This window comes from Saccharopolyspora antibiotica (genome assembly GCF_047200635.1).
In the GTDB taxonomy this organism is placed as follows: Bacteria; Actinomycetota; Actinomycetes; order Mycobacteriales; family Pseudonocardiaceae; genus Saccharopolyspora_C.
In genome coordinates, this window is record NZ_JBJZOI010000004.1 from 1 (window position 1) to 56268 (window position 56268).

Here is a 56268-nt window from a genome sequence, read left to right on the forward strand (position 1 = left end):
GCCTTACTTTGGGTGTCGTCTGATCCCCGGCCGGGTCGCGGGAACATCCCGCGACCCGGATCCGGGGCCGCCCGCCGACCGCGAGGCCCGGCGCCACCGTCGAAACTCGCACCCTCCGACGCGACCGCGTCGCGCACCGGCCGCGCGGCGTGAATCGCGGGGCGCGCCCCGGGATTCCACTTCGGACGGCGAACGGCAGCGGCGTCCGGGGTCAGTGGTCCCAGGGGGTGCCGTAGCGGGTGGTGAGGGCGGTGATCTCCGCCGGCTCCAGCAGGCGCGGCACGTGCTGGCCGAGGCCGAGCAGCAGCGCCGCGACCTCCTCCAGCTCCACCGCCGCGTCGACCGCCGCCGCCAGCGAGCGTCCCGACGCGATCGGGCCGTGGTTCTGCAGCAGCGCGGCGCGGAAGTCGAAGTCCAGCGCTTCGAGCAGCTCCGCCTGCGCCGGATCTCCGGGAGCGGCGTAGGGGATCAGCGGGCACTGGCCGACGCGCATCACGAAGTACGGGGTGAGCGGCGGGATCGCGCTGCGCGGCGACCACGGAGCCAGGCAGGCCACCCCCGCCGCGTGCCGGGAGTGCAGGTGCACCACGGCGGTCGCCGCCGGGTCGCGGCGGTAGAACGCACCGTGCAGCGGGAACTCCTTGGACGGCTTCGGGCCCCCGAGGTGGTCGCCGTGCGGGGAGAGCTCGGCGAGCCCGTCCGGGTCGAGGTCACCGAGGTCCGCGCCGGTGGGGGTGATGAGCATCCGGTCGCCCTCGCGGATGCTGAGGTTGCCGGAGGACCCGGGGCTGAGCCCGAGCGCGGCGAGCTTCGCGCCCGCCGCGACCAGTTCCCGACGTGCTTCGCTCATGACAGCGCGTCCCAGGCCGTGGTGAAGATGTCGATCCCTCCGAAGTTCCCCGATTTCAGCGCCACGTCCACCGCGCGCGGCTCGCCGTCCACGCGGGACACCGCGCGGCACCAGGGCACGCCGGGCGCGATGCGCGCGCCCACGTGCAGGGCCCGCACGCCCAGCGCCAGCACCACGGCGCCCGAGGTCTCACCGCCCGCGACCAGCAACCGCCGCGCGCCCCCGGTGACCAGCTCGGCCGCGCAGCGCGCCAGCGCCCGCTCCAGCAGCGCGCCCGCGGGTTCGGCGCCGTCGGGGGCGCCGGTTTCGAGCTCGTCGCCCTCGGCGACCGCGTAGAGCACCGGTGGTCGCCCCGGGTCGTCCCGCCAGGCCCGGTGGGCGAATCCGACCAGCTCGGCGACGGCGGAGTCGAAGTCGGCGCGCAGCGCGGCGAGATCCAGCTGCCTGCTCGGCAGCAGCGACTTGGCGTGCGCGACCTGGGCGCGGGTGGCCGCCGAGGCGCTGCCCGCCAGCACCACCGCCGGACCCGGACCCGCCGAGCCCGCGCGCGCCCGGTCCGGGTGCGGCCCGCTGAGACCCAGCGCGAGGCCGGCCCCGCCGGTGAGCACCGCGTCCTCCGCCGTCGCCGCCGCGATCACCCGCAGGTCCTCGTCGGTCGCGGCGTCCACCACGACCAGCGCGCCGCCGCGCTCCGCCAGCGCCGCGCGCACCGCTTCCGGCCCGGAGCGCACCACGTCGTGCCCGACCAACCGCACCGGCCGCCGGGTCTGCGGGGCCAGCAACCGCAGCAGGTCGGAGTCCCGCATCGGGGTCAACGGGTGATCGCGCATCGGGCTCTCGGCCAGCGGCTCGTCGCCGACGAACAGGTGCCCCCGGTGCACGGTGCGCCCGGTGTCGGGGAAGGAGGGCACCACGACCGCGCGGTCCGCGCCGAGCTCGTCGAGCACGGCGTCCACGACGGGGCCGATGTTGCCCCGGGGCGTGGAGTCGAAGGTGGAGCAGTACTTCACGTAGATCCGGTCGCAACCCGCCGCGCGCAGCCCGCGCAGCGCGGCCAGCGAGTCGCGCACCGCCTCGTCGACCGGCGCGGTGCGCGACTTCAGCGCCACCACCACCGCGTCGAGCTCGTCGAGGGGTTCGTCCGGTTCCGCCGGGCCGATGACCACGGCCGTGCGGAACCCGCGGGACACGAGCATGGTCGCGAGGTCGGTCGCCCCGGTGAAGTCGTCGGCGATCGCGCCGAGCAGCGTCATGCGTCCTCCCGGTCGCGGGTCGTGCTCGCCTGTGATGACGAGCGATACGTGAAAATATGTTAGCACGCTTGACTATGATGTGAATTGGTGAATATGTTCTGTGAAACCAGGTGATAGTCAGCGAATCGGACCGCACGGCGGTTCCGGTGCGCCACGACGCGGACTCGACGAGGAGACCCATGACCGTGCAGCCACGCCCACCGGGCACCGGCGACCGACCCGTCGGGTACGCGCTCTCCGGCGCAGCGGGCGGCTTCGCCCGCACCCTGCTGGCGCAGACGAGGCTGATCCCCGGCCTCGTCCCCGCCGTGCTGTGCGACGTCGACGTCCCCCGCCTGCACCAGCTGTGCCTGGAGCTCGGCTACGAGGCAGAGCTGCTGCGCACCTGCACCGACGCCGAGCAGACCGCCGCGGCCACCGCCGAGGGCAGGATCGCGCTCGTCGCCGATCAGCGCCTGCTCGGCGCCGGGGAGTGGGACGTGCTGGTGGAGGCCACCGGCAGCCCCGCCGACGGGTGCGCGATGGCGCGCGCCGCCCTGGAGTCCGGGCGGCACGTGGCGATGGTGAGCAAGGAGGTCGACTCGGTCGCCGGCCTGCACCTGGCCCGGCTCGCCGCCGAGCGCGGCGTCGTCTACACCCCGGCCGAGGGCGACCAGCCCGGCAACCTCATCCGGCTGCTGGAGTGGGCGCGGCTGCTGGGCATGGACGTGGTGGCCATCGGCAAGTCCACCGAGTACGACCTCGTTTACGACCCCCAGACCGGGAACGTCACCCAGCTGGACCGCACGGTTCCCGCGCCCGGGCTCGGCGAGCTGCTCTCCCTCGGCGAGGACGTGCGCGGCACGCTGGCCGCCCGTGCCGAGGCCGTCGCGGCGCTGCCGACCGGCGCCACCGCCGACTACTGCGAGATGGCGGTGGTGGCGGCGAACACCGGCTTCCGGCCGGACGTGGAAGCGCTGCACTACCCGGTCGCCCGGATCGCCGAGCTCGCCGACGTCTACGCGCTGCGCGAGCACGGCGGGGTGCTGCACCGGCCGGGCGCCGTGGACGTGTTCACCGCGCTGCGGCTGCCGGACGAGGCCTCCTTCGCCGGGGGTGAGTTCGTCGTGCTGCGCACCAACGACGCCGAGACCTGGCGGATCCTCGCCGAGAAGGGCCACGTGGTCAGCCGCGACGGGCGCTACGCGACCGTCTACCTGCCCTATCACCTCATGGGCGTCGAGACCCCCGCGACGCTGCTCGCGATCGCCGCGCACGGCCGCTCGGGCCTGCCCGAGCCCGGCAGGCACGCGGTCCTCGCCGGCCGGGCCAGCACCGACCTCGCCGCGGGAACGGTGCTCGACATGGGCGGGCACCACCACGACGTGACCGGGGTGCGGGCCGTGCTGCTGCGCGACGAGGACGCCCCCGCCGACGTCGCGCCGCTCTACCTGGCCGCGCACACCGCCCTGGGTCGCGACGTGGCCGCGGGTGAGCTGATCACCCTGGCCGACCTCGCGAACCCCGACCCCGCGCTGGTCGAGGCCTGGCACCTCGGCCGCGAGCGCACCGGCGAGGAGGCCCGATGAGCCCCGAAATCACCCCGCTGCTGCTGGCGGCGGGTGCGATCGTCGTCCTGATCCTGCTGATCACCAAGCTGAAGCTGCACCCGTTCCTGGCGCTGATGATCGCCGCGCTCGGGCTCGGCTTCGCCAACGGCATCGCTCCCGCCGAGACCGCCGAGCACTTCGAGACCGGGTTCGGCGACGCCCTCAGCGGCACCGGGCCCGTCATCGGACTCGGCACCATCCTGGGCGGCATCCTGCTCGGCTCCGGCGGTGCCGACCGGATCGCCACCGCGTTCCTGGGCTCCCGGCCGGTCAAGTGGATCCCCGCCGCGATCGCCACCGCCGCGCTGCTCATCGGGATGCCGCACCTGTTCGACGTCAGCTTCGTGATGCTGGTGCCGCTGGTGTACGCGGTGGCGAAGCGGACCGGCTCGCACCTGCTGTACGTGGGGCTGCCGATGGCGGCGGGCCTCTACGTCTCGCACGGGCTGCTCCCACCGCACCCCGCGCCGACGCTGGCGGTCGGTGCCTACGAGGCGAACACCGGGCTCACCATCTTCTACGGGCTGCTCATCGCCGTTCCGGTGATGATCCTGACCGGCCCGGTGCTCACCCCGCTGCTGTCGCGCTGGTTCGGCCCCGCGCCCGACCTGGACAAGAGCCCGGTGCCCGACCCCGGCCCGTCCGAGGACGAGCTGCGCCGCCCGGTGTCGCTGGTGCTCGCGCTGATCACCGTGGTGCTGCCCGCGGGCCTGATGCTCATCGGGACCCTCGGCACCTCGATGGTCGAGCCGGGCAGCTGGGCCCACGTGGTGTTCGAGGCCTGCGACACGCCGGTGCTCTCGCTGCTGGCCGCGGTCGTGTTCGCGTTCTTCGCGCTCGGGATTCGCTCCGGTTTCGGCCTGGGGAAGCTGCAGAAGATGGCCGCGAAGGGCCTCGGCCCGGTCGGGGCGATCGTGCTCATCCTCGGTGCCGGTGGTGGGCTCAAGGAGATGCTGTCCGCCACCGAGGTCGACAAGCTGATCACCCAGTACGCGGTGGACTGGGCGGTGCCGCCGCTGCTGCTGGCCTGGCTGGTGGCCGCCCTGCTGCGGATCTGCCTCGGCTCGGCGACGGTGGCGACCGCCGCCGCCACCGGGATCGTCGCTCCGCTGGTGACCGCCTACCCGGACCTGTCGCCGGAGCTGCTGGTGCTGGCGACCGCCTCCGGCGCGGTGATGCTCTCGCACGTCAACGACTCCGGGTTCTGGCTGTTCAAGGAGTACTTCCAGCTCAGCGTCGCGCAGACCTTCCGTACGTGGACGCTGATGCTCTCGGTGCAGTCGGCGCTGAGCCTCGGCGGCGTCCTCCTGCTGAGCACCTTGGTCAGCTGACCCGCGCGGACCACCCCTCCGCCCGGCGATCCCGGGCGGAGGGGGTGACCACCCGGCGGGTCGCGCGGAGCGGATCGGCCCGGTAGCGACAATGGAGACGACCGGACCGGGGCGGGCCCGGCGGCACGGGAGTGGGGAGTGGGGCATGGAAGCGTCGGAGAACCCGCCGCTCATCCCTGATCAGCGCCGCGAGCAGCTGGTCAAGCACCTGCGGCGGGAAGGGGTGCTCAGCGTCCAGCAGATCACGCAGCTGTTCGGCATCTCGCACATGACGGTGCGCCGCGACCTCGCCGAGCTGGAGCGCCAGGGGCTCGTGTTCTCGGTCCCGGGCGGCGCCCGCATCGCCAGTCAGCTGCACGCCGAACCGACCTTCCAGGACAAGTTCGTCACCGAGCAGCCGGAGAAGCAGGCGATGGCGCGGGAGGCAGCCCGCCGCGTCCGCGACGGCATGACCATCTACCTCGACGCGGGCACGACGATGCTCACGATGATCCCGCTGCTGGTGGAGCGCGCCGAGCTCACCGTCGTCACCAACGACTTCACCGCCGTGGAGCGGCTGCTGCCTGCCACCCACCTCGACGTGATCCACCTCGGCGGGCTCGTCGAACCGGCCAACCGCTCCAGCGTCGGGCGGCTGGCGGCGGCGACGCTGCGCCAGCTCGCGCTGGACGTGGCGTTCATCAGCGCGAGCTCCTGGGACCTGCTGCGCGGGGTGACCACCCCGTCGGAGCGCAAGGTCGAGGTCAAGCACGCCGCGATGGCCGCCGCGTCGCGGTCGCTGCTGGTGGTGGGCTCGTCGAAGTACGGGACCTTCGGCCGCTACAAGGTCGCCTCGCTGCACGCCTTCGACGAAGTGATCACCGACGACGCGCTGGCCGGTGCGGCGGCGGAGGGGATCCGCGCGGAGGGAACGGACCTGCGCCTGGCCAGCCCGCGGGGGTAGGTCCGCGACGGACGGACCGCCCCGGGCGCCGGGTGGGGCGCCCGCGGCGGTCCACCTTCACGCGACGAGCTCGCGAGCGACCGCCGCGTGCTCGTCCCCGACTCCGATGCTCGTCCGCTTCCGGTCGCACCGGAGGGGCCGGCCGGTGCCGCCGTCGGAGGTGAGAGTCACGCGGTCCTGCGTCACCTTCGGTGTCGCGACGCGACCTCGCCCGCGAGGTGGTCGGTGCGCTGCTCCGGGCCGACCCGCGCGGGTGCTACCGCCGTCGAAAGCGTGCCCGCTGCCGGGATCGTCACCAGCGAGGCGGCCGCTCGCCGCATCGTCCCGCTCGTGGTTTCCCCTGCGATGTTCGTCCCCTCGGGTGGATTCCTCCGCCGCCGAGCCGTGCCCCGGTGCTGCCGCAGGATTCCGCCGAGATCGTCACCGGAGACCGGGCGAACGGATCGAACCACCTGAAAAGAGCAGTGGAGACGAAGTTCCGGCCGGTCGCGGAGATCGACCGGCCGGACCCTCGCTGCGGGCTTCAGTGCTCGTCGTAGTGGTCGCCGTGGGAGGCGTGCCGGTGCCCGTCGTGCAGGTAGTCGGTGTGGTCTCCGTGCGGCACGGCGACGTGGCCGCACTCGGGGCCGTGCTCGTGCCCGTGCGCGTCGTGCGCGACGTGCTCGGCGGGGTCGCACTCGTCGTAGTGGCCGTCGTGGGCCTTGTGCAGGTGGCCGTCGTGCGCGTAGTCGGTGTGGTCTCCGTGCGGCACGGCCACGTGCCCGCAGCCCGGGCCGTGCTCGTGCGGGTGGTCGGTGTGCTGGGCGTGGGCCGTCGTCATCGAGGAACCTCGCAATCCGTTCGGCTGAGCGGCCGCCCCGCCGAACGGGGCAGCCCGGTGCCCGTCACATTAGCGATGGCGCATGTGTTGGCAACTCGGGAGCGGTCGTCCCGGGCGGCGGGCTTTCCGCGAGCGGTGTCCGCTCGCGAGGGGCTGGCCGCGTGGCGATCAGGCCGGTGCCGGGCGCGGTGGCTGGAAGGAGCTGCGGTAGGTCCTCGGTGAGATGCCCAGCCGGGCGCGGAGGTGCTGGCGCAGCGAGGCGGCGGTGCCGAAACCGCAGTCCTCGGCGATCCGCTCCACCGGCAGGTCCGTCTCCTCCAGCAGCTGCCGCGCCCGCTCCACCCGCTCCCGGGTCAGCCAGCGCACCGGCGAGAGCCCGGTCTCGTCCCGGAACCGGCGGGTGAAGGTGCGCACGCTCATCGACTCCAGCTCGGCCAGCTCCCGCAGCGACAGCACCCGGTGCAAGTTCTCCAGGGCGAAGGCCCGCGCCCGCGCCGTGGACGAGCTGCGCGGCTCGGGCACCGCGCGCCGGATGAACTGGGCCTGCCCGCCGTCGCGGTGCGCGGGCACCACCGCACCGCGCGCCACGCCGTTGGCGACCGACGCGCCGTGCTCCTCGCGGATCAGGTGCAGGCACAGGTCGATGCCGGCGGCCTCCCCGGCCGAGGTCAGCACCGCTCCCTCGTCCACGTAGAGCACGTCCGGATCGAGCTCGACCCGGGGGAACAGCCGCCGGAACCGTTCCACGGCGTTCCAGTGCGTCGTGGCGCGCCGCCCGTCCAGGAGCCCGGCGGCGGCGAGCACGAACGCTCCGGTGCAGATCGAGGCGATCCGCGCGTGCGCGGGGACGCGCCCGAGCGCGGCGCGCAGCCCGGGGTCGAGCTCGGGGCGCGGCTCGTAGTCCTCGTCCGAGGCGGGCACGAACACGAGGTCGGCCTCCGCCAGCGCCTCCGGCCCGTGCGGCGCGGTGAGCGCGAAATCGGCGCCGGAGCGCAGCGACCCCGCGCGCGCCGCGCAGGTCGCGACCTCGTAGAGCCGGTTGCCGTCCGCGTCCACGGCCAGCGCGAACAGCTGGTGCACGATCCCCAGCTCCATCGGCAGCACGCCCGGCCGCACCAGCACGGCCACGTGCCGACGCTCCGCGTGCTGGAAGACGCTCATGGCCCGATCCTCGCACACGTTGGCCATCGGGCCACTCGTCCGCGCCGCCACCGAGACGGAGGCTGGACCGGTCAACTCGCGGAGGAGGAGAGATCGATGGCCCTGATCTGGTCGGCCCTGCTGGCCGAGTTCGCGCTCGCGTTCGCCGCGGCCTCGGCCCTGGCGTGGTGGGTCCGGCGGCCCCGCGCGCGGGACGGCGCCCGGTGCGCCGCCCCGCCGCGCTGCGCGCGGTGAGTCAGGACTCGGGGTCGAACTCGACGTCGTCCGGCTTGGCCTTGGCGAGGTTGCCCTCGAAGCTGCCGTCCTTGATCCCGAGGCTGGCGCTGCCGAAGTCGGCGGAGGTGAGCGCGTCCCGGATGCCCTCCGGGTAGCCGTCCCAGCCGACCAGGTCCGGGTACTGCCAGGTGCCCTTGTGGTTCTCCGGCTCCTCGTCCTGGCCCGCGAGGCGGAAGCAGTGCGTGCTCGGCCCGTCCTTGTGGTAGACGATCTTCGCGTGGGTGTCCTCGAAGCCGACCTCGTCGGCCGGGTAGGTGGAGAAGCCACCGTGGGCCGAGGTGGAGACGTACTTCGCCTGGCCCTCGTTGACCCACACGACGACGTGCTCGATGTCGTGCCGGTGCCCGAAGGCGTCGTGGACGCCGTCGAGGGCCTGGTCCTTCTCGAAGTACAGGTCGTACATGTACGCGCACCAGTCGCCGTCGCACTTCGCGCGCGAGTAGGAGTTCGTGTTGTCCAGGTCGGACTCGTCGTGGCAGTCCCCGCTCAACGAACCCGAGGGCTCCAGGCCGGAGGCGGGCTCGCCGTCCGGCCCGATGGCGGGCGTGGAGTAGCAACCGTCGCCGTCGTAGTCGAACGCGGGCTGCCACGTCGACTCCTCCGCGGAGGCGTTCGACGGCAGCGCCCGCGGCGGATCGGCCAGCGCGGCGGCGGGGGGCAGGCCGAGGAGCAGCACGGCCGCACCGGCGAGGGCGCGGGACGCGAACGAGATCGTCCCGACGCGCCGGGGCGTCCGGGTCGTGCTAGCGGTTTCCGGAGTTCCCATCGCAGCGGAGCCTTCCGATCGCGCCGACAAGATCGGCACGATCATAGGTGCGGGCGGGGTTCGTGCCCAGGCGTCCGAGCGGTCTTCCCGTGGCGAGTTGCCGCCGTTCCACCTGCGGATTTCCGATTTCCTGGCGAGAACCCGACACCTCCGCCGACGCCGCCCGCGCGCGGCGTACGGTGCTTCGCCGGCCTCGGCGGGAACGCCCGAACTCCGGCGCCCGCTCCGGCCTCCCGGCGGCCGGGAGCGGGCACCGGACCCCCCGGAGGGCGGGAGCTCACGGGGGCGACGCCTCAGCGCGGCCCCGGGATGGTGCGCAGGGCCTGCAGGGCCTGCTTGTCCGGTTTGCCCGCCGGGGTGAGCGGGACGTCCCGGATCGCGGTGATGGTCGCGGGGGAGGCCGCGGCGCCGAGCTCGGCGCTCACCAGCGCGCGCAGCGAGTCGCCGTCGGGCACCGCCCCGGCGGCGGGCACCACGTAGGCGTGGATCGCTTCGCCGGTTCCCTCGTCGGGGGCGCCGATCACGTACGACTGGTCGACAGCGGGGTGCGCGGCCAGCGCTCGCTCGATCGGACCGGCGTAGTGCACGATCGCGTTCACGATGATCACGTCGCGCGCGCGGCCGGTGAGGTGCAGGAAACCGCCCTCGTCGAAGCGACCGATGTCGCGGGTGCGGACCCGGTCGCCGCGCAGCACGTCGGCGGTCTCCGCCGGATCCCGCCAGTAGCCGGTGAGCGCCTGCGGCACCTGGACCCACACCTCGCCCTCCTGCCCGTCCGGCAGGGGCCGCCCGTCCGCGTCGCGGATCTCCACCCGCATCCCGGGCCAGGGCCGCCCGACCGAGCTCGCGGCCTCGGGGTGGGCGGCGATGTCGGCGGCCGAGAGCAGGCTGATCATGCCGACCTCGGTCTGCCCGTAGCCCAGGTGCACCGCCGGGCCGATCAGCGCGTGGGCCTCGGCGAGCTTCCCCGGCGCCAGCGGAGATCCGGCCACGAGCAGCATCCGGGCGGCGCTGAGGCCGAGGTCCCGCTCGCGGGCGATGTCGAGCAGCTGGTGCAGCCGGGGAACCGTCAGCAAGCACGCGGTGATCTCCAGCTCCTGCAGCACCCGGGGGAACTCCGGGGGGCCGATCGGGATCACGGCGGTGCCCCCGGAGAGCAGGCACAGCGCGAGGTGTTCCTGCACCACGGCGCTGGCCAGCGTGCCGAACAGCAGGAACCGCTGGTAACCGGCGGCGAGCTCGGCGGTGCGCTCGGTCCACGACGGTGATTGCCACGCCCAGTTCGCCGTCATGGCCCGGTAGTCGAAGACGGTTCCCTTGGGGGTTCCGGTGCTGCCGCTGGTGAAGGTGACCACGGCGGGGTCGTCGAACCGGCCTCGGGCCACCGGGGCCTCGTGGTCGCTGAGCAGCTCGGGACCGAGGACGAGCAGCCGGGCGTCCCCGGCCGCGGTGCGCAGCTCCGCGCGCGGAGCGTCGGTCACCACGGCCGCGATGTCCTGGTCGAGGATGTGCGCCAGCTGCGGCGGGGTGAGCCCGGGGCGCAGGCCCACGACCCGGCAGCCGAGCACGTGCGCGGCGATCTGCGCGGCGAAGCCCTCCGGGCTGACGGCGGTGTCGAGCGCGATCCCGCGTCCCGGTCCCAGCCCCGCCGCGCGCAGCCCGGCGGTGAACCGGCCGATCAGCTCCAGCAGCTCGCCGCGCACCACGACCCGCTCGCCGCGCTCGAACACCGGGGTGAGCGGATCGGCGGCGAGCGCGTCGAGCAGAGCCTGCGGAAAGGGTTGTCCGCCGACGCGGTGTTGTTGATCACCTGAGGATGTTCCCGCTCCCATTTTTACCGCTTTCCGTCGAACAGCCGAATGTTTCCGGGCACCCGGACCAGCGCTTGCGGTCGGGCAGTCAGATCCTGTGGATCTCTACCATTTCGGCCACTTCACAACCACGCCATCGGCATGTGTCCTGAATCACTTGTCCCTGTCGAGGGGCTCGCTTTAAGGTTCAAATAACAAATGTATGCGCTGGTAGGAGGCGACGGCACAGTGTCCGAAGAGATCTCCCTTGATTACCTCGTTATCGGTGCCGGACCGGCGGGGCTTCAGGTCGGTTATTACCTCGAACGAGCAGGCCGCAATTATCTGATCGTCGAGTCGGACGCGGTTCCGGGGAGTTTCTTCGCGAAGTTCCCCCGGCATCGCACGCTCATCTCCATCAACAAGGTGCACACCGGCTGGGACGATCCCGAGCTGAACCTGCGCACCGACTGGAACTCGCTGCTCAGCGAGGAGAGCAGCCCCCTGTTCACCGAACGCACCCCGCGCTACTTCCCGGCGGCCGAGGACTTCGTCGGCTACCTCGCCGACTTCGCCACCACCCACGGCCTCGCGATCCGCTTCGGCACCCGCATCGTCGAGATCACCAAGCCCGGCGAATTCGTGGCCCGCGACCAGCACGGCACCACCTTCCGGGCCAGGCGCGTGATCGTCGCGACCGGAGTGGGCCTGCCGAACGTGCCCGAGATCGAGGGCGCCGAGCTCGCCGAGAACTACACCGAGATGTCGGTGGACCCCGCCGACTACACCGGTCAGCGGGTGCTCATCGTCGGGCGGGGCAACTCGGCGTTCGAAACGGCGGACAACCTCATCGAAACCGCCGCCGTCATCCACGTCGCCGGGTCGGGCTCGCTGAAGCTGGCTTGGCAGACCCACTTCGTGGGCCACCTGCGCGCGGTGAACAACAACTTCCTGGACACCTACCAGCTGAAGTCGCAGAACGCGCTGCTGGACGGGCGGATCCTGAGCATCCGCCGGGACGGCGACTCCTACCTGGTGCGGGTCAGCTTCGAGCGGGTGCGGGAGGTCGTCAAGGAGATCCGCTACGACCGGGTGCTGCTGGCCACCGGATTCCGCTTCGACCCGTCGATGTTCGCGCCCGAGTGCCGACCGGAACTCACCATCGACGACCGCTTCCCCGCGCAGACCCCCGCCTGGGAGTCGGTGAACGTCCCCGGCCTGCACTTCGCGGGCACCATCACCCAGGCCCGCGACTTCAAGAAGTCCACCAGCGGCTTCGTCCACGGCTTCCGCTACGGGGCGCGCGCCCTGCACCGCATCCTGGAGCGCCGCGAGCACGGCGAACCCTGGCCCTCCCGCGCGCTCGCCCCGACCCCGGAGGCCGTGGGCGACGCGGTGATCGAGCGGGTCAACCGCAGCTCGGCGCTGTGGCAGCTGTTCGGCTTCCTCGGCGACGCCGTGCTGCTCGGCCCGGACGGCGCGCGCTACGCCGAGGAGGTCCCGGTCGACCACCTGCACGAGGCGGTCGTGGCCGGGGAGTTCGGCGAGGTCGGCGACTACCTCGTGACCACCCTCGAATACGGCGCCGACCACGACCTGATCAACCCGTTCGACGTGACGCGGAGCCGGGTCTCGCAGCAGGACACCAGCGGACTCGACGGGCGCTACCTGCACCCGGTGGTGCGGCACTTCCGGGCGGGCGAGCTGCTCGCGGAGCACCACATCACCGAGAACCTGGAGAACGAGTGGGACGACGAGCGGGTGCACCGGGCCCCGCTGCGCGAGTTCCTGCGCCGGGCGCTGCCCGCGACGGCGGACGTGCGATGAGCGCGCTCCCCGACGACCAGCAGCGGGCGAAGGAGCTGCTGGAACCAGCGATCTACGACTACTTCGCGGGCGGGGCGGGCGACGAGATCGCCCTGGCGGACAACGAGAACTCCTTCGCCCGGCTCGCGATGCTGCCCCGGGTGCTGCGCGGTGGCCCGGCCCCGGACACCCGGGTGCACCTGCCCGGCGCCCCGCACGCGGCGCCGATCGTGGTGGCCCCCACCGCCTTCCACCGCCTCGCCCACCCCCGAGGGGAGCTCGCCACCGCGCGCGCGGCCGCGGCGGCGGGCACCGTGCTGATCTCCGGCATGGCCGCCACGGTCGCGATCGACGAGGTCGTGGCGGCCGCTCAGGAGGTCCGGCCGGAGGCCCCGGTGTGGTTCCAGCTCTACCTGCAACCCGAGCGGGAGGTCACCGACCGGCTCGTCGAGCGGGCCGAGCGCGCCGGCTGCACCGCGCTGGTGGTCACCGTGGACTCGCCGGTGTTCGGCGAGCGCCCGCGGGACCGCCGCAACGGCTTCCACGACCTGCCACCCGGCTACGCCGCGGAGAACATGCGCGACCTTCCCGGTGGCCCGCCCGGCGGCACCCGCGACATCGAGATGTCCACCGAGATCTCCTGGCGGCACCTGGAAGCGCTGCGGGCGAGCACCGGGCTCCCCGTGCTGCTCAAGGGAATCCTGCACCCCGACGACGCGCACCTGGCCGTCGCGCACGGGGTGGACGGGATCATCGTGTCCAACCACGGTGGCAGGCAGTTCGACGCCGCGCCAGCACCCGTCGACGTCCTCCCGCGCCTCACCCGGGCCGTGGGCGGCGCCGTGCCGCTGCTGCTGGACGGCGGGGTGCGGCGGGGCAGCGACGTGGCCGTCGCGCTCGCCCTCGGGGCCTGCGCGGTCGGGATCGGCAGGCCCGTGCTGTGGGGGCTCGCCGTCGACGGCGAGAAGGGCGTGCGCGACGTGCTGGAGCGCTTCGGCGAGGAGTTCGAGCGGGCGCTCGCGCTCTGCGGCGGCAGGAGCCCGGCGGACCTCACCCCGGACATGGTGGTGCCGCGCGGCTTCGCGGGAGGTCACCGGTGAGGCTCCTGCCCTGGCTGGCCGCCGCCGCGGCGCTCAGCGCTCCGAGCTGGCTGCCGCAGCGGGTCGTGGCCCTGCGCGGCAAGGTCTTCGCGCTCGTCAACGGCGACGACGCGATCACCCTGCCCGGCGAGCACTTCGACGCCGCGAAGTTCCGGCAGGTCTACGAGCACCCGGCGGCGAACGGCCGGAGCGAGGGCGCCGGGCTCTCCGACCTGTTCTGGTACTGGCTCTCACCCGGCCCCGAGGTCCACCAGGAGCACCTGGAGGCGGGGCCGCGCTACGACGACGTCGCCCGCACCACGCAGCGGTTCCTGGCCGGGTCCAGCGAAGCGCTCTCGGCCGGCGCCGCCCGCTGCGCGGCGGCCGTGCTCGACGACGAGATCACCGGAGACCGGGCGGTGCGGCGGCTGCGCGACCTGATGATGCCGATCTGGGCCGAGTTCAACTACGAGCTCGTGTTCGGCGAACCCTGCCCGCCGCGGGCCAGGGAGCTCATCGTCGGCAACGCCGCCGACGTGGTCGATGCGCTCAAGTGCACCAGCCTGCGCCACCCGGCCCGGCGCGCCCGGCTCACCCGGTACCTGCGGCGACGGGTGGACGCGGGCGACGTGGTGCACGAGCTGCCCGCCGCGCTGTCCCGCTCCGAGCAGGTGCACTACCTGCAGGGGACCTTCTTCAACACCTCGGTGGTGCAGCTGTCCGAGGCGATGGCGCACCTGCTGCTCGTGCTCGCCCAGCACCCCGAGATCCAGGAGCGGCTGGCCGCCGACCCCGAGGACGCCCGGTACTTCCAGCACGTGCTGGACGAGACGATGCGGGTGTTCCCGCTGTTCGGCATCGCGCACCGGATCACCACCGCCGACATCGAGGTCGACGAGGCGACCACGCTGCCGCGCGGATCGGTGCTGTGCTTCAGCTATCCCGATTACCACGCCACCGGACACCGGGACCCGGAGAGCTTCGACCCCTCCCGCTGGGAGGAGCTGTCCGCCCGCGACGCCGCGCACATCCCGTTCGGGGTCGCGGCGAACCGGCCCTGCCCCGCGTGGCGGCTCTCCCCGCTGGCGATGCGCGCGGTCACCCGGGAGGTGCTGCGCCGGTTCCGGCTCGACTCCACCGCGCGGCACACGCGCTCCCTGCCCTCCAGGGGCCCGTGCCTGCTGACCCGGCGCGGGACGGCGCGACGCGACGAGCGGGTGGTGCTCGGGCTGCTGCGGGTGCGCGACCGCTGGGAGGACGTGGAGCGCAGCGTCCGGCAGCTGGTGCTGGGCACCTGGATGGTGCTCGACGCGCGACGGCAGCGGCTCGCGGGCGCGCACTTCGACCGGTTGCGCGCCGCCCCGCCGAGCGCCACCGGCGTTCCGCGCTCCGGGGGCGCCTCGCCCCCGCCGGGATGTCCCGCGCATCGCTGAATCCGCGCTCCCAGGCGGACCGCGCCCGTCGGGCGCGGTCCGCCGCCGCGAACGAAGGGTCCCCGCATGTCCCCGACGGAACTCGCGCCGGCGTTCTTCCTGGCCTGCGTCGTCATCCTCCTCGCCTGCCGCCTGGCCGGGTGGCTGCTGCGCGGGCTCGGCCAGCCGCCGGTGGTCGGCGAGATGGTGGCCGGGGTGGTCCTCGGGCCGTCGCTGCTCGGATGGCTCGCGCCCGACGTGATGCGCGTCGTGTTCCCCGAGGAGCTGCGCCCGGTGCTCTACGTGGCCGGGCAGATCGGGCTGGTCGTGTTCATGTTCCAGTCCGGCTACGAGTTCCGGCTGGACCGCGTGCGCCGGGTGGCGAGACCGGCGGCGGTGGTGTCAGCGGCCGGGGTGCTGCTCCCGCTGCTGTTCGGCGCCGCGCTGACCTGGATGGCGGCGGGCTCGGTCGAGGTGTTCCCGGCGGACGTGCCGCTGCCGGTCTCGGCGTTGTTCGTGGGCGTGACGCTGGCGATCACCGCGTTCCCGATGCTGGCCAGGATCATCACCGAACGCGGTCTGGCCGGGACCCGATTCGGGGCGCTCTCGCTGGCCTGCGGGGCGCTGGACGACGCGGTGGCCTGGGTGCTGCTCGCCGGGGTGCTCAGCATCGCGGCGGGCAGCGGCGGCCCGTTCGTCCTCGCGATCGGGGGCACCGCGCTGTTCGTGCTGGCGCTGGCCGGGGTGTTGCGCGCGAGCGCCCGGATCCAGGCGCTGGTGCGGCGGCTCGCCCCGGAGCACCTGCTGCTGGCGGTGGTCGCGGTGCTGTTCCTGGCCGCCTGGTACACCGACGTGATCGGGCTCTACGCGGTGTTCGGCGCGTTCAGCCTCGGGGTGGTGCTGCCGAAGTCGCCCGCCGTGGACGCGGCCGTGCACGCCCTGAAGCCGGTGAGCGCGCTGTTCCTGCCGCTGTTCTTCACCTACTCCGGCCTGAACACGAACCTGGCGCTGCTGGTGGAACCGGGACTGCTGCTGTTCGCGGTGGCTGCCGTGGCGGTGGCGATCGCGGGCAAGCTCGGCGCCTGCTGGGCCGCCGCCCGCGCCGTCGGCGAACCGGGCCCGGTCGCGATCCGCGTCGGGGCGCTGATGAACGCCCGCGGGCTGATGCAGCTCATCGCGGTCAACGTGGGACTCGCGGCGGGCATCGTCACCCCTGCCCTGTTCAGCGTGCTGGTGGTGATCGCGCTCGTCACCACGATCATGGCCTCGCCGCTGCTGATCCTGTTCGACCGGTGGCCCCGGACCCGACTCCCGGAGCCGGCGGACGAGCTGGCGGCGGGGAGCGCCCGGAGCTGACGGCCCTCAGAACTCCCGGCGCCGTCGTTCCTGGTGCACCAGCTCCTCCAGGTCGTCGAGGCGACGCATCGTGCTCAGCGGCTGCTTCATGCGGTGGTTGTCCACCAGCGCGTCCGCGTTGCGGTGCATCCAGGCCCAGTAGCCCGCCGTGAACGGGCAGGCGGCCTCGCCCGTGCGCTGCTTCGGGTCGTACGGGCAGCTCCGGCAGTGGTCGCTCATCCGGTTCAGGTAGGCACCGCCCGCGGCGTACGGCTTGGTCGCCACCAGGCCGCCGTCGGCGTACTGGCTCATGCCGATCACGTTCGCGGGCATCACCCACGGGGTGCCGTCCACGAAGGCCGTCGCGAACCAGTCGTTGAGCTGCGCGGGCTGGTAGCCCCGCTGCAAGGCGTGGTTGCCGAGCACCATCAACCGCTGGATGTGGTGCGCCCAGCCGCGATCCCGCACCCCGGCCAGCGCCACCCGCAGGCACTCGGCGCTGACGCCCTCGGCGTCGAGCTCGCGCCACCAGCGCGGGAGCGAGGTGCGGGCGCGCAGCGCGTTGCGCCGCTGGTAACCCGGGCCGAGGTGCCAGTACAGCTGCCAGACGTACTCCCGCCAGCCCAGCACCTGCCGCACGAAGCCCTCGGTGCTCGCCAGCGGAGCCGAGCCCCGCCGGTGCTCCCGCTCGGCGTCGCGCACCAGCCGCAGCGGATCCAGCAGGCCCAGGTTCAGCGGCACCGACAGCAGGGCGTGCGCCATCGCCCAGTCCTCGCCGAGCATCGCGTCCTGGTGCGGGCCGAACTCCGGCAGCCGGTGCCGCAGGAACCGGCGCGCCGCGCTGCGCGCCTCCCGCGCGGTGACGGGGAAGATCCGCGGCCCGTCCGCGCCCACCGGCCGCGCGCGGCCGCGACGGTCCAGCGAGTCCAGGTCGGCCCGCACCCGTTCGTCGATCTCGTCCTCGGCGGGGAACCAGGGGGCGGGCGCGCCGAGCGTGGCGCGCCGCTTGGGCGGGCCTTCGCGGTTCTCGGAGTCGAAGTTCCAGCGCCCGCCGAGGGGCGCTCCGTCCGGCTCCAGCAGCACCTCGAAGCGGCGCCGCTGCTCCCGGTAGAAGTCCTCCATCACGAACCGCTTCCGGTCCCGGGCCCAGCTTTCGAAGTCGTTGCGGGACAACGCGAAACCCGGTGTGGGCAGCACCTGCTCGATCCAACCCTCCTCCCGCAGGCGCGCCACGAGCTCCGCCCCGGCGCGCGAGTGCGGTTCGTGCACGACCACCGGGCGGCCGAACCGGCGCAGGCCCTCCCGGTAGGTCTCGGCCCGCACCAGCGAGGCGCGGGACCCCAGCTCCGCGGCCAGGTGCCGCATCCCGGACAGCACCAGGTGCAGCTTCTGGCGGTGCGAGCGGTGCCGGGTCAGCGCCGCGCTCGACTCGACGAGCAGCACCGGGCGCCGCCGGTGCTCGCCGCCGTGGAAGTGCGGGCCGAGCTGGTCGCCGAACAACCACAGCGGGGTCGTCACCCCGTCACCGCCGTTCCGCGATGCCGCGCACGAAGGCGGCCTGCCCCGCGTGCTGCAGGCCGTCGGCGAGCACGCTCACGAGTCGCACGCCGCGCGTGACCGGGGGCGACCACTCCGCGTCGATCACCTCGGCGAGCTCCGCGTCGGTCAACCCGCCGACGTAGGCGGTGGCCCGCTCGTGCACCGCGTCGTGGTAGCCGAGCAGCAGCTCCACGCCCGCCCGGACCTGCGCCACCTGCTCGGAGGTGTGCCCGTAGCCGATGTCCAGTTCGTCGAAGGGCAGGGCGAACCGGTCCCGCCAGCCCTCGGTCAACCACACCTGCTCCGTCCCGGCGGCGCCCGCCAGGTGGTCGTCCTGCACCCGGGTCAGGTGCCAGACCAGCCAGGCGATCGGGTTGGCCGCCGGGTCGACGCGGAACAGCAGCGCCTCCTCGTCGAGGCCGCGGGTGGCGTCGTGCACCACCTCCTTGATCCGGTCGTAGCCGTCGACGAGCACGTCCGCGCCGCTCATGCCGTTCCCTTCGCCGGTGTTCGCGTCCCGCCACCGTACGAGCGAGCACCGGCGGGGGCACGCGCTGCGGCCCTCGCGGTCAGTTGTCGTGATCGCTGCCCGCGCTGCCCGAACCGAGGTCCAGGTTCAGCGTGCGGTCGATCTCGATCGGGCTGTCGCCGTTGTAGCTGATGTTCAGCAGGCCGCCGCCCTCGATGGCGCTCTGGCCCTCACCGCTCGGCCCCGCGTGCGCGGCGGGGGTGAGCAGCAGGGCGAGGCAGGAGGCGATGAGTGCGCGCAGGTGCACGGGACGTCCTTTCGGGTGGGGCCCGCGCGGTGCCCGGAGGAGCCGGGCGGACGCCGCGGGGGAGCGGATCAGGTGGGGCTGGGGGTCACGTCCGGTTCGGCGGAGGCGCGGGCCGCCGCGAACCGGCGGGCCAGCCACGCGCACGCGATCAGCTGGAACTGGTGGTAGAGCATCAGCGGCAGCACCAGCAGCCCCACCGCGGCGGCGGGGAACAGGACCGAGGCCATCGGCAGCCCGCTCGCGAGGCTCTTCTTGGAGCCCGCGAACACCAGCGCGATCCGGTCCGGTCCGGAGAAGCCGAACCGGTGCGCCATCGCCGTGGTCACCAGCAGCACCACCACGAGCAGCCCGGCGGTGAGCACCGCGAGCAGCACCAGCCGGACCGGCGTCAGCTGCTGCCAGCTGCCGCTGGTGGTGCCCTCGCTGAACGCGGTGAACACCACCGCGAGGATGACGCCCCGGTCCAGCCTGCCGAGCGCGCGGGCGTGCCCGCGCACCCGCGGCCCGATCCAGCGGCGCGCGAGCTGACCCAGCAGGAAGGGAACCAGCAGGAGCAGCACGACCCGGGGCAGCGCGTCCAGGGGCACCGCCCCGGATCCGCCCGCCATCAGCAGTCCCGCCAGCAACGGGGTGAGCAGCACGCCGAGGACGTTCGAGAACGTCGCCGCGCAGATCGCCGCCGCGACGTTGCCGCCGGCCAGCGAGGTGAAGGCGATCGAGGACTGCACCGTGGAGGGCAGCACGCACAGGAACAGCACTCCGAGGTGCAGCGGTTCGGTGAGCACCGCGGGAACCAGGATCGCGCACGCGAGCCCCAGCAGCGGGAACAGCGCGTAGGTGCTCAGCAGGATGGCGCCGTGCAGGCGCCAGTGCCGGACCCCGTCCCGCACGGCTCCACCGGGCAGCCGGGCCCCGTGGAGGAAGAACAGGAATCCGATCGCGACCACCACCGCGCCGTCGAGCGCGGCGGCCGCGTCGCCGCGCACCGGGAACAGCGCGGCGAGCGCGGCGGTGAGCACGAGGGCGAGGACGTAGGGATCGGGTGCGCAGCGCTTCAGGAATCGGATCGGCATCTCGGCCCCGGGGCTCCAGCGTCGGTCGGGTCATCGGTGGGGGACGTCGGTCGGTGCTCGTCGATCCGGGGCGGCGGCCAGGTTGCTCGCCGGCTCCGCTGCCCGGAACGGTCCGCCTCGCGCCGGGCGGGTCGTTCAGACCGGGAGTTCGACCGTGCGGGGGTGGTTGCGGCTGATGTTGCGCTCCAGCAGCGCCAGGGACTCCGCGACGCCCACGTGACCGGCCGAGACCTCCGGCAGCCTGCCGTCGTCGTCCCGCAGCGCGCGCAGGGCGCCGTCCATCGCCGCTTGCGCGGCGAACAGGCACGGGGTGCTGTAGATGGCGACGTCGACGCCGAGCTCCTGGAGCTCCGGAAGTGACAGCCGCGGGGACTTGCCGCCCGCGATCTGGTTGAACAGCAACGGCTTGTCGCCGATGACTTCGCGCACCTGGGCGATCCGCTCGACGCTGCGGACGCCGTCGACCAGCAGCACGTCGGCATCGGTCTCGGCCAGCGCCGCCGCCCTCCGCAGGATCTCGGACTCCTCCGTGGCGTCGGTCCGCGCGACCACCAGGAGATCGCGCCGGGTGGACAGCACGAGGTCGAGCTTGTCGAGGTAGTCCTCCAGCGGCAGGATCCGCTTGCCGTCGACGTGACCGCAGCGCCGGGGCCGCCGCTGGTCCTCCAGGATGACGCCGGAGGCCCCGACCATCTCCAGCTGCGCGACGACGTGGCAGGCCACCTCGGGGTCGACGTAGCCGTCGTCGATGTCCACCAGCAGGTGCTGGCCGGGGAACGCCAGCCGCAGCCGCTGGACGAACGAGACCACGTCGGGCCAGGCGATGAAACCGATGTCGGGCAGGCCGTAGTGCGACGCGGCGAAGCCGAACCCGGAGATGAACATCCCCGAGTAGTGCTGGGCGGCCACGGACGCCGAGAACATGTCGTACACCCCGATCAGCGGGGTGATCTGCTCGTTCGCGACGTCGTCGCGCAGCGCGGTGCCGTACTTCACGGAATTCCTCCTCATGCGGATGCGGACGTGCGACGCACCGTCCTGGACATCCGCTGATCCAGGTCGGAACGATGGCGTTGTTGGGCCGCGGCCGAGTTCGGCCGCCGATTTCGGGATCGTTCCCCGGTGGGTGCGAGGATTTCGGAATTCGCGCTCCGTCGATTCGGAAAGCGCGTTCGAGCGGGAGATCCGCCAGAGGCCCGGGTGGTTCCCGGCACCGGCGCGGCCGGGTCTCGTCATGTCGTCACGAGACCGGTCGGTGTTTCCCGGCTGGGCTTCACTTTATGGCACAAATCGGACTTCCGGCAGCCCCACATTCGGGTGCAGGTCGCCGCACGACGGCGAATCACTCTCCGTGATCAACGTGGTGCTCGGGTCCGGCGTCAGCCATTCGCTCCGCGCGGCGGTGCGGCGCCTCCGGTGCGCGAGGCGATGCGTCCCCCCGCCCTCGAACGGCGATTCTCCGCCGCTGCGCCGCCGGGTGCCGTCGGTGCCGGGGTGCTCGCACCGGCCGGGTGGGCGGTCATCCACAAGTTGATCAATCGTCGCGCTCCGTGATCAAGAGGGGGCGTGCGGCCCGGCCATCGCCGCAGTTCGCGGCCGGGCCGCCGTTCGGTTGCCCCGGCCCGCACGGTCGGGCCGCCGGAGCACCGTCACAGCCATCACCTTGAAGCCCGGCTGCCCCGGCGGGTAGACACCTGGAGGCGGACGGCTCGGACGAACGTGAGGTGCCATGACCGACTCGAAGCGGGCAGCGGTGGAGCGGGCGCGGGCGGTGCTGGCCGAGCACCCGGTGCTGGACGGGCACAACGACCTCCCCTGGGCGCTGCGGACGCGCGGGGCCTACGACCTGGACGCCCTCGACATCGCGCGCGACCAGTCCGCGACCCTGCACACCGACCTGGCGCGGCTGCGCGAGGGCGGGGTCGGCGGCCAGTTCTGGTCGGTCTACGTCGACTCCTCGCTCCAGGGCGACGGCGCGGTCGCGGCGACCCTGGAGCAGATCGACTGCGTGCTGCGGCTGGTCGAGCGCCACCCCGGCCGGCTGCGGCTCGCGCGCACCGCCGCCGAGGTCCGCGCCGCGATGGCCGAGGGCCGGATCGCCTCGCTGATGGGGGCCGAGGGCGGCCACAGCATCGCCTGCTCGCTGGCCGTCCTGCGCACCCTGCACGCGCGCGGCGTCCGCTACCTGACCCTGACGCACAACGACAACGTGCCCTGGGCCGACTCGGCCACCGACGAACCCGCCGCGCACGGCCTCACCCGCTTCGGCGAGGAGGTGGTGCGCGAGATGAACCGGCTCGGCGTGCTCGTGGACCTCTCGCACGTGTCCGCCGACACCATGCGGCACGCGCTGCGGGTCTCCCGCGCGCCCGTGCTGTTCTCGCACTCCTCCTCGCGCGCGCTGTGCGACCACCCGCGCAACGTCCCCGACGACGTGCTGGCCGCGCTGCCCGCCAACGGCGGCGTCGCGATGGCCACCTTCGTGCCGCCGTTCGTGCTGCAGGAGGCGCGGGACTGGTCGCGCCGCTTCGAGGCCGCCGCCACCGGGGCCGGGCTCGACGAGGACGACACCGGCCACCGGGAGTTCCGCGCCCGGTACGAGCAGCGGCACCCGCGCCCGCTCGCCACCGCCGCCACCGTGGCCGACCACCTGGAGCACATGCGGGAGGTCGCGGGCATCGACCACCTGGGACTCGGCGGGGACTACGACGGGGTCGCCACGACCCCGTCCGACCTGCCCGACGTGGCCTCGTACCCGGTGCTGTTCGGGGAGCTGCTGGAGCGCGGCTGGTCCGAAGAGGACCTCGCGAAGCTGGCGCACCGCAACGTGATCCGGGTGCTGGAGGACGGCGAGCGGATCGCCGCGCGGTTGCGGGCGGAGGAGGCACCCTCGGTCGCCGCGATCGGTGATCTGGACGGCTGACCCCGCCTCGCCCCCGCCGCCGCCGGCGGGCACCATGCGAGCGACACCCGCTTCGGTGAAGCCGCGGCAGCGGGGAACATCCGGCCGGGCGGGGGAGTTGTTCTCGTGAGTCATCCGGAGCGAAAGAGGTACCCATGTCGAAGCTGGCGCAGGTAGGCGTCACCGGTCTCGCCGTGATGGGGCGGAACCTGGCCCGCAACTTCGCGCGCAACGGTTACACCGTCGCCGTGCACAACCGCTCCGCGAGCCGCACCCGCGAGTTCATGGAGCGCTTCGGGGAGGAGGGCGAGTTCGTCGCGGCCGAGTCCCCCGCCGACCTCGTCGCCTCGCTGGAGCGGCCGCGCCGCGTCGTCATCATGGTGAAGGCCGGCGGTCCGACCGACGCGGTCATCGAGGAGCTCGCCCCGCTGCTCGACGAGGGAGACGTGATCATCGACGGGGGCAACGCCCACTTCGAGGACACCCGCCGCCGGGACGCGGAGCTGAGCGACCGCGGGCTGCACTTCGTCGGCACCGGGATCTCCGGGGGTGAGGAGGGCGCGCTGAACGGCCCGTCGATCATGCCCGGCGGGTCGGCGGAGGCCTACGCCTCGCTCGGACCGATGCTGGAGAAGATCAGCGCGCACGTGGACGGCACGCCGTGCTGCACCCACGTCGGTCCCGGCGGTGCCGGGCACTTCGTGAAGATGGTGCACAACGGCATCGAGTACGCGGACATGCAGCTCATCGCCGAGTCCTACGACCTGCTGCGGCGCGCGGGCGGGCTGGAACCGGCCCGCATCGCCGAGGTGTTCCGCGGCTGGAACCAGGGCAGGCTCGCCTCGTACCTGGTGGAGATCACCGCCGAGGTGCTCACCCACACCGACGCCCGCACCGGCGGCGCGTTCGTCGACGTCATCCAGGACCAGGCCGAGCAGAAGGGCACCGGCCGCTGGACCGTGCAGACCGCGCTGGAGCTCGGCGTGCCGGTCTCCGGCATCGCCGAGGCCGTCTTCGCGCGCAGCCTGTCCGGGCACGTCGACCTGCGCGAGGCCGCCCAGGGGCTCGCCGGCCCGGACGCGGCCGCGCTGCCGGAGCAGGACGCGAAGCGGCTGGCGGAGGACGTCGAGAAGGCGCTCTACGCCTCGAAGGTCGTCTCCTACGCCCAGGGCTGGAACATGATCGCGGTGGGCAGCCGGGAGCACGGCTGGGACATCGACCTCGGTGCGATGGCGACGATCTGGCGCGGCGGCTGCATCATCCGCGCGGCCTTCCTGGACCGGATCCGCAACGCCTACGCCACCGACCCGGAGCTGCCGACGCTGCTGGCGGACGCCGAGTTCTCCCGAGAGCTCGCCGATGCCCAGGACGCCTGGCGCCGCGTGGTGAGCACGGCCGCCGAGCTGGGCATTCCGACGCCGGGATTCGCGGCCGCGCTGTCGTACTACGACGCGCTGCGCGCGCGGCGCCTGCCGGCGGCCGTGACCCAGGCACAGCGCGACTACTTCGGCGCGCACACCTACCGCCGGACCGACGCCGAGGGCTCCTTCCACACCCGCTGGGACACCGACGCCCGCACCGAGGAAACGGCCTGAGGGCGGGCTCCCGCCCCGGTTGGTCCCGGGGTGGGAGCGTTCCCCGTTTCGGGGCGCGCCCGTTGGGCGCAGGAGTGCTCCAGGCGGCCCAGCGAGCGCGCGGCGCGCGGCGGACCCGTGGCGGCCCGCCGCGCGTGCGCGGGATGCCGTTAGGCCAACGGAGTGCCTTCGGTAACGACGCTGCGTGGTGGGCGACATGCTCATCGAAGCCGGTGAACGGCACCGGGACCGAAGCGCCCTCCAGGGGCGGAAATGAGAAGACGGACATGGGTATGCGGACCTTCCCGCAGTTGCCGAACACGCCCGCCCCGCCGCGACCGCTCCAGCGCCGGTGGGTGTGGACCATCGGCGGGGTCCTGCTGCTGCTGTTCGTCCTGGGCCTCGCCGCCTCCTGCGCTTTCCCGCGGTGAGTCGCGCCCGACCCCGGGTCGGCCGCGACGCCGCCGCCCGGAGGCCGGTCGGCCGGTGCCTCGACGAGTCCGCGCGGTCGGTGCCGAACGAGATCCGCGGCTCGGGCACCACCGCGCTCACCGGGACGGCGACGGAACCGGCCGAGCGGGGACTGGCGGCTCGCGGCCGGGCGGGCTCGGCGGTGCTCAGAAGGGCGGCCGGAAGCCGGGCTCCGGGGGGTTGCGGAGGAGGACGTCGCGCAAGGCGGTGAGCTGCGCGGTCACGGCGAAGTCGAAGCGGGCCGCGAAGTCGGTGGCGCTGGCGTCGCCGAGGATGCTGTGCAGCGCGGGGAAGCGCTCCTCGGCGATCTCCGCCCGCAGCCGCGTCAGATCGGGCGAGGACGGCGCCTGCTCCTCCTGCACCAGCCCGGAGACCAGGTGCAGCAGCGTCCACACCGCCCAGGAGGTCTCGCGCGTCCCGAACCCGGCGCGCAGCAGCGTCGCGGTGATCTCCTCGGCGAACCGCAGCGCGTGCGGGTCGGCGGCGTGAGCGCCCGCGACCAGGACGGCGCCGTCCGGGTGGGAGAGCAACACCCTCCGCAGCCGGTGCAGCAGCTCCCGCAGCCGCCGGTCCCACCGGCCCGGGAGGTCCTCGAAGCCGACCTCGCCGATGATCGCGTCGGCCATCATCTCCCGCAGCCGGGCCTTGCTCTTGACGTGCCAGAGGACGGTGTTCATCCGGACCCCGAGCCGGTCGGCGACGGCGCGCAGGGAGACCGACTCCAGCCCCCGCTCGTCGAGCACCCGCACCGCCTCGGCCACCACGACGGCGGGGTCCAGGCGGGCGGTCCTGCCGGTGGGATCCGTCATCTCCCCAGCGTAAGCGCACCGCCACCGCGCGCGGGGTGATCAACGCCGGGGTTCGGCCAGGCCGCCGCCCCGGGCGGGGCACGCCCACGCCGCGTGCCGCACCCCGCGTCGGCGACGCATCGCGCATCGGACGGCGGCTCGGGTCAGGTCGCCCGCTCCGGAACCCTGCCGCTCGTCCCCTCGACGCGCCGCACCGTCCGCTCGGGCGCACCCATCACGGCGGGCCTGGCCCGGCTCCTCCGGAGGCGTCCGCCTCCACGTGGGCGGCCCGGCCGGGGTGGCAGGATGGTGGGGATGAGCGAGTTCTCCGGGTTGCCGGACCTGCCGGTGCGGCCGGTGCTCGGCGAGGTCGCCGACGCGCTCGCCGCGCACGGCACGACCGTGCTGGTCGCCCCGCCCGGTACCGGCAAGACCACCCTGGTCCCGCTGGCGCTGGCCGAGCGCGGGATGCGCGTGGTGGTGGCCGAACCCCGGCGGCTCGCGACCCGCGCGGCCGCGCGGCGGATGGCTCAGCTGCTCGGCGAGGACGTCGGGCGGCGCGTGGGGTACGCGGTGCGCGGGGAGCGGAAGCGGGGCCCCGAGACCGTCGTCGAAGTGGTCACCTCGGGGCTGCTGGTGCGGCGGTTGCAGGCCGATCCGGAGCTGACCGGGGTGGACGTGGTGGTCCTCGACGAGTGCCACGAGCGGCACCTCGACGCCGATCTGCTGCTGGCCCTGCTGCTGGACGCCCGCGCCGGGCTGCGGCCGGACCTGCGGGTGCTGGCGACCTCGGCGACCGTGGCCGCGACCCGCGCGGCGGAGGTGCTCGGAGGTGCTCCGGTGCTGCACGCGCACGCCCGCACCTTCCCGGTCGGGCACCGCTACCTGCCGCCGAACCGGGGCGAGCGGATCGAGGCCTGCGTGGCCCGGGCGGTGCGGACGGCGCTCGACGAGCAGGAGGGCGACGTGCTCGCCTTCCTGCCCGGGGCGGGGGAGATCCGCCGCGTCGCCGCCGCGCTCGGCGACCTGCCCGATGCGGACGTGCTGCCGCTGCACGGCAGGTTGCCGCACGCCCAGCAGGATTCCGCGCTGCGAGGAGGGGACCGGCGCAAGGTGGTGCTCGCGACGGCCGTGGCCGAGTCGAGCCTGACCGTGCCCGGGGTGCGCGCGGTGGTCGACTCCGGGCTGTCCCGGGTGTCCAGAGTGGACACGCGACGCGGGTTGTCCGGGCTGGCGACCGTCCGGGTCTCGCGGGCGAGCGCGGAGCAGCGCGCGGGGCGCGCGGGCCGGGAGGCGCCGGGCACGGCCTACCGCTGCTGGCCCGAGCACGAGCACGGGACGTTGCCCGCCTTCCCCGAACCGGAGATCCGCACCGCCGAACTCACCCGCCTCGCCCTGGAGCTGGCCTGCTGGGGTACGCCGGACGGCAGCGGAGTGACCTGGTGGGACGAACCACCGGCCGGGCCGCTGGCCGCCGGACGGGAGGTGCTGCGCGGTCTGGGCGCGCTGGAGCGCTCCGGTGCGGTCACCGGGCGCGGGCGGCGGATGGCCGAGCTCGGCCTGCACCCGAGGCTGGCGCGGGCGCTGCTCGACGGCGCCGAGGTCGCCGGTGCCCGGGTGGCGGCGGAGGTGGTGGCGCTGCTCGACGACGACGCGGTCACCTCGAAGTCCGATGTGGACTCAGCGCTCGCGGAGCTGCGCCGCGGCGGACCTGGCTCGGATCGGTGGCGGCGGGAGGCGCGCAGGCTCGCGCAGCGCGCGAGCGGTGCCCCGGGCACCGGCTCGGTCGCCGAGGTCGTGGCGCTCGCCTTCCCGGAGCGGATCGCGCGCCGCCGCGCTCCGGACTCGCCGATCTACCTGATGGCTTCGGGCACCGCGGTGGAGGTTCCCCCCGGTTCGCCGCTGCGGCACGCGGAATGGCTGGCCGTCGCGATCGCCGACCGCGCTCCCGGTGCCGCGCACGGCGCGGTGCGGCTGGCCGCCCCGGCGGACGAAGAGCTGGCTCGGCGGGTCGCGGCCCCGCTGCGCGGCGTCGTCGAGGAGGTCACCTGGTCCGGCGGCGAGGTGCGCGCGGTTCGGGAGGAGCGGATCGGGGCGATCACCGTCGAGAGCAGGCCGCTGCGCGCCCCCGACCCCGCGCTGCTGCGCGAGGCGCTGCTCGACGGGCTCCGGACCGACGGGCTGGAGCTGCTGTCCTGGAGCCAGGACGCGGTGCGGCTGCGGCACCGGCTGGCCTTCCTGCACGACGCGCTCGGTGAGCCGTGGCCCGCCGTCGACGACGGCTCGCTGCTGGCGGCGGCGGACACCTGGCTGGAACCGGAGCTCTCCCGCGCTGCCCGGCGCACCGATCTGGCGCGGATCTCGGCCGGGGGCGGGCTGCGCCGGCTGGTGCCCTGGGACCGGGCGGCCCGCCTCGACGAGCTCGCCCCGGAGACCGTCGAGGTGCCGTCCGGGTCCCGCATCAGGATCGATTACTCGGGGGAGCGGCCGGTGCTGCCGGTGAAGGTGCAGGAGGTGTTCGGCTGGCGACAGGTCCCGCTGCTCGCCGCGGGCTCGGTCCCGCTGCTGCTGCACCTGCTGTCCCCGGCCGGTCGGCCCGCGGCGGTCACCGCGGACCTGGCGTCCTTCTGGGCGACCGGCTACCCGCAGGTCCGCGCGGACCTGCGGGGCCGCTATCCGAAGCACCCGTGGCCGGACGACCCGACCACGGCGACCCCCACCCGCCGAACGCGCCGGCCGGGCTGAGCCCGGAACCGCGCCCGGTTCCGGGCCGGGATCGGCTGGACCGGCGGCACCCGCCGTGGCGCCCCGCCGCCGCGAGCACCGGACCGGGATCGGAAGTCAGTGCAGCGCCACCACCAGCGGTTCGGCGTCCCGCACGTCCTGGGTGGTCCAGATCGCTCCGGCCAGGGCGAAGCCGATCCGGGCCACCGCGCACGGGTCGGTCTCATCCTCCTCCAGCTCGTCGTCCGGGACGACGCCCGCGGCCCGGATCGCGGCGGCGACCTCGGCCGGCGGCTCCTCCTCCAGGAAGTCGATGTCGTCGGAGTTGGTGGCGAACGCGGATTCGCCGTCGACCGCGTAGTCCAGGCTGATCAAGCTGCTGATGTTGTGGTGCACCGTGATCGCGGGCCCGCCCGCTTCGGAGAGCACCACGGCGGGGCTGCGCATGACGGGCGGGTCCTGCGCCCGCAGCGCGCTGAAATCGCCGGTGCGGGCGCCCGCCAGCAGCCCCCGCAGCGATTCCAGGCCACCGATCGCGAAGGTGCTGCCCGCGTCGTCGAACACGGCCGTCCACCCGCCGATCCGGACGGCCAGCAGCGCGGACATGCAGTCCGGGGAGCCGAGCGCCGCGCGCAGCACCGAGGTCCAGCCGTCCGGCCGCTCGGCGGGCAGCGCGCGCACCGTCGCGGCCTCCGCATCGGCGCCGAGGATCCGCAGCGCCTCGCGCGGCTCCAGGTCGCGCACCAGGTGCACGGTGTGGTTCGGGTCCAGCACGTCCAGTTCGGACAACCAGATCGGGTAGCCGTCCTCGTCCAGGGTTCCGGGCGGGAAGCCGGGAGTGCTCATCGTCGTCATCCTCGTGTTCGGTGCCGGGCTGCGGCGGGCGCGGAGTCCGCTTCGCGGCGTGCGCCGCGCTGTCATCAGGTCGCCGCCACTGTCCCCCACACCCCTGACAGTCCGAGCACTCCTGGTGAGCGGCGTGCTCGCGGGCGAAGGACCTCCCCCCGGCCAGATCCGCCCTCCCCCCTGCGGGGCCGACCGGGACGGGGTCTCCTGTGGAGGCCGCCACGCCCGCCCGCGAACCTCAGGAGCACCGCATGACACCTGCCCCGAGCACGTCCGCGCAGTGGCGCGAGTTCCTGGTCCGCCGCGGCGCGGGAACGCCCGGGGTCGAGGACTGGCGCGGGCACGGTCCCGCCGGTGCGGCGGCGGTCGCCGGGCTGGAGGAGCGGCTGGGGCGCGCGCTGCCGCCGAGCTACCGGAACTTCCTGCTGGTCAGCGACGGCTGGAGCGATCCGGGGACCGAGCTCTGCGGCCTGCTGGCCACGCCGGGGATCGGCTGGTTCGAGGACGTCGCGGGCGATCTCGTCGAGGCGTGGGACGAGCCGGAGGTGGCCTGCTTCGCCGCGGACCTGGCGATGCTCCGCCGCTCGCTGCTCGTCTCGGACCACGGGAACGGCGTGTTCTGGCTGCTCAACCCGAACGAGGTCGCGGGCAACGGGGAGTGGGCGGCGTACGAGTGGGACACCGGGAGCGGTTCACCCGCCCGTCACGCCGACTTCGCCGCGCTGGTCGCCGCCGCGCTGGCGGAGCGCTGACCGCCGGGCGGGGCTCGGGCGGCCGACCGGGGCCGAACTCCGCACCTCGTCCTTGACAACGATCGACTCGCGCTGAAGGGTGGTCGCGTTCCACTGCGACGGTGTGCAGGAAGCCGGTGTGAATCCGGCGCGGTCCCGCCACTGTGAACGGGGAGCCTCGTCCACCAGCGCCACTGCCGGGAGACCGGTGGGAAGGCCGGACGCGGTGTCGATCCGCGAGCCAGGAGACTGGCACCGTCGTACCGATTCGCACGGGGTCGCGGAGCCCCGGAGGAGGTACTGCGAGAGTGCGCCCGACCAGATCCCCGCACGCCCCCGTTCGAGGGCAGTTCCCACGGCCCGTCCACCCGGCGTGAGCACCGCGATCGGCCGCAGGCGGTTGCTGGCCGGTGTGGCCGGGGCGATCGCCGCGGCGCCGCTGGTGTCCTGCGCGGGTGGCGCCGGATCCGGTCCCGGGCGGCTGCGCGCGGCCTTCCCCACCGGTGGCGCCACCGAATCCCTCGACCCGCACACGGGCTCGCTGTTCGTGGACCAAGCGCGGGCCAAGGCGCTGTTCGACACCCTGGTGGGGTACGCCGACGACATGAGCGTGGTCCCGCGCCTGGCCGAGTCCTGGCGACCCGACCCCACCGGCACCCGCTGGCGGATCCGGTTGCGCGCGGCCACCTTCCACGACGGGCGCCGGGTCACCGCCGAGGACGTGCTGCACACCTACCGGCGGATCGCCGAGGAGACCACCGCAGCCCAGGCCGCCGCGCACTTCGCCGACGTGGACTTCGGTGCCAGCCGGGCGTTGTCGGCGATGGAGCTGGAACTGGTGCTGGGCGCGCCGAACTTCGAGTTCCCCGCGGCCTGGGGGGCTCCGGCGACCGAGATCATCCCGGCGGACACCACCGACTTCACCCGGCCGGTGGGCTCGGGACCGTTCCGGTTCGTTTCGTTCGAGCCCGGCGGGTCCGCCGTGTTCGCCCGCTACGACCGGCACTGGTCCGGCCCGGCGCTGCCCGCCGAGCTGGAGTTCGTGCCGGTGGAGGAGGAGAGCGCGCGGATCAACGCGCTGCTGTCCGGGCAGGTCGACTACGCCCACGACGTGAGCGCGAACTCGGTGCGGCTGCTGGAGCGGGGCGGGCGGGCCCGGGTGCGCTCGGCGCCCTTCGGGACCATGCAGGCGATCCTGCTCAAAGTGGACCGGCCGCCGTTCTCCGATCCCCGCCTGGTGCGGGCCGTGCGGGCCGGGCTGGACCGGCGGGCGCTGCTGGAGATCGCGCTGAGCGGCCAGGGCCGGATCGGCAACGACCTGTTCGGCGCCGGGCTGCGCTACTACCCGGCCGGGCTGCCCGAGCCCGAGCGGGACCCGGAGCTGGCGCGTTCGCTGCTGGCCGAGGCCGGGGCGACCGGGCTCGGCTGGGAGTTGCGGACCAGTTCGGTGGACCCGTACTTCGACGGTGCGGCCAGCCTGATCTCCCAGCAGCTCGGGGAGATCGGGATGCGGGTGGCGCCGCGCGTCGGTGCGGCGGAGACCTACTTCTCCGACATCAAGGAGCACGGCGTGGCCGCGCTGAGCCGCACCGCGGCCCTGCCGGTGCCGATCTTCCTGGGGCAGCGCCTGACGTCCGGTGCGGGCAGCAACAACTACACCGGGTACCGCTCCGAGGAGTTCGACGCGCTGCACTCGCAGGCTCTGTCCACAGCGGACGAACGACGTCGCGCCGAACTGCTGGCGCGGGCCCAGCTGCTCGCGCGGGAGCGCAGCGGCATGGTGGTGTGGGGGTTCAGCGGCTGGAACGTCGCCACCTCCGAGCGGATCTCCGGGGTGCGCGGGGCGCCGCCGAACTCCCTGGACTGGGCCCGGTTCGACCGGGTGAGCGTGGGTTGATCGCGCTCGCCGCGCGGCCGCGCGGCGCGGTTTCCGGCGGGCGGGTGCTCGGCGCGCTGCTGTCCCGCTCGGCGGTGGCGCTGGCGCAGGTGGCCGTGGTCGCCGTGGGCGTGTTCGCGCTGACCGCGCTGCTGCCCGGGGACGCGGCCGTGGTGATCCTCGGCGAGCACGCCGACGCCGCGCGCCTCGCCGCGCTGCGGGAGCGGCTCGGGCTGGAGCGGCCGCTCGGGGAGCGGTTCCTGGACTGGGCGGCAGGTCTGCTGCGCGGTGATCTCGGCAGCTCGCTGCGCACCGGCAGACCGGTGCTCGACGAGGTGACGTCCCACGCCGCGACCACGGTCCTGCTCACGGCGCTGACGCTGCTGGTGGTGCTGCCGCTGGCCGGGTGGCTCGGCGTGCGCAGCGGGCTGCGCGCCGGGTCGCGGTTCGACCGGGCCGTGAACGCGGCCGCCGTGGTGCTGAACTCGGTCCCGGAGTTCGCGCTCGCGCTGCTGCTGGTCGGAGTCGTCTCCGTGGAGATGGGCTTGCTGCCCGCGACGGCCGCCGGGGAGTCGGGCTGGTCCCTGCTGGCCGATCCGGCGGTGCTGGTGCTGCCGGTCGCGGTGCTGGTGGCCAGGCAGCTCGGCGGGCTGGCGCGACAGGTCCGCACCGGCGTGGTCGCCGGGCGCGACGCCGGGTACGCCGCGCACGCGCGTCGCGCGGGGCTCGGCGAGCGGGCCGTGGTGCTGCGCCACGTGCTGCCGAACGTCCTGGGACCGGTGCTGCAACAGCTCGCGCGCACCGTGGACGGCCTGCTCGGCGGCGTGGTCGTGATCGAGGCGGTGTTCGCGCTGCCCGGACTGGGCGCTGGCTTCGTGGCGGCAGTGCGGGCGCGGGACCTGCCGGTGGTGCAGGGTTACGCCCTGCTGTTCGCGTCGATCACCATCGGGGTCAACCTGCTGGTGGACCTGGTCGCGCACCGCTTCCGGGCGGGTGCCCGGTGAGCCGCGCCCTGGGCTGGGTGCTGCTCGGCGTCCCGCTGCTGGCCGCGCTGGCCGGACCGCTGTTCGCCGGGTCCGCGCGGGCCGTGCACGCGCCGCTGCTACCACCCGGTGCCGGGCACGTGGCGGGCACCGACGTGCTCGGGCGCGACGTGCTCGCGCTGGTGCTGCGCGGCGGGGGTTCCGTGCTGGTCCTGGCGGTCGGCGCCCTCGGGCTCGCCTACGTCGTCGGGGTGCCGCTGGCGCTGGCGGCGGTCGGGCAGCCGCTGCGGTGGGTCGATCGGTGGCTGACCCGCGGCCTGGACCTGGTGCTGGCGCTGCCCGGCCTGCTGGTGCTCATGGTCCTCGCGGCCACCGGGGCCCGGACGGCGGGCGCGCTCGTGGTGGCGGTGGCGCTGCTGCAGCTGCCGGCCGTGGTGCGGTTGGTGCGCGGCGCGGCGCTCGGCGCCCGGCGGCGCTCGGTGGTGGAAGCGCTGGGGATGCAAGGGGAGTCCTGGTGGCGCGTCCACCTCGGTTACCTCGGGCGGGGCGTGCTCGGCCCGGTGGCGGTGGACGCGGGCGGCAGGCTGAGCCTGGTGCTCTACCTCGTCGCCTCGGCGAACTTCCTCGGGCTGGGGCTCGACCCGGCGACGGCCGACTGGGCGGTGCTGGTGGAGCGCAACCAGGAGGCCCTGTTCCTCCAGCCCTGGGCGGTCCTGCTGCCCGCGGGGCTGCTGGTGGCGCTCGCCACCGGAGCCAACCTCCTCGTCGACCGCTACCTGGTCCGCTGACCGTCGTTCCCGACCGGTTCGCGTCCCGGAACCGCCCCGCTCGTCCGGAAACCGGCGGTGGCCGCGGCTGCGCCGACGGGACGGCGCGGAGGCGGTGCCGCCACCGCGGACGAGCGGGAGCGGCCGTCCTGGGGAGCGCGGTCGCGGCAGGCGGAGCAATTCGGTCCCGGGTGTCTTGACCACCCCGGTGGTAGCGCTAACACTGGCGGCGCTCGACCCGGTCGACGACGAAGCGGGGGAGGTGGCGATGTCCGGAGGGACTGGCGCGCAGGCGGCGGGTTCCCCGTCGCAGCGGGCTTCGCTGGCCGATGTCGCCGCGCTCGCCGGGGTGTCCCCGATGACGGTCTCCCGGGTCGTCAACGGCACCGGGGCGGCGCGTGCCGAGACCCGGCGGCGGGTGCTCGACGCCGTCGAGCGGCTGGGCTACCGGCCCAACCCGCACGCCAGGGGCCTGGCCACCGGCCGGTCCCGGGTGCTCGGGGTGGTGGCGCTGGACTCGGTGCTGCACGGACCGGCCAGCACCCTGTTCGGCATCGAGAACGCCGCCAGGGACTCGGGTTTCGGCGTTTCGGTCACCAGCGTCCGCGAACCGGGCCGGGCCGGGATCGTCGAGGCCGTGCACGCGCTGCGCGGGCAGGGCGTCGCGGGCATCGTCGTCATCGCCCCGCACGCCGAGACGGGGCGGGCCCTGGGCGAGGTGCCAGCCGACCTGCCGGTGGTCGCGGTGGCCGACACCGCGCACGCCCCGGTGCCGGTCGTCGCCGTGGACCAGCGCGACGGCGGGCGGCAGGCCACCGAGCACCTGCTCAACCTCGGGCACCGCACGGTCTGGCACCTGTCCGGACCGGACGGCTGGTTCGAGACCGAGGCCCGCGAGGAGTCCTGGCGGGGCGCGCTGCGCACCGCCGGAGCTCCGGTTCCGCCGGTGCTGCGGGGGGATTGGAGTCCCCGCTCCGGTTACGAGGCGGGCCGGGAGCTGCTGCGGCACCCGGGGGCCGACGCCGTGTTCGCCGCCAACGACCAGATGGCCCTCGGGCTGCTGCGCGCCCTCGCCGAGGCGGGGCGCTCGGTACCCGGGGACGTGCGCGTCGTCGGGTTCGACGACGTGCCCGAGGCCGCCTACTACTCACCACCGCTGACGACGGTGCGACAGGACTTCCTGGCCCTGGGGCGCACCACCTGCGACCAGCTGCTCCGGCTGGTGGCGGGAGAACAGGACGTGCCCGCGAGGGCCGTCGTACCCGCAGAGCTCGTCGTGCGGGACAGCACCGGACCGCATCCGCCCCGCTGAGGCGCGTCCACCGTCCCGCGCGGACGGCGGCGCGCCCGGCCCGAAGGCAACTCCGCTCACGACGGGGGAACTCCCATGCTCCTTGCCGATGGTCTGCGGCTGTCCATGAACTGGATGGACAACCTCATCCTGATCGTCTACTTCGCGGTGGTGCTGGGCATCGCCCTGGCCGCCAAGCGCAGCGTGCGCAACAGCCTCGACTTCTTCCTGTCCGGCCGGTCCCTGCCCGCGTGGGTGACCGGCCTGGCGTTCGTGTCCGCGAACCTCGGTGCCACCGAGATCCTGGGCATGGCGGCCAACGGCGCGCAGTACGGCGCTTACACGATCCACTGGTACCTGATCGGCGCGATCCCGGCGATGGTGTTCCTCGGCCTGGTGATGATGCCGTTCTACTACAACTCGAAGGTGCGCAGCGTCCCCGAGTTCCTGCTGCTGCGCTTCAGCCGCGCCTCGCACCTGCTCAGCGCCGGGTTGTTCGCGGTCGCCTCGGTGCTCATCGCGGGGGTGAACCTGTACGCGCTCGCGATCGTGCTGCGCGCGCTGCTCGGCTGGCCGCTGCCGCTGTCCATCGGGGTCGCCGGGGCGTTCGTGCTGGCCTACATCATCATCGGCGGGTTGTCCTCGGCGATCTACAACGAGGTGTTGCAGTTCTTCGTCATCGTGGCCGCGCTGGTGCCGCTGACGGTGCTGGGGCTGGCGCGGGTCGGCGGGATCGGCGGGTTCGTGGACCGCGTCTTCGCCGGGCCTGGGCCGGAATTCCTCACCGCCTGGGGCGGAACCGGCTTCGGGCAGGAGAACCCGCTGGGCGCGAACTGGCTCACGATCACCCTGGGCCTCGGGTTCGCGGTGTCCTTCGGCTACTGGACGACGAACTTCGCGGAGGTCCAGCGCTCGCTGTCGGCGCGGAACCTCTCGGCGGCGCGGCGCACCCCGCTGATCGCGGCCTTCCCGAAGATCTTCATCCCGCTGATCGTGGTGCTGCCGGGCATCATCGCCCTGCTGGTGTACCCGCGGATCGGGCAGGCGGGCGGCGCCTACGACTACAACGACGCGATCCCGCTGCTGATGCGGGACCTGCTGCCGAACGGGGTGCTGGGACTCGCGGTGACCGGGCTGATGGCCTCGTTCATGGCGGGCATGGCCGCGAACGTCTCCAGCTTCAACACCGTGTTCACCACCGACATCTGGCGCCCCTACCTGCGGCCGGGCCGCTCGGACGCGCACTACCTCCGCGTCGGGCGGGTGGTGACGGCGGTGGGCGTGCTCGCGGGCATGGGCACGGCGTTCATCGCCGCCTCGTTCAGCAACATCATGAACTACCTCCAGACGCTGTTCTCCTTCTTCAACGTCCCGCTGTTCGCCACCTTCGTGCTGGCGCTGTTCTGGAAGCGGATGACCGCGCAGGCCGGGTTCTGGGGCCTGCTGGCGGGCACGGCCGCGCCGATCACCTTCTACGTCGCCTACAAGACGGGCGTGGTGCCGATCAGCACCGACCAGGGCGCGAACATGATCTCCTCGATGATCGCGTTCGCGGTGGACGTCGCGGTGAGCGTGCCGGTGGCGCTGGCCACCGCGCCGAAGCCGGACGCCGAGCTGCGCGGGCTCGTCTACTCGCGGGCGGCGGCCGCCGACACCGGCGAGGTGCTGGCCGGGGACTCGGCCTGGTACCGCCGGCCGGCGCTGCTGGGCTGGAGCGCGATCGTGCTCGCCGCGTTGTGCTACCTGCCGTTCTCCTTCTGAGCCCGGCCCGACACCGAGCGGAGGTCACCTTGACCGAACCACCTCACTCCCAGCGGGGGACCGAACCCCACGGCAGGCCCGACGAGCACGCCGCCGCCGTCGCCGCGCAGGAACGCGCCTCCGGTACCGCGGCCCGGTTGTTCGACGTGCGCAACGTGATCGGCGGTCTGTTCGCGTTCTACGGACTGCTCATCGGCGCCGCCGGGGTGTTCGCCGACGAGGCGGCGCTGGCGAAGGCGCAGGGCATCAACATCAACCTGTGGACGGGCGCGGCGATGCTGCTGGTCGGCGCGTTCTTCCTGCTGTGGCAGCGGATCCGCCCGCTGCGCCAGGACCCGCCCGAGGGCGAGAGGAGCTCCGCGTGAGGATCACCCACCTGGACACCTTCGTGCTCGGCACGCCGTGGCGGGACCTGACCTACGTGCTGGTGCACACCGACGACGGGCTCGTCGGCGTGGGCGAGACCCGGATGCTCGGGCACACCCAGGCGCTGCTGGGCTACCTGCGCGAGGCGGCGCCCCGGCACCTGGCCGGCACCGACCCGTTCGACGTGGAATCGCTGGTGCAGCGGATGAAGCACGGCGACTACGGCCGGGCCGGGGAGATCGCGATGTCCGGCATCGCCTGCGTGGAGATGGCCTGCTGGGACATCATCGGCAAGGCGCTGGGCCAGCCGGTGTGGCGGCTGCTCGGGGGCAAGGTCCGCGACCGGATCAAGGCCTACGCCAACGGCTGGTACACGGTGGAGCGCACCCCGGAGGACTTCCACGCCGCCGCGCGGGAGGTGGTGCGCCGCGGTTACCGGGCCCTCAAGTTCGACCCGTTCGGCCCCGGCCGCTGGGAGCTGGAGGCCGCCGAGCGACGCCGCTCCACCGCGCTGGTCGAGGCGGTCCGGGACGCGATCGGACCGGACGTGGAGCTGCTGGTGGAGATGCACGGCCGGTTCACCCCGGCCGAGGCGGTTCGCATCGCGGGCGAGCTCACCGAGTTCGATCCGGCCTGGATCGAGGAACCGGTGCCGCCGGAGAACGTCGCGGCGCTGTCCACCGTGGCCGAGAAGGTGGACGTTCCGGTCGCCACCGGGGAACGGGTGCACGACCGCATCGAGTTCCGCGAGCTGTTCGAGCGCCGCGCGGCGGACATCATCCAGCCCGACATCGGCCACTTCGGCGGCATCCTGGAGACCCGCAAGGTCGCCGCGACCGCCGAGACCCACTACGTGCTCGTCGCCCCGCACAACGTCGGCGGCCCGGTGCTCACCGCGGCGAACCTGCACCTGGCGGCCAGCACCAGCAACTTCAAGATCCAGGAGCACTTCAACGACTTCGCCGACCGGCACGTGCAGCAGGCCGCTCCCGGGTTGCCGGAGGTGGTCGACGGCTACTTCGCGCTGCCGCAGGCACCGGGGCTCGGGGTGGAGCTCGACGTGGACTTCGTCCGCGAGCACCCGCCGGAGGGCGCGCACTTCGACCTCTACGCCGAGGACTGGCAGTTCCGGGGCACGAAGGGGACGCGGTGAGCGGTCGCGCGGTGGTCATCGACCGGCCGGGGGAGCTGCGCCTCAGCTCCGTCGACCCCCTCGAACCGGGGCCGGGCGAGGCGCTGGTCCGGGTCGCCTGGAGCGGCATCTGCGGCTCGGACCGGGAGGTGTTCACCGGCGGCAGGCCCGAGGGCTTCGTCCGCTACCCGGTGGTGCCCGGGCACGAGTGGTCCGGCACCGTCGAAGCGGTCGGCGCCGGGGTCACCGCGGATCACGTCGGGCACCGGGTCGTCGGGGAGGGCTTCCGAGGTTGCCGGTCCTGCGACGCCTGCCGCCGCGGGGAGAGCAACCTGTGCGCCAGCGGCTACGAGGAGACCGGGTTCACCTTGCCCGGAGCCTGGGCCGAACACCTGCTGGTGCCGGCGCGGTTGCTGCACGTGCTGCCGCCGGAGGCGGACCTGCGCGCGGCCGCCGTGCTGGAACCGGCGGCCTGCGTCGGCGAAGCCTGCCTGCGCCTCGGTGGCACGGCGGGGGAGCGGGTAGCGGTGGTCGGCGGTGGCAGCCTCGGGTTGCTCGGCGCGCAACTGCTCGCCGCGACCGCGCCCGCCGAACTCGTCGTGGTGGAGCCGAGAACGGGCCGCGAGGAGCTCGCCGCCGGGTGCGGGGCGAGCGCGGTGCTCACCCCGCTGGAGGCGGTGCGGCGCTGCGGGCGGTTCGACGCGGTGCTGGAGACCGCGGGCACCGCAGGCAGCGCGCACCTGGCGACCCGGCTGGCCCGCCGCGGCGGCCGGGTCGCGTTGACCGGGTTGCCGCCGGAGTCCGACGTGCTGGTGACCTCGCGGCTGGTCTCGGCGCAGCTCACGCTGCACACGGTGTTCGGCGCGCCGTCCCGGGCGTGGACGCACGTGGTGCGGCTGTTCACCGCGGGGGTGCTGGATCCCGGCCGCATCGTCACCCACGAGTACGACCTCGCCGAAGCCCGCACCGCGCTGGACGCGCTCGCCGGCCCGGGGCCGGAGGTCGGCAAGATCCTGCTGCGCCCGGGCCGGTGACGCGGCCGGGATCAGTTGAACCGCCCGCGCGACGGGCCGGACGTGGGGAGGCCGCGGGATGCGGAGGTTGCGGGCGCGGCGGCTGACCGGGCCGTGCGCGGAGCACGGGGAGGGGCCGGTGTGGCACCCGGGCTGGCCGGGTGTGCGGTGGGTGGACATGCTCGCCGGGGACGTGCTCACGCTGATGCCGGACGGGCGGGTCCACCGGGCGCACGTGGGGACCGTGGCCGCCGCGCTGCGCCCCCGCCGCGGCGGCGGCGCGGTGCTCGCCCTGGAGCGCGGCTTCGCCCTCGCCGACGACGAGCTGACCGAGGTGCGCGAGCTGGGGGAGCTCTGGACCGATCCGCGGATCCGGATGAACGAGGGCGGTTGCGATCCGGACGGGCGCTTCTACTGCGGCTCGATGGCCTACGACGAGACCCCCGGCGCGGGCGATCTGCACCGGCTGGACCGTTCCGGCCGGTCGGAGGTGGTGGTCAGCGGGGTGACGATCTCCAACGGGCTGGCGTGGAGTCCCGACGGGAGCACCGCCTACTACGCGGACACCCCGACGCAGCGGGTGGACGCCTTCACCTACCGGGGCGGGGAACTGGTGGACCGCAGGCCGGTGGTGCGCGTCCCGCCCGAGGCGGGCGCCCCGGACGGGCTCACCGTCGACGCCGAGGGCTGCCTGTGGGTCGCGCTGTGGGGCGGGGCGGCGGTGCGCCGCTACGCGCCGGACGGCGAGCCGATGGCCGTGGTGGAACTGCCGGTGCCGCGCGTGACCGCCTGCACCTTCGGGGGGCCCGCGCTCGCCGACCTGTTCGTCACCACCTCGCGCCAGGCCACCGACGTGCGGCGGTATCCGGCCGCCGGGGCGCTGTTCGTCGTCCGCGACGCGGGCCGCGGGCTCCCGGTCCTGCCCTGCGCTCTGTGATGGCCGGAACCGAACGGCGAACGGGAGCGCGTTGCTCCGATCGAGCGGTTGACCGGCCGGGGCGCGGGCGGTCTGATGGGCTGATCATGCGCGCTGCGCCGGACCGGAGACGAGGAATCCCCCGATGAGCCTGCTGTTCCCCGCACCGCACCGGGTCGGTCTGCTGCGGGCCGCGCTGATCGTGCTGGTCGCCGTCGCCCTGGCGGCGGTGCTGGCGCTGCTGGTCGCGGTGCGGCCGCAGGCCGGCGCGGAGGGCGGGAAGCACGCGGCGGTCTACTACCAGACCCAGTACGACGGCGACCGCTACCTCTCGCCGCTGGGGCTGACCGAGCACGGCGCCCCGGTGACCGAGGTGATCGTCGGCGCGGTCCACCTGAACTCCCCGACCGAGGTGCACCTCAACGACGAACCGCCGGACGACCCGAAGTTCGACCCGATGTGGGCGGACCTGGCGGCCCTGCAGGGCGAGGGGGTGCAGGTGCTGGCCATGGTCGGCGGCGCCGCGCACGGCAGCTTCCAGCGCCTGGACACCGAGTTCGAGACCTACTACCCGCTGCTGCGGGACCTGTTGCGCGATCGCGGCCTCGACGGGGTGGACCTCAACGTCGAGGAGGAGATGTCCCAGCAGGGCATCCAGCGGGTCATCGCGGCGCTGCGGGCGGACTTCGGTCCCGAGTTCCTCATCACGATGGGGCCGGTGGCCAGCGCGCTCTCCGGTGGCGGCAACCTCTCCGGCTTCGACTACGAGCAGCTCTACCGCGAGGCCGGGGACGACATCGCCTGGTTCAACGCCCAGTTCTACAACGGGTGGGGAGACGCCTCCTCCACCGCGGACTTCGACGCGATCGTCTCCCGGGGCGTGATCCCGGCGGAGCGGATCTCGGTGACCGTGCTGACGAACCAGGCCAACGGCGCCTCCGGCTACGTCGACGTCGCTGGCCTGCGGAGCACGTTCGCCGCCCTGCGGGCCGCGCACCCCGAGTTCGGCGGCGTCACCGGGTGGGAGTACTTCAACGCGCGGCCCGCCGCGGGCGAGGACCCGTGGCAGTGGGTCGTCGACGTCGCGGGCTCCTGGATCTGACCGGCTGATCCACCCGGATTCCGCCGCGCGGCAGCGGTTCCCGGCCCTCACCCCTCGTCCCAGGTCTGGGCGACGGCGACCACCTGGACGCCGAGCGCCTGGGCCATCGCGGTCTCTCCGGGCGGGGCGGCGTCATCGGTGACGAGCACGTCGTAGGACCGCACGTCGCCGTAGGCGTAGGTGGCCGACAGGCCGAACTTGCTGTGGTCGACGGCGAGCACCGAGCGGCCCGCCACCCGGACGAACGCCTCCTTGTTCTCGGCGTACTCCCGCATCGGGTGCGACAGCCGCCCCTCCTGCACGCACGTCGCGGTGAGGAACGCGACGTCGATGTGGAAGCGGTCGAGCTGGCGGACGATCTCCGGCCCCGCGCAGGACTCGAACTCCGGGTAGAAGCGGTCGCCGAGCAGCGTGGTCTGCCTGCCCGACTCCGAGAGCAGGTACGTCACCCGCAGCGAGTTGGTGATCACGTGCACGTCCTCGACGTGCCCGAGCTGGCGGGCCAGCGGGAACAGCGTGCTGCCGCAGTCGAGCAGCACGGTGCTGCCGGGGGAGACGTGGTTGCAGAGCTCCTCGCCGATGGCCGTCTTGGCCCCGCGGTGCATGTTCTCCCGGAACTGCAGGGAGCTCTCGATGTCCACGGTGGCCAGTGAGAGGGCGACGGCGCGGCGCTTGTGCAGCAGCTTGCGCTCGTGGAGGTCGTCCAGGTCGCGGTGCATCGTCATCAGGCTCACGCCCAGGCGCGCCGCGAGCTCGTCGATGCGCACTTCGCCGCCCTTGCTGACGTGGCGCAGCACGGCCTGGCGCCGCTGCTCGACCTCGGCCTTGGACTTCCTGATCGGCATCGTCGCCTCCCTCGTCGTCCGGAACTTTATCGCACAATTTGCGTGAAGATCTTGAAAATATCTGAGATATCTAGCATCTTGATCCCACACAACCGGCCGCCTCCGCGGACCCCGCGACCGGCCGGACAGCTGCAAGGTCACTGCTCCAATGCTGTGACCAGGAGAAACAATCGGACCGCCCTGTTCTGAGCGAGGCGATCCGGCTGCACCGACCCGGGCACCGAAGCCCGTCAGGAGGTCCTACCGTGGTGTCAACCGCCCACGAACCCCCCGCATCCCCGTCGTCCGGTGGGACGACGTTCTTCGATCGCATCGGCATCCCCCGCGTCCTCCTCTGGGGCTACGTCGGGATGTTGCTGTTCATGATCGGTGACGGGGTGGAGACCAGCTACCTCTCCACCTACTTCAAGGTCGACCTGGGCTTCAGCGAGTCCAGCGTCGGCATCATCTTCACCGTCTACGGTCTCGCGGCCGCCGTCGGCGCCTTCCTCGCGGGCGGTCTGTCCGACAAGTGGGGCCCGCGCAAGGTCATGATGGCCGGTGCCGCCCTGTGGGCCGCCTGCCACGTGCTGATGCTGGTCATCGGCATCCCGACCAGCAACTACGTGCTGATCCTGCTCACCTACGGGGTGCGCGGCCTGGGCTACCCGCTGTTCGCCTACGGCTTCCTGGTCTGGATCATGGTCGGGGCGCCGGAGAAGCAGATCAGCAAGGCGCTCGGCTGGTACTGGTTCTCCTTCACGATGGGCTACCCGGTGCTGGGTTCGGCCCTGGTCGCCGGGCTCAAGCCGGCCCTGGGCTTCTACCCGACGCTGTGGGTCTCGCTGGGCCTGATCGCTGCTGGTTCGGTAATCGTCTTCACGATGCTCAAGGAGCGCTCCGGCTTCGAGCCGCTGGCCTCCGACGGCGCCGGTGTGGTTCAGACGCTGGTCGGCTGCTTCACCATCATGTTCTCCCGGCCGCGGGTCGGGCTGGGTGCGCTGACCCGGCTCATCAACACCACGTCGCAGTTCGGCGTCTGGGTGTTCACCCCGCTGTACCTGATCGAGCAGGTCGGGTTCAACTCCGAGGAGTGGTCCACGCTCCTCATGATCATGATGGGTTCCAACCTGGCCGGCGTGGTCGCCTTCGGCGCGCTCGGCGACCGGTGGAGCAGGCACAAGACCATCGTCTGGTTCGGTGGCGTGCTCGGCGCGGTCTCCTGCCTCGGCCTGTACTACGTGCCCAACGCCGTCGGTCACAGCTACATCCCGGTCGCGATCACCGTGGCGATCTTCGGCGTCGGCCTCGCCGGCTACGTGCCGCTGCCCCCGCTGATGACCCAGCACGCCCCGGGGCGCAAGGGCCAGGTCATGTCGACCTACACCCTCGGCGCCGGTGCCAGCCAGGCCGTCGGTCCGGCCATCGGCACCGCGTTCATCGGCATCATCGGCATCCAGGGCGTCATGTGGATCTACGCGGTCCTGCACCTGACCAGCTCGGTGCTCGCGATGATCATCAGCGAGCCGTCCGCGGCGGCCAAGAAGGAAGCCGCCGAGCTCCCCGAGGACACCGCGGTCGTCGCGCACTGACCAGCGCCCGATCGCTTCGGCTCGGCCCCCCGGAGGGCCGAAGCGCGTGATCCGCTCGGCGGTTCTCCCGCCGCGACCTCCCCTCCCGTCCGGGAGGGGGCGCCGCGGCGGGGGAGCCGCCGAGTTGCGCGTTCGCGGGGGCGCGATCACCGGTCCCGCCGGTCAGGACGTCGGTCCGGCGGCCTTCGCGGCGCTCCCGCTCCTGGGGGACACCCGCATCGTGATGTCGGCGGTGACGGCGGTGGAGCCCGCGGTGTCGAGGATCCGCACCGGAACCACCCATTCCTCCGCCTCCGCGCCGGGTTCCGGCAGCGGGTCCAGCACGGCGACCCCGCGCACACCGGTCTCGGCCCTGGCCAGGTAGCGCACCCGCATCCCCACCGGGATCCAGCGGTGCGTGGCGGGGATGCTCACCTCGGTGAGCAGCCCGGCGGCGACCTCAGCGACGTTGCAGGCGGCGATCGCGTGGAACGTCCCGATGTGGTTGCGCACGGCCCGCCGGTCGCGGGAGACCACCTCGCAGCGGCCGGGTTCGAGCCGCACCACGTGCGGCCGGACGCTGCGGAAGTACGGCGCGCGCAGGCAGACGCCCCAGGAGAACAGCCGGGTCCCGAAGGGGAGGCGCGTGAGCCCGCGCCACAACTCCGGTGTCGAGGGCATCGTCGGACTCCTCCGGGAGGCAGTGCACTACCGGGCAGTAACTTAAAACGTTCGAAGGGGGCAGGTCAACTCCCCCGGTTCCCACGACCCGACCCCGACCGCGCTCCGGGTCGCGGGGCGGTGCCGCCACCCACCCGGCGGCTCCGCCGCCGCCCGGGGCCGCTGCGGTGGTCGCCGGGCGTGCTGGTGTACTGCTCGGAGCGTCGCGGGCAGCGGGGTGGCCGCAGCCGGGCGGGTCCGCCCGGGCGGAGTCGGCAGCGGCCGGCGTCGACTACCGCCGCCCGGCCCGGGAGTGGGACGAGCGGATGATGACAGCGGTCGCCGGACTGATCTTCGTCGTGACCCTCGCGCTGGTCGTCATCCGGCCGCGCGGGCTCGGGATCGGTTGGAGCGCGCTGGGCGGCGCGGCCGCGGCCCTGCTGACCGGCGTGATCGCGGTGCCCGACGTGTCCGCGGTGGTCGGGCTGGTGTGGAACGCGACGCTCGCGTTCGTCGCCATCGTGCTCATCTCGCTGCTGCTGGACGAATCCGGTTTCTTCGAGTGGGCCGCGCTGCACGTCGCCCGCTGGGGAGGTGGCAGCGGCCGGACGCTGTTCGTGCTCGTGGTGCTGCTCGGCGCGGTGATCTCGGCGGTGTTCACCAACGACGGCACCGCGCTGATCCTCACCCCGATCGTGCTGCAGATCGTGCTGGCGCTGCGGTTCAGCCCGGCGGCCACCCTCGGGTTCGCGCTGGCCACCGGGTTCGTCGCGGACTCCGGAAGCCTGCCGCTGGTCGTGTCGAACCTGGTCAACATCGTTTCCGCCGACTTCTTCGGCATCGGCTTCACCCGCTACGCGGTGGTGATGGTGCCGGTCGGGCTGGTCTCGGTGGCGGCCAGCCTCGCGGTGCTGCTGTGGTACTTCCGCCGGGACATCCCGGCCCGCTACGAGCTGACCGCGCTGGCCGAACCCGCGGGCGCGGTGCGGGACCGCACCACCTTCCGGGCGGGCTGGGCGGTGCTCGGGACGCTGCTCGTCGGCTACTTCGCGGCCGAGCCGCTGGGGATACCGCTGTCGGCGGTGATCGGAGCGGGAGCGCTCGTGCTGCTCGCGGTCGCGGCCCGCAGGCCCCGGGCGCTGCTGCGCTCCGGTGGAGCACCGGTGATCCCGGTCGGCAAGGTGCTGCGCGAGGCGCCGTGGCAGATCGTGCTGTTCAGCATCGGGATGTACCTGGTCGTGTACGGACTGCGAAACCAGGGGCTCACCCGGGAGCTGGCGGCGCTGTTCGGGCTCTTCGGCGAGCACGGGGTGCTGGCCGCCGCCCTCGGCACCGGACTCGTGATCGCGGTGCTGGCCTCGGTGATGAACAACCTGCCGACGGTGCTCATCGCCGCCCTCGCCATCGCGGGCGCGGGGGCGAGCGGGCTGGAGCACGAGACGATGGTGTACGCGAACGTCATCGGCTCCGACCTCGGGCCGAAGATCACGCCGATCGGCAGCCTGGCGACGCTGCTGTGGCTGCACGTGCTCGCCCGCAAGGGGCTGCACGTCGGCTGGGGGCGCTACTTCCGGACCGGGATCGTGCTCACGGTGCCGGTGCTGCTGGTCACGCTGCTGGCGCTGGCGGGTTGGCTGCTCGTGCTCGGCGGCTGACTCAACGCGCGGGCGCGGGCGCCTCGTCGCCGGGCAGCAGCCGCTCCTCGAACGCCGGCCGATCCGCCGCCGACCAGTGCCTGCGGTAGTTCGCCAGCGCGGTGCCCAGCCGGTCGCGGGCCGCCCGCGCCACCGAGTCGTCCGCTCCGATGCCCACGTGCGCGCACACGGCGATCGACGAGGTGTCCGACCGGGGCGCGTTGTTCACCGTCTCCACGTCCCCCAGTGTGCCGCCCCCGCCGCAGCGCCCTCGACGCGGGCGGTCAGCGGGAGAGCCCGGTCACCGCGGCGCGCTCAGCGGTCGGCCTCCGCCGCCCACTCCCGCAGCTGCTCCGGGGTGACGGCCGCACCGGGGAAGCGGCAGAGCCGGTCGGCGGGGAACGAGCGCATCATCCGCGACAGCTGCGGATCGTCGACCATCCCGCCCAGCCCGCTCGCCGCCAGCGCCTCCCGCAGCAGCCCGCCGCCGACCGGGTGGTCCAGCCACGCGCCCAGCTCGGAAGCCGGGGTCAGCGGCGCCCGAACCGGCTCCCCGGCGAGCTCGACCACCGCGGTCAGCCGAACGTCGCGGGAGGACGCGGCCGCGCGCAGCTCGAACGCACCGCCCTCCACCACCCAGCGCCGCAGCGGCTGGTGCCAGTAGGCGAACGCGCGCCGGTCCAGCTCCAGGACGACCCGGGTGCTCGCGCCCGGGGCCAGCTCGACCTTGGTGAACGCCTTGAGCTCCTGCCGCGGCCGGAACACCGAGCACTCCGGATCCGCGACGTAGAGCTGCACGACCTCCTGACCCGCGCGGGACCCGGTGTTGGTGACGGTGAGCGAGACCGACACCCGCGGTTCCGGCCCGTCCGCCAGCACCTCGACGGCCAGGTCGGAGTACCCGAAGCTGGTGTAGGACATCCCCTCGCCGAAGGCGTGGCCCACCGGCAGCTCGTGCGCGTCGTACCAGCGGTAGCCGATCAGCAGGCCCTCGCCGTAGCGCACCGCGCCGTGCTCCCCGGGGAACGCGCCGACCACCGGCGTGTGCGCCGCGCGCACCGGGATCGTCTCGGCGAGCCTTCCCGAGGGGTTCGCGGCGCCGGTGAGCAGCTCCGTCAGCGCGCTGCCGCCGGCCTGACCCGGCAACCAGCCGTGCAGGATCGCGGTGGCGTGCGCGTGCCACTCGTCGATCGTCACCACCGCGCCGCCCGCGAGCACCACCACCACGCGCCCGGCCACCGCCGCGACCTCCCGCAGCAGCTCCAGCTGGGGCGCGGGCAGCGACAGGTGCTCGCGGTCGTAGCCCTCGGACTCGGCCGACGGCGGCAGCCCCAGGAACACCACGGCAACGTCGGCCTCGGCGGCGCGCCGCACGGCCTCGGCGACCAGCGCGGGCTCGGCCGCCCCCTCCACCTGGTAGCCCGGCGCGAAGGACAGCTCGGCGAAGCCGGCGGCGCGCAGCGCGCTCAGCGCGTCGTCCAGCCGGGTCGGCACCACCTGCGAGCTGCCCGCCCCCTGGTAGCGCGGGGTGCGCGCGAGCTCGCCCAGCACCGCGACCCGGGTCTCCGCCGGGTGCAGCGGGAGCAGCTCGCCGTCGTTCTTCAGCAGCACGGCGCTCTCGGCGGCCGCCCGCCGGGCGAGGTCGTGGTGCTCGTCGACGTCCACGGCGGGTGCCGCGTCCACGGCCCTGCTCCGCTCGACGAGGCGCAGCACCCGGGCGGCCGCCCGGTCCACGTCCTGCTCGGTGACCGCGCCGGATCGCAGCGCGGCCAGGATCGCGGACGCCCCGACGCCTCCGGAGGACGGCATCTCCAGGTCCAGCCCGGCCAGCAGGCCGTCCTCGCGGACGTCGACCGCGCCCCAGTCGGAGACGACCACCCCGTCGAAGCCCCACTCCTCGCGCAGCACCTCGGTCAGCAGCCACCGGTTCTCCGAGGCGTACACCCCGTTGATCCGGTTGTAGGAGCACATCACCGTCCACGGCGCGGCCTCCCGGACCACGTGCTCGAAGGCGGGCAGGTAGATCTCCCGCAGCGTCCGCTCGTCGACCTCGGCGGAGATCGTGAGCCGCCCCGCCTCCTGGTTGTTCACCGCGAAGTGCTTCACCGAGGTCCCCACGCCCCGGGACTGCACGCCGCGCACCAGCGCCGCCGCGAGCCGGCCCGCCAGCAGCGGGTCCTCGGCGAAGTACTCGAAGTTCCGGCCGCACAACGGCGTCCGCTTCATGTTCACGCCCGGGCCGAGCAGCACCGCCACGTCCTCGGCCCGGCACTCGGCGCCGAGCGCCTCGCCGACGCGGGTGAGCAGGTCCTCGTTCCAGGAACTCGCCAGGCCCGCGGCGGTGGGGAAGCAGGTGGCGGGCACGCTGTCGCCGAACCCGAGGTGATCACCGCCGGTGCGCTGCTTGCGCAGCCCGTGCGGGCCGTCGGTCAGCATGATCGACGGAACGTCGTGCTCGGGAATCGGCTCGGTGCGCCAGAAGTCGACGCCGTCCAGCAGCGCCACCTTCTGCTCGATCGTCAGCGAGCGCAGCGGCTCCCGGCCGCCCGGCGTTGCGGTCATCGCGATTCCCCTCGACGAGTGGTGTCCGGGACGATCGTCGCATCGCCGAACTCGGGCCGGTTCGCCCGCGAGGCGGTGCGTCAGGGCTCCCGCAGGGGGATCGCGCGCAGCGCGCCGTCGCTCTCCAGGCAGGTGGCGCGGTGCGCCTCCCCGGCGAGGAAGTCGCCGAGGCACCCGGCCAGCGCCGCGTGACCGGCGGGGTTGGCGTGGAAGGACTCCTGCATCGCGTGCGGCGCCCGGCGGTCGTCGCGCAGGCTCTCCCAGTCCACGGTCAGCCGGGTGAACCACTCGTCACCGACGTCGGCGGGCGAGCCGGGCGGGGCGCTCCCGGGCGCGGTGCAGGCCTCGTGCCCGCGCCCGGCGCGGGAGAGGTCGAGGAACCGGGCGCCGACCTCGTCGGCGGCCGCGCGCAACCCGCGGGAGAGCTCCGGCACGCCGGTGTCCCGGATCCACCGCAGGTCCTCGGGCTGGAACGGGCAGCCCGCGAGGTTGTTCAGCCGGGGGTTGACGTCCGGCCCCACCGGGGACGCGTAGGACTGCACGACCAGCGAGTAGGCGGCCGGGGTGTACCCGGCGCGGTCCAGCACGGCGCGGACGTCGCGGAGCGCGGAGACGACCTTCGGCCGCATCGCCTCGACCCGTCGCGGCCAGTCGTCGCGCAGCTGCTCGGAGCAGCCGCCGGGCGCGCGGGTCGCCCAGGCCTCCACGCAGCGGTTGACGGCGTCGGTGAAACCGGGGTCGTCGTTGGCGCCGACCTGGACCACGACGTCGGTGATCCGGAAGCGCTCGGTGAGCTCGGCCAGCTGGGCGGCTTGCGAGCCCTCGGCGTGCTCGGGGCTCCCGCCGGAGCCGACGAGTCCCGCGCGCGCCCCGGAGCAGGCCAGGTTGATCGCGGTGACCTCCGGCGGCAGCCGGAGCTGGTGGACCGGGGCGGCGGGAGAGCGGTGGCACCAGTTGCCGGCCTCCCCGTTGGTGCCCGCCTCGTACTGGCCGCCACCCTCCCCGGACAGCGTGCTGTCGCCGAGCGTGACGACCGCGGCGGGCAGCCGTTGCGGCTGCTGCGGCAGGCTCGGCAGGTACTGATCACTGACCAGGACCGCGAGCGCCAGGACGCCGCAGATCGCCAGCAGTGCGAGGAACCTCGTCATGTGCGCCCGCATCGCCGATCAGTCTAGGAGGCCCGGGGGCCACCCAGGTCGGGTACCGGCGCGTGGCGCGGGACACCCCGTGCGAGCGGTGTGGCGGGGCGGGAGAAAATCGGGCATCCCGTGCGTTGAACACGGTGAGACGTCATGCCTCGGAGGTGGATGTGCCCGTTCTCCTGCTGCTCCTGGTGGCCGCGGTCGTGGAGATCAGCGTGCTGGTGCTGGTCGGCAACGCCATCGGCGTGCTTCCCACGATCGGCCTGCTGGTGCTGTCCGCCGTGGTCGGCGGCTTCCTGCTGCGCAGGGAGGGCCGCCGCGCCTTCGAGGCGTTCAACGAGTCCGTCACGCTGCGCAGGCCCCCGGAGCGGGAGCTCGCGGACGGGGCGCTGGTCGTCGCGGGGGGAGTGCTGATCGTGCTCCCCGGGCTGGTCAGCGACGTGCTGGGCGTGCTGTGCCTGCTGCCGCCCACCCGCGCCCTCCTGCGCCGGTACGTGCAGCGCCTCGCGGAGCGCAACGCCGAGCGGGCCCGGCAGCGGGTGGCAGCGGGAATGCGGACCGGGTGGGTCGGCGCGCAGGGGTCCGCCGGGCCGGGCCCGGCCTCCTCCCCCTACCGAGACGGGGACGTCATCGACGGCGAGGTGGTGTCCGTCAGTGAGGACGACCTGCCGCGCGAACACCCCCCGCTGGACGCGTCCCCGCAGGCAGAGCGCCCGGGTGGCGGCGCGGCGCGGTGAACGGCACGGCGTGACGTCGCCGGCCTGAGCACTGCGGGTAAGCTTCGCGGAACGATCGTGGCCGGAGTCGGGAGCGGCGCTCCAGGCGCCGGCCACGGTGGCGCAGGGCGCGGTTCGCACCTCGATCGACCGGCACCGCGGTGATCCGCGTAAGGTGATCCACCCGCCTCCTCGCGAGCGGGCGGAACCGCTCGTGCGGAGTCGCCGGTCCGATCGGCCGAGCCGCCGCCGCGACGCGGGACGGAGGCCCGGCGTCGGCCGGAACCGGTCGACGCGGCCCGGAGCGGGGAGGGCCCGCGTCGATGCGCGGGGACCGGGCGGGACAGGTCGCCGAGCTTGCGCCGCCAGCAAGCCGAAGCCGGGGGAGATCCCCAGGACAGGGAACACAGGACATGTCCGAGACCACGTTGCTGCTCGGCGGCCGGATTCATTCGCCCGCCGATGCCGACGCCACCGCGATGGCCGTCATCGATGGCACCATCGCCTGGGTCGGCTCCGACAGGGTCGGCCGGGCACTGCATCCCGAAGCGGAGGTCGTCGACCTGGGCGGGGCGTTCGTCGCGCCCGCGTTCGTCGACGCGCACGTGCACGCCACCTCGTCCGGCCTGTTGATCAACGGGCTGGACCTGACCGGGTGCGCGTCGCTCACCGAGTTCCTGCACGCGCTGCGCGACCACGTCGAGGAGCACCCGGGCGCGCTCGTGTGGGGCCACGGCTGGGACGAGACGTGGTGGCCGGAGCGGCGCCCGCCGTCCCGCGCCGAGATCGACAACGCCTGCGGCGGCGCGCCCGTCTACCTGTCGCGGATCGACGTGCACTCGGCGCTGGTGTCGAGCGCGCTGATCGACCGCGCGCCGCTGGCCAAGGACACCGAGGGCTGGAGCCCCGACGGTCCGCTGACCCGCGTCTCGCACCACCACGCGCGCAGCGCCGCCCGCGAGTCGCTCGGCGCGGCCCAGCGACGCGAGGCTCAGCTGGCCTTCCTGCGCCACGCCGCCTCCTGCGGGGTGGCGAGCGTGCACGAGTGCGCGGGTCCGGACATCTCCGGCGCCGACGACCTGCGAGACCTGCTGGAACTGTCCGCGGGCGGGGACGTGCCCGAGGTCGTGGGTTACTGGGGGGAGCTCGGCGCGCTGTCGACCGCCCGCGAACTCGGGGTCCGCGGCCTCGGCGGCGACCTGTTCGTCGACGGCGCGGTCGGGTCGCGCACGGCCGCGCTGGGCGCGCCCTACGCCGACGACCCCACGACCTCCGGGGTGCTGTACCTGGACGCCGAGGCGGTGGCCGAGCACCTGATCGACTGCACCCGGCACGGCTTGCAGGCCGGGTTCCACGTGATCGGCGACGCCGGGGTGGCCGAGGCCTGCGAGGGCTTCCGGCGCGCGGCGAAGGTGCTGGGCGTGCCCGCGCTGGCGGGGATGCGGCACCGGCTGGAGCACCTGGAGATGGTCGACGCCGAGCAGGCCGCCGAGCTCGGCTCGTTCGGCGTGGTCGCCTCGGTGCAGCCCTGCTTCGACGCGGCCTGGGGCGGGCCGGGGGACATGTACGCGCGCCGCCTCGGCGTGCCGCGCGGGACGCGGCTGAACCCGTTCTCCTCGTTGGCGGCGAACGGCGTGGTGCTCGCCTTCGGCTCGGACGCGCCGGTGACGCCGGTCGATCCGTGGGGCGCGATCCGGGCCGCGGTGCACCACCGCACCGACGGATTCGGCATCTCGCCGCGCGCCGCGTTCACCGCGCACACCCGGGGCGGCTGGCGCGCCGCCGGGGTGGACGACGGGGTGACGGGCGCGCTGATCCCGGGGGCGCCGGCGACCTACGCGGTCTGGGAGACGGGCGATCTCGTGGTCGCCGCGCCGGACTCCCGGGTGCAGCGCTGGTCGACCGATCCGCGCGCCGGGGTGCCGCCGCTGCCGGACCTGAGCCCGGGGGCGCCCCTGCCGCGCTGCCAGCGCACCGTGCTGCGCGGCCGGACCCTCTTCGTCCGGGACCCCGACGACGAGGACTGATCCGGATCGGATCCCGCCCGGGAGCGCGGGCGGTGCTGGTTTCGGGCGTGCCGCCCGGGAGCGCGGTCCGCGCGCACGCTTCCCCGCGACTTCCCGGGAGCGCTGGCCGAGGGATCCGGGCCCGCACCGGCCGCGCGGCGCGGAGGAGTCCGGCCCGCGTCCGGTGATGATCGTCCACCGCCGTGCTGCCGACGCGCGGGCCGCGGAAGTCAGCGGAGGAGGGCGGCGAGGCGCTGGGCGGCCTCGCGGACGAGGCAGCCCAGCTGCTCCTCGTCGTCGACCTCGAAGAGGGAGAGGCCGAGGCTGATCGGGCGCTCGGTGCCGGGGACGAGCGCGGAGATGCCGGTGATCGAGGGCGCGATCTCCCCGTAGGACACGGCGAACCCCCGCTCCCGGGTGCGTCGCACCTCGTCGCGCTCCCGCTCGCGCGGCGGTCCCGCCGCCAGCAGTGCGAGCCCGGCCGAGCCGCGGTCGATCGGATCGATCTGCCCCGGCCGGAACGCGACGTGCATCCGGGCCCGCCGGGGCTCGACGATCATGAGCATCCGCACCCGGTGCTCGTCCTCCTGCAGCACCAGGTGCGCCGTCGCCCGCGTCCGCTCCGCGAGTTCGTCGAGCACCGGGCGGGCGAGCGTGCGCAGATCCTGCTCGACCGGCTCGCTGAGCTGCACCAGCCCGGCCCCCAGCGAGATCCGCTTGACCTCGTCCCGGCGGCAGAGCCGATGCGCTTCGAGGGTTCGCACCAGGCGGTGCGCGACGGTCCGGTGCACCCCGACGCGCTCGGCGATCTCGCCCAGCGGCAGCCCGCGCGGGTGTTCGGCGAGCAGTTCGAGGATTCGCAGCCCGTTGTGCAGCGTCTTGGACATCCCGGAGTCGAGCTCCGGGACGTCCGCAGCGGCCGGATCCGCGCCGTTCTCGGGCATGACGTTCCTCCTGCGCAGGTCTTGACGCCCGAAGTGGGCCCGCTTACAGTCCACTTAATCGCACACTGCGTGCGATAATAGCACATTGATCCGGACGTGGTCGACCGGAGGCAGGAGGAACCGATGCCGGGAGCAGGGCCCGTGCCCGGAGGAGATCCGGGGCCCGACGCGCTCGCCCAGGTCCACCAGCTCTACGGCGCGCAGAGCCAGCGCATCGACGAGGGCCGCGCCGCCGAGTGGGCCGCGACCTTCGAGCCCGGCGGCGAGTTCCGCTCGCCGAGCTATCCGGAACCGGTGCTCGGCACCGCCGCGCTGCGCGCGTTCGCGGAGCGCTTCGCCGAGGCCGACCGCGCGGCGGGCACCCGCACCCGGCACGTGATCACCAACGTCGCCGTCGAGGCCGCGGGTCCGGACGCGCTCACCGCTCGCGGCTACCTCCAGATCATCAGCACCCCGGCGGAGGGCGAGCCGAGGCTGCTGCGGATGACCACCTTCACCGACGACCTGGTGCGCACCGGCGGCCGCTGGCGGGTGCGCCGCCGCGAGGTCCGCCGGGACGACCAGCGGACCGCCCCGCACCGGGAAGCCGCCCCCGACTCAGCCGAGGAGACCCGATGACCACCGATTCCGGCCCCGGCGGTGCCCTGCACCAGCCGATCACCGCACACTACCCCGAGCAGCACGGCAAGGTCGCCGTGGTCACCGGCGCGGCCCGCGGCATGGGCGCGGTGTTCGCGCGCGGCCTGGCCGCCCGGGGGGTGCACGTGGTGGGCGGTGATCTCGACGCCGAGCTGATGACCGCGACCGCCGCCGAGATCAACGCCGCCGGGCTCGACGGCCGGGTCCTCGGCCGCGCCGTCGACGTGGCGGTGGCTGAGCAGCACGAGGAGCTCGCCGCCGCCGCGCTCGCGGAATTCGGCGGGCTGGACTTCTGGGTCAACAACGCGGGAATCTTCCCGCAGGCCCCGGTCGAGGAGATCGGCCCGGACCAGATCTCCAGCACCCTCGCGGTGAACGTCGAGGGCGTCCTGTTCGGTGCCCAGGCCGCCGCCCGCCACCTCGGCCCGGGCGGGGCGATCGTGAACATGTCCTCGGTCTCGGCGACCCGCGTCCGGCGCGGACGGGGCGCCTACTGCGCCTCGAAGGCGGCGGTGGCGCACCTGACCGAGTCGCTCGCGGTGGAACTCGGCGATCGCGGGATCCGGGTGAACGCGCTCGCCCCCGGCTACATCGACACGGAGATGACCCGCTGGGTCAAGGAGGACCCGGTCGCGCTGCGGCACGCGGTGGACGCGGTGCCGCTGCACCGGATCGGCTCGCCGGAGGAGGTGTTCGGCGCGTTGCTGTTCCTGCTCTCGGACAGCGCCCGCTACATCACCGGGCACAGCATCGCGGTGGACGGCGGGTCCCGGCATGTCTGAGCCGCGCGTGTCGGCCGCCGAGCGGGTCCGCTACCCGAGCACCGCGCTCATCACCGGCGCGGCGCGGGGGATGGGCGCCGCGCACGCCGCGGCGCTGGGGCGGCGCGGCGTGCACGTCTGCCTCGCCGACGTGCTCGACGCCGGGCCGGTGGCCGCCGACATCATCGCGGCGGGCGGGTCGGCCTCCGCGCACGAGCTCGACGTCACCGATCCCGGGTCGTGGGCGCGGGTGGTCGGGGAGATCCGCGCCGAGCGCGGGAACCTCGGCGGGCTGGTGAACAACGCGGGCATCTCGCGGCGGCTCGGGTTCACCGACACCACCGAGGAGGTCTGGGACCGGGTGCTGCGGGTGAACCTGTCCGGCCCGTTCCACGGGATGCGGGCCGTCGCGGGGCTGATGCGCGAGTCCGGCGGCGGTTCGATCGTGAACATCTCCTCCATCTCCGGCCAGATCGGCTACTTCTCGCCCTCGTACTCGGCGAGCAAGTGGGGGCTCACCGGACTGTCCAAGTCGGCGGCCGGGGAGTTCGCGGCCTGGGGGATCCGGGTGAACTCGGTGCACCCGGGACTGGTCGGCACCCCGCTGCTCGACGGCGCGGACGCCTTCGTGGCCTCGGCGGTGGCCAGCATCCCCGCCGGGCGCACCGGGACGCCCGAGGAGATCACCGAGGCGGTGCTGTTCCTGCTCTCGGAGCGCTCCGCCTACCTGACCGGCAGCGAGGTCACCGTGGACGGCGGACTGGTGTCCAACGGGCTGTACCACCGGATCCTCGCCGAGAGCGGAGGTGCTCCGGGATGAGCGAGCGCTACGACGTCGTCGTGGTCGGCGGCGGCGGAGCCGGGCTGGCCGCGGCGGTCTCGGCCGCCGAGCGCGGCGCCTCGGTGCTGCTGTTCGAGTCCGAGCGCGAGCTCGGCGGCTCCACGCAGCTCTCGGCGGGCATGTTCACCGCCGCGGGCACCAGCGTGCAGGAGGCGCTGGGCGTGCGGGACTCGCCGGAGGCGTTCTTCCAGCACTACATGGACCTCAACCAGTGGCTGCTGCGGCCCGGCCTGGTCCGCGAGTTCTGCGGGCGCGCGGGCGCGGCGCTGGAGTGGTTGATCGAGCTCGGCCTGGAGGTTCCCGCCCGGGTCTCCGGCAACGCCCACCAGCCGGGCCTGTGCCAGGCCGGGGTGGAGGACGTCTGGCGCGGGCACGTGCCCAAGGACCAGGGCTACGGCGTGGTGCGGGTGCTCGACCGGGCCCGCCGGGCGCGGGGCGTGGAGGTGGTCCTCGCGACGCGGGTGCAGCGGCTGCTCACCACCGGCGGCCGGGTGTCGGGAGTGGTGGCCGACGACGTGGAGGTCGCCGCGGACTCCGTGGTGATCGCCAGCGGCGGGTTCGCCCGCGATCCCGAGCTGCTGGCGCGGCACTACCCGGCCGCCGGGCGAGCCGGGGAGGCGCTGTTCGTGGTCGCGGGCGAAGGCAGCCGGGGCGATCACCTGCGGTTCGGCGAGCAGGTCGACGCCGGGCTGGCCGGGGACGGCTGGGGCCTGATGCTGCCCACCGCCTACTTCCAGCGGATGCACCACTGGCAGTCCGGTTTCCCGCCGAAGTCGCGGCTGCACGTCAACGCGCGCGGTCGCCGCTTCATGGACGAGGACGCCTCCTACGCGGTGTCCACCGGGATCATCGAGGCCCAGGGCGGGCCCGTGTGGTCGGTGTTCGACGAGCGAGCCCGGTGCGCGCTGCCCGCCGGGTACGCCGAC

At 73.9% G+C, this 56268-nt stretch carries 50 protein-coding genes and 1 riboswitch (1 of these 51 only partly in view); of the genes, 31 read left to right on the forward strand and 19 right to left on the reverse strand.

Annotated features, from left to right (window positions below):
- Positions 1-211: 211 nt before the first annotated feature.
- Positions 212-850, reverse strand: coding sequence for a class II aldolase/adducin family protein (locus ACL03H_RS03480; RefSeq protein ID WP_412809588.1), 639 nt, complete (start codon positions 848-850; stop codon positions 212-214).
- Positions 847-2103, reverse strand: coding sequence for a 3-oxo-tetronate kinase (gene otnK, locus ACL03H_RS03485; protein WP_412809589.1), 1257 nt, complete (start codon positions 2101-2103; stop codon positions 847-849). The genes ACL03H_RS03480 and otnK overlap by 4 nt, the downstream gene beginning before the upstream one ends.
- A gap of 179 nt (positions 2104-2282) precedes the next feature.
- Between otnK and ACL03H_RS03490 the strand changes: the two genes are divergently transcribed.
- The 3 genes from ACL03H_RS03490 (at position 2283) to ACL03H_RS03500 (ending at position 5966) form a co-directional block, all read left to right on the forward strand.
- Complete coding sequence (locus ACL03H_RS03490; protein ID WP_412809590.1) at positions 2283-3671, forward strand: homoserine dehydrogenase; 1389 nt, start codon at positions 2283-2285, stop codon at positions 3669-3671.
- Positions 3668-5023: a GntT/GntP/DsdX family permease gene (locus tag ACL03H_RS03495; RefSeq protein ID WP_412809591.1), complete on the forward strand. Its 1356-nt coding sequence runs from the start codon at positions 3668-3670 to the stop codon at positions 5021-5023. Before ACL03H_RS03490 ends, ACL03H_RS03495 begins: the two co-directional genes overlap by 4 nt.
- A 145-nt stretch (positions 5024-5168) precedes the next feature.
- Positions 5169-5966, forward strand: a complete 798-nt coding sequence (locus tag ACL03H_RS03500; protein WP_412809592.1) for a DeoR/GlpR family DNA-binding transcription regulator — start codon at positions 5169-5171, stop codon at positions 5964-5966.
- A 523-nt stretch (positions 5967-6489) separates the two neighbouring features.
- Here the strand turns inward: ACL03H_RS03500 and ACL03H_RS03505 are convergent.
- Both ACL03H_RS03505 and ACL03H_RS03510 read right to left on the reverse strand, forming a co-directional pair.
- A complete protein-coding gene (locus tag ACL03H_RS03505; protein WP_412809593.1) occupies positions 6490-6786 on the reverse strand; it encodes a hypothetical protein in 297 nt (98 codons plus the stop codon).
- Between the two features lie 168 nt (positions 6787-6954).
- Positions 6955-7947 (reverse strand): GlxA family transcriptional regulator, encoded by a 993-nt coding sequence (locus tag ACL03H_RS03510; protein ID WP_412809594.1) that lies wholly within the window; start codon positions 7945-7947, stop codon positions 6955-6957.
- A gap of 96 nt (positions 7948-8043) precedes the next feature.
- Here ACL03H_RS03510 and ACL03H_RS03515 point away from each other — a divergent pair, with 96 nt between their 5' ends.
- Positions 8044-8181, forward strand: coding sequence for a hypothetical protein (locus ACL03H_RS03515; RefSeq protein ID WP_412809595.1), 138 nt, complete (start codon positions 8044-8046; stop codon positions 8179-8181).
- A 1-nt stretch (position 8182) separates the two neighbouring features.
- Here the strand turns inward: ACL03H_RS03515 and ACL03H_RS03520 are convergent, their stop codons facing one another.
- Together ACL03H_RS03520 and ACL03H_RS03525 are read right to left on the reverse strand one after the other, a co-directional pair.
- Positions 8183-8989, reverse strand: coding sequence for an NPP1 family protein (locus tag ACL03H_RS03520; protein ID WP_412809596.1), 807 nt, complete (start codon positions 8987-8989; stop codon positions 8183-8185).
- A 293-nt stretch (positions 8990-9282) separates the two neighbouring features.
- Positions 9283-10719 (reverse strand): class I adenylate-forming enzyme family protein, encoded by a 1437-nt coding sequence (locus tag ACL03H_RS03525; RefSeq protein ID WP_412809597.1) that lies wholly within the window; start codon positions 10717-10719, stop codon positions 9283-9285.
- A 309-nt stretch (positions 10720-11028) separates the two neighbouring features.
- On the opposite strand from ACL03H_RS03525, the gene ACL03H_RS03530 reads away from it, so the two are divergent.
- The 4 genes from ACL03H_RS03530 to ACL03H_RS03545 all read left to right on the forward strand — a co-directional run bounded on the left by ACL03H_RS03530 (position 11029) and on the right by ACL03H_RS03545 (position 16432).
- Complete coding sequence (locus tag ACL03H_RS03530; protein WP_412809598.1) at positions 11029-12606, forward strand: NAD(P)-binding domain-containing protein; 1578 nt, start codon at positions 11029-11031, stop codon at positions 12604-12606.
- On the forward strand, positions 12603-13685 hold the full coding sequence (locus ACL03H_RS03535) for an alpha-hydroxy acid oxidase (RefSeq protein ID WP_412809599.1): 1083 nt from the start codon (positions 12603-12605) through the stop codon (positions 13683-13685). The genes ACL03H_RS03530 and ACL03H_RS03535 overlap by 4 nt, the downstream gene beginning before the upstream one ends.
- Positions 13682-15097: a cytochrome P450 gene (locus ACL03H_RS03540; RefSeq protein ID WP_412809600.1), complete on the forward strand. Its 1416-nt coding sequence runs from the start codon at positions 13682-13684 to the stop codon at positions 15095-15097. The genes ACL03H_RS03535 and ACL03H_RS03540 overlap by 4 nt, the downstream gene beginning before the upstream one ends.
- Positions 15098-15163: 66 nt before the next feature.
- Positions 15164-16432: a cation:proton antiporter gene (locus ACL03H_RS03545; protein WP_412809601.1), complete on the forward strand. Its 1269-nt coding sequence runs from the start codon at positions 15164-15166 to the stop codon at positions 16430-16432.
- Positions 16433-16438: 6 nt separating this feature from the next.
- Here ACL03H_RS03545 and ACL03H_RS03550 read toward each other — a convergent pair whose 3' ends face one another.
- The 5 genes from ACL03H_RS03550 to ACL03H_RS03570 form a co-directional block, all read right to left on the reverse strand.
- Positions 16439-17929 carry a cryptochrome/photolyase family protein gene (locus tag ACL03H_RS03550; protein WP_412809602.1) on the reverse strand — a complete coding sequence of 497 codons (1491 nt, stop codon included), beginning with the start codon at positions 17927-17929 and terminating at the stop codon, positions 16439-16441.
- A 4-nt stretch (positions 17930-17933) separates the two neighbouring features.
- Complete coding sequence (locus tag ACL03H_RS03555) at positions 17934-18440, reverse strand: mycothiol transferase (protein WP_412809603.1); 507 nt, start codon at positions 18438-18440, stop codon at positions 17934-17936.
- 79 nt (positions 18441-18519) lie between these two features.
- Positions 18520-18726 (reverse strand): hypothetical protein, encoded by a 207-nt coding sequence (locus ACL03H_RS03560; protein ID WP_412809604.1) that lies wholly within the window; start codon positions 18724-18726, stop codon positions 18520-18522.
- Between the two features lie 68 nt (positions 18727-18794).
- Positions 18795-19799, reverse strand: coding sequence for a bile acid:sodium symporter family protein (locus tag ACL03H_RS03565; protein ID WP_412809605.1), 1005 nt, complete (start codon positions 19797-19799; stop codon positions 18795-18797).
- Between the two features lie 135 nt (positions 19800-19934).
- Positions 19935-20795, reverse strand: a complete 861-nt coding sequence (locus ACL03H_RS03570; protein ID WP_412809606.1) for an isocitrate lyase/PEP mutase family protein — start codon at positions 20793-20795, stop codon at positions 19935-19937.
- 733 nt (positions 20796-21528) lie between these two features.
- Between ACL03H_RS03570 and ACL03H_RS03575 the strand changes: the two genes are divergently transcribed.
- From ACL03H_RS03575 to ACL03H_RS03585, 3 genes are all read left to right on the forward strand, one after another.
- Entirely contained in the window at positions 21529-22722 is a 1194-nt protein-coding gene (locus ACL03H_RS03575; protein WP_412809607.1) for a dipeptidase, read from the forward strand.
- 134 nt (positions 22723-22856) lie between these two features.
- The gene (gene gndA / locus ACL03H_RS03580; protein WP_412809608.1) at positions 22857-24296 is read left to right on the forward strand and encodes an NADP-dependent phosphogluconate dehydrogenase; all 1440 of its coding nucleotides are present in this window, start codon (positions 22857-22859) and stop codon (positions 24294-24296) included.
- A 266-nt stretch (positions 24297-24562) separates the two neighbouring features.
- Positions 24563-24706, forward strand: coding sequence for a hypothetical protein (locus ACL03H_RS03585; protein WP_412809609.1), 144 nt, complete (start codon positions 24563-24565; stop codon positions 24704-24706).
- 186 nt (positions 24707-24892) lie between these two features.
- Here ACL03H_RS03585 and ACL03H_RS03590 read toward each other — a convergent pair whose 3' ends face one another.
- Positions 24893-25555 carry a TetR/AcrR family transcriptional regulator C-terminal domain-containing protein gene (locus ACL03H_RS03590; RefSeq protein ID WP_412809610.1) on the reverse strand — a complete coding sequence of 221 codons (663 nt, stop codon included), beginning with the start codon at positions 25553-25555 and terminating at the stop codon, positions 24893-24895.
- 294 nt (positions 25556-25849) lie between these two features.
- Here ACL03H_RS03590 and hrpB point away from each other — a divergent pair, with 294 nt between their 5' ends.
- The gene (gene hrpB, locus ACL03H_RS03595) at positions 25850-28279 is read left to right on the forward strand and encodes an ATP-dependent helicase HrpB (protein WP_412809611.1); all 2430 of its coding nucleotides are present in this window, start codon (positions 25850-25852) and stop codon (positions 28277-28279) included.
- 96 nt (positions 28280-28375) lie between these two features.
- On the opposite strand, the gene ACL03H_RS03600 is transcribed toward hrpB, so the two are convergent.
- On the reverse strand, positions 28376-29104 hold the full coding sequence (locus ACL03H_RS03600; RefSeq protein WP_412809612.1) for a hypothetical protein: 729 nt from the start codon (positions 29102-29104) through the stop codon (positions 28376-28378).
- Between the two features lie 251 nt (positions 29105-29355).
- Between ACL03H_RS03600 and ACL03H_RS03605 the strand changes: the two genes are divergently transcribed.
- The 11 genes from ACL03H_RS03605 to ACL03H_RS03655 all read left to right on the forward strand — a co-directional run bounded on the left by ACL03H_RS03605 (position 29356) and on the right by ACL03H_RS03655 (position 41042).
- Positions 29356-29856, forward strand: coding sequence for an SMI1/KNR4 family protein (locus ACL03H_RS03605; protein ID WP_412809613.1), 501 nt, complete (start codon positions 29356-29358; stop codon positions 29854-29856).
- A gap of 60 nt (positions 29857-29916) precedes the next feature.
- Positions 29917-30108: riboswitch (cobalamin riboswitch) on the forward strand.
- Between the two features lie 100 nt (positions 30109-30208).
- Positions 30209-31732 (forward strand): ABC transporter substrate-binding protein, encoded by a 1524-nt coding sequence (locus ACL03H_RS03610; protein WP_412809614.1) that lies wholly within the window; start codon positions 30209-30211, stop codon positions 31730-31732.
- Positions 31729-32715: an ABC transporter permease gene (locus ACL03H_RS03615; protein ID WP_412809615.1), complete on the forward strand. Its 987-nt coding sequence runs from the start codon at positions 31729-31731 to the stop codon at positions 32713-32715. Before ACL03H_RS03610 ends, ACL03H_RS03615 begins: the two co-directional genes overlap by 4 nt.
- A complete protein-coding gene (locus ACL03H_RS03620; RefSeq protein ID WP_412809616.1) occupies positions 32712-33482 on the forward strand; it encodes an ABC transporter permease in 771 nt (256 codons plus the stop codon). Before ACL03H_RS03615 ends, ACL03H_RS03620 begins: the two co-directional genes overlap by 4 nt.
- 247 nt (positions 33483-33729) lie before the next feature.
- The gene (locus tag ACL03H_RS03625) at positions 33730-34773 is read left to right on the forward strand and encodes a LacI family DNA-binding transcriptional regulator (RefSeq protein WP_412809617.1); all 1044 of its coding nucleotides are present in this window, start codon (positions 33730-33732) and stop codon (positions 34771-34773) included.
- 75 nt (positions 34774-34848) lie between these two features.
- Positions 34849-36513, forward strand: coding sequence for a sodium:solute symporter family protein (locus ACL03H_RS03630; RefSeq protein ID WP_412809618.1), 1665 nt, complete (start codon positions 34849-34851; stop codon positions 36511-36513).
- Between the two features lie 29 nt (positions 36514-36542).
- Positions 36543-36878 (forward strand): hypothetical protein, encoded by a 336-nt coding sequence (locus ACL03H_RS03635; protein ID WP_412809619.1) that lies wholly within the window; start codon positions 36543-36545, stop codon positions 36876-36878.
- Positions 36875-38032 carry a mandelate racemase/muconate lactonizing enzyme family protein gene (locus tag ACL03H_RS03640; RefSeq protein WP_412809620.1) on the forward strand — a complete coding sequence of 386 codons (1158 nt, stop codon included), beginning with the start codon at positions 36875-36877 and terminating at the stop codon, positions 38030-38032. The genes ACL03H_RS03635 and ACL03H_RS03640 overlap by 4 nt, the downstream gene beginning before the upstream one ends.
- Complete coding sequence (locus ACL03H_RS03645) at positions 38029-39045, forward strand: zinc-dependent alcohol dehydrogenase (protein ID WP_412809621.1); 1017 nt, start codon at positions 38029-38031, stop codon at positions 39043-39045. The genes ACL03H_RS03640 and ACL03H_RS03645 overlap by 4 nt, the downstream gene beginning before the upstream one ends.
- Before the next feature lie 58 nt (positions 39046-39103).
- Complete coding sequence (locus ACL03H_RS03650; RefSeq protein WP_412809622.1) at positions 39104-39961, forward strand: SMP-30/gluconolactonase/LRE family protein; 858 nt, start codon at positions 39104-39106, stop codon at positions 39959-39961.
- Between the two features lie 124 nt (positions 39962-40085).
- Positions 40086-41042, forward strand: a complete 957-nt coding sequence (locus ACL03H_RS03655; protein WP_412809623.1) for a glycoside hydrolase family 18 protein — start codon at positions 40086-40088, stop codon at positions 41040-41042.
- Between the two features lie 47 nt (positions 41043-41089).
- Here the strand turns inward: ACL03H_RS03655 and ACL03H_RS03660 are convergent, their stop codons facing one another.
- Positions 41090-41887, reverse strand: coding sequence for a DeoR/GlpR family DNA-binding transcription regulator (locus ACL03H_RS03660; RefSeq protein ID WP_412809624.1), 798 nt, complete (start codon positions 41885-41887; stop codon positions 41090-41092).
- A 245-nt stretch (positions 41888-42132) separates the two neighbouring features.
- Here ACL03H_RS03660 and ACL03H_RS03665 point away from each other — a divergent pair, with 245 nt between their 5' ends.
- The gene (locus ACL03H_RS03665; protein ID WP_412809625.1) at positions 42133-43458 is read left to right on the forward strand and encodes an MFS transporter; all 1326 of its coding nucleotides are present in this window, start codon (positions 42133-42135) and stop codon (positions 43456-43458) included.
- A 162-nt stretch (positions 43459-43620) separates the two neighbouring features.
- Here the strand turns inward: ACL03H_RS03665 and ACL03H_RS03670 are convergent, their stop codons facing one another.
- On the reverse strand, positions 43621-44118 hold the full coding sequence (locus ACL03H_RS03670; RefSeq protein WP_412809626.1) for a hotdog fold domain-containing protein: 498 nt from the start codon (positions 44116-44118) through the stop codon (positions 43621-43623).
- A 305-nt stretch (positions 44119-44423) separates the two neighbouring features.
- Between ACL03H_RS03670 and ACL03H_RS03675 the strand changes: the two genes are divergently transcribed.
- Positions 44424-45752 carry an arsenic transporter gene (locus ACL03H_RS03675; RefSeq protein WP_459561765.1) on the forward strand — a complete coding sequence of 443 codons (1329 nt, stop codon included), beginning with the start codon at positions 44424-44426 and terminating at the stop codon, positions 45750-45752.
- A gap of 1 nt (position 45753) precedes the next feature.
- Here ACL03H_RS03675 and ACL03H_RS03680 read toward each other — a convergent pair whose 3' ends face one another.
- The 3 genes from ACL03H_RS03680 to ACL03H_RS03690 form a co-directional block, all read right to left on the reverse strand.
- Positions 45754-45969: a hypothetical protein gene (locus ACL03H_RS03680; RefSeq protein ID WP_412809627.1), complete on the reverse strand. Its 216-nt coding sequence runs from the start codon at positions 45967-45969 to the stop codon at positions 45754-45756.
- Between the two features lie 77 nt (positions 45970-46046).
- Positions 46047-48293, reverse strand: a complete 2247-nt coding sequence (locus tag ACL03H_RS03685; RefSeq protein WP_412809628.1) for a glycoside hydrolase family 3 C-terminal domain-containing protein — start codon at positions 48291-48293, stop codon at positions 46047-46049.
- Positions 48294-48373: 80 nt separating this feature from the next.
- Positions 48374-49453 carry a GDSL-type esterase/lipase family protein gene (locus ACL03H_RS03690; protein WP_412809629.1) on the reverse strand — a complete coding sequence of 360 codons (1080 nt, stop codon included), beginning with the start codon at positions 49451-49453 and terminating at the stop codon, positions 48374-48376.
- Between the two features lie 149 nt (positions 49454-49602).
- Between ACL03H_RS03690 and ACL03H_RS03695 the strand changes: the two genes are divergently transcribed.
- Positions 49603-50172, forward strand: a complete 570-nt coding sequence (locus ACL03H_RS03695) for an FxsA family protein (protein WP_412809630.1) — start codon at positions 49603-49605, stop codon at positions 50170-50172.
- A gap of 392 nt (positions 50173-50564) precedes the next feature.
- On the forward strand, positions 50565-52178 hold the full coding sequence (locus ACL03H_RS03700) for an amidohydrolase (protein ID WP_412809631.1): 1614 nt from the start codon (positions 50565-50567) through the stop codon (positions 52176-52178).
- 209 nt (positions 52179-52387) lie between these two features.
- On the opposite strand, the gene ACL03H_RS03705 is transcribed toward ACL03H_RS03700, so the two are convergent.
- A complete protein-coding gene (locus ACL03H_RS03705) occupies positions 52388-53101 on the reverse strand; it encodes an IclR family transcriptional regulator (RefSeq protein ID WP_412809632.1) in 714 nt (237 codons plus the stop codon).
- Between the two features lie 123 nt (positions 53102-53224).
- Here ACL03H_RS03705 and ACL03H_RS03710 point away from each other — a divergent pair, with 123 nt between their 5' ends.
- The 4 genes in view from ACL03H_RS03710 to ACL03H_RS03725 are tightly spaced (each overlapping or abutting the next) and all read left to right on the forward strand, a layout consistent with a single transcriptional unit that may run on beyond the window.
- Positions 53225-53719, forward strand: a complete 495-nt coding sequence (locus ACL03H_RS03710) for a nuclear transport factor 2 family protein (RefSeq protein WP_412809633.1) — start codon at positions 53225-53227, stop codon at positions 53717-53719.
- On the forward strand, positions 53716-54522 hold the full coding sequence (locus ACL03H_RS03715) for an SDR family NAD(P)-dependent oxidoreductase (protein ID WP_412809634.1): 807 nt from the start codon (positions 53716-53718) through the stop codon (positions 54520-54522). Before ACL03H_RS03710 ends, ACL03H_RS03715 begins: the two co-directional genes overlap by 4 nt.
- Complete coding sequence (locus tag ACL03H_RS03720) at positions 54515-55321, forward strand: SDR family NAD(P)-dependent oxidoreductase (RefSeq protein WP_412809635.1); 807 nt, start codon at positions 54515-54517, stop codon at positions 55319-55321. The genes ACL03H_RS03715 and ACL03H_RS03720 overlap by 8 nt, the downstream gene beginning before the upstream one ends.
- Positions 55318-56268, forward strand: the 5' portion of a protein-coding gene (locus ACL03H_RS03725) for an FAD-dependent oxidoreductase (RefSeq protein ID WP_412809636.1). Its footprint extends 465 nt past the window's final position; the window shows 951 of its 1416 coding nt (coding positions 1-951); it begins with the start codon at positions 55318-55320; its stop codon lies beyond the right edge, outside the window. Before ACL03H_RS03720 ends, ACL03H_RS03725 begins: the two co-directional genes overlap by 4 nt.

Bases quoted from the DNA above. Each gene is read 5' to 3' on its own strand.
- ACL03H_RS03480 (WP_412809588.1), bottom strand. From the start codon at position 850: ATGAGCGAAGCACGTCGGGAACTGGTCGCGGCGGGCGCGAAGCTCGCC.
- otnK (WP_412809589.1), bottom strand. From the start codon at position 2,103: ATGACGCTGCTCGGCGCGATCGCCGACGACTTCACCGGGGCGACCGAC.
- ACL03H_RS03490 (WP_412809590.1), top strand. From the start codon at position 2,283: ATGACCGTGCAGCCACGCCCACCGGGCACCGGCGACCGACCCGTCGGG.
- ACL03H_RS03495 (WP_412809591.1), top strand. From the start codon at position 3,668: ATGAGCCCCGAAATCACCCCGCTGCTGCTGGCGGCGGGTGCGATCGTC.
- ACL03H_RS03500 (WP_412809592.1), top strand. From the start codon at position 5,169: ATGGAAGCGTCGGAGAACCCGCCGCTCATCCCTGATCAGCGCCGCGAG.
- ACL03H_RS03505 (WP_412809593.1), bottom strand. From the start codon at position 6,786: ATGACGACGGCCCACGCCCAGCACACCGACCACCCGCACGAGCACGGC.
- ACL03H_RS03510 (WP_412809594.1), bottom strand. From the start codon at position 7,947: ATGAGCGTCTTCCAGCACGCGGAGCGTCGGCACGTGGCCGTGCTGGTG.
- ACL03H_RS03515 (WP_412809595.1), top strand. From the start codon at position 8,044: ATGGCCCTGATCTGGTCGGCCCTGCTGGCCGAGTTCGCGCTCGCGTTC.
- ACL03H_RS03520 (WP_412809596.1), bottom strand. From the start codon at position 8,989: ATGGGAACTCCGGAAACCGCTAGCACGACCCGGACGCCCCGGCGCGTC.
- ACL03H_RS03535 (WP_412809599.1), top strand. From the start codon at position 12,603: ATGAGCGCGCTCCCCGACGACCAGCAGCGGGCGAAGGAGCTGCTGGAA.
- ACL03H_RS03545 (WP_412809601.1), top strand. From the start codon at position 15,164: ATGTCCCCGACGGAACTCGCGCCGGCGTTCTTCCTGGCCTGCGTCGTC.
- ACL03H_RS03555 (WP_412809603.1), bottom strand. From the start codon at position 18,440: ATGAGCGGCGCGGACGTGCTCGTCGACGGCTACGACCGGATCAAGGAG.
- ACL03H_RS03565 (WP_412809605.1), bottom strand. From the start codon at position 19,799: ATGCCGATCCGATTCCTGAAGCGCTGCGCACCCGATCCCTACGTCCTC.
- ACL03H_RS03575 (WP_412809607.1), top strand. From the start codon at position 21,529: ATGACCGACTCGAAGCGGGCAGCGGTGGAGCGGGCGCGGGCGGTGCTG.
- gndA (WP_412809608.1), top strand. From the start codon at position 22,857: ATGTCGAAGCTGGCGCAGGTAGGCGTCACCGGTCTCGCCGTGATGGGG.
- ACL03H_RS03585 (WP_412809609.1), top strand. From the start codon at position 24,563: ATGGGTATGCGGACCTTCCCGCAGTTGCCGAACACGCCCGCCCCGCCG.
- ACL03H_RS03590 (WP_412809610.1), bottom strand. From the start codon at position 25,555: ATGACGGATCCCACCGGCAGGACCGCCCGCCTGGACCCCGCCGTCGTG.
- hrpB (WP_412809611.1), top strand. From the start codon at position 25,850: ATGAGCGAGTTCTCCGGGTTGCCGGACCTGCCGGTGCGGCCGGTGCTC.
- ACL03H_RS03600 (WP_412809612.1), bottom strand. From the start codon at position 29,104: ATGAGCACTCCCGGCTTCCCGCCCGGAACCCTGGACGAGGACGGCTAC.
- ACL03H_RS03605 (WP_412809613.1), top strand. From the start codon at position 29,356: ATGACACCTGCCCCGAGCACGTCCGCGCAGTGGCGCGAGTTCCTGGTC.
- ACL03H_RS03625 (WP_412809617.1), top strand. From the start codon at position 33,730: ATGTCCGGAGGGACTGGCGCGCAGGCGGCGGGTTCCCCGTCGCAGCGG.
- ACL03H_RS03630 (WP_412809618.1), top strand. From the start codon at position 34,849: ATGCTCCTTGCCGATGGTCTGCGGCTGTCCATGAACTGGATGGACAAC.
- ACL03H_RS03650 (WP_412809622.1), top strand. From the start codon at position 39,104: ATGCGGAGGTTGCGGGCGCGGCGGCTGACCGGGCCGTGCGCGGAGCAC.
- ACL03H_RS03655 (WP_412809623.1), top strand. From the start codon at position 40,086: ATGAGCCTGCTGTTCCCCGCACCGCACCGGGTCGGTCTGCTGCGGGCC.
- ACL03H_RS03660 (WP_412809624.1), bottom strand. From the start codon at position 41,887: ATGCCGATCAGGAAGTCCAAGGCCGAGGTCGAGCAGCGGCGCCAGGCC.
- ACL03H_RS03670 (WP_412809626.1), bottom strand. From the start codon at position 44,118: ATGCCCTCGACACCGGAGTTGTGGCGCGGGCTCACGCGCCTCCCCTTC.
- ACL03H_RS03675 (WP_459561765.1), top strand. From the start codon at position 44,424: ATGATGACAGCGGTCGCCGGACTGATCTTCGTCGTGACCCTCGCGCTG.
- ACL03H_RS03685 (WP_412809628.1), bottom strand. From the start codon at position 48,293: ATGACCGCAACGCCGGGCGGCCGGGAGCCGCTGCGCTCGCTGACGATC.
- ACL03H_RS03690 (WP_412809629.1), bottom strand. From the start codon at position 49,453: ATGCGGGCGCACATGACGAGGTTCCTCGCACTGCTGGCGATCTGCGGC.
- ACL03H_RS03700 (WP_412809631.1), top strand. From the start codon at position 50,565: ATGTCCGAGACCACGTTGCTGCTCGGCGGCCGGATTCATTCGCCCGCC.
- ACL03H_RS03705 (WP_412809632.1), bottom strand. From the start codon at position 53,101: ATGCCCGAGAACGGCGCGGATCCGGCCGCTGCGGACGTCCCGGAGCTC.
- ACL03H_RS03710 (WP_412809633.1), top strand. From the start codon at position 53,225: ATGCCGGGAGCAGGGCCCGTGCCCGGAGGAGATCCGGGGCCCGACGCG.
- ACL03H_RS03715 (WP_412809634.1), top strand. From the start codon at position 53,716: ATGACCACCGATTCCGGCCCCGGCGGTGCCCTGCACCAGCCGATCACC.
- ACL03H_RS03720 (WP_412809635.1), top strand. From the start codon at position 54,515: ATGTCTGAGCCGCGCGTGTCGGCCGCCGAGCGGGTCCGCTACCCGAGC.